The organism is Bacteroides caecigallinarum, assembly GCF_021531075.1.
GTDB classification, from domain to species: domain Bacteria; phylum Bacteroidota; class Bacteroidia; order Bacteroidales; family Bacteroidaceae; genus Phocaeicola; species Phocaeicola caecigallinarum_B.
Genome location: NZ_JADYTJ010000001.1, coordinates 1 through 57,671, shown reverse-complemented (window position 1 = coordinate 57,671; position 57,671 = coordinate 1). Strand labels below are relative to the sequence as shown.

Sequence of the window (57,671 nt, the reverse complement as noted above, 5' to 3'; positions counted from 1 at the left end):
CGTTTCACAGTAGCCACCTGGCGAGCCTGTTCGGCAATAGACATATTTTTGTGGATTACACCGATTCCTCCTTCTCTGGCAATCGCAATAGCCATCTGAGATTCTGTAACCGTATCCATAGCGGCAGTCACAAAAGGAATCTTCAACTCGATGTTTCTTGAGAACTTAGTCGTGAGTTCGACTGTTTTAGGTAATACTTCAGAATAGGCAGGAATTAACAATACATCATCGTAAGTTAATCCGTCCATAACAACTTTATCTGCAATAAATGACATAGGGCTTTATGCTTTTGATTATTATTGCGTGCAAATATACTATTTTTATACGAATTATATAAATAGCAAAAAGCACATTAACATATTTTTATGACAAAAAAGCTTCGTCCGCCTCAAAGGCAGACGAAGCTAAACCAATATTTTTTAATTCGCCATTTCTGAAATAAACTTGATTCTAACTAATCTGATTTCCTCTTCGGTATAGTCATCACCAAGTTCTTCCATTGCATCTTCAATATCGTCCGTTTCCGATTCCTTGAAATAATCATATATATCGAGCATATGGTCTTCATCCATAATTTCTTCAAGGAAGTAGTCAATATTAAGTTTTGTTCCAGAATACACAATAGCCTCAACCTCATCCAGCAGATCCACAAAGTCAATACCTTTGGCCACTGCAATATCATCAAGTGCCACCTTACGGTCAATGCTCTGTATTATCGAGACTTTTAGTTTTGACTTATTGGCTACTGTACGCACCCTCAAATCTTCCGGCCTGTCAATCTCGTTTTCTTCGCAGTGAGTCTTTATCAAATCACAGAATTCCTGTCCGTAACGCTTTGCCTTTCCTGCACCCACACCAGGTATATTCTGCAGTTCTTCCAATGTCACAGGATAGATTGTAGCCATAGCCTCCAATGAAGGATCCTGGAAGATTACGTATGGCGGCACATCCAACTTCTTGGACATTTTCTTTCTTAAATCTTTCAGCATCGAATAAAGAACCGGGTCAACAGCACATGAGGCACCTCCCCTCATCGGTGTTTCTTCCACTTCATCCTCATCGAAATCCGTATCTTCCACTATCTTGAAAGATTTAGGACTCTTGAGGAATTTATGTCCACTAGGAGTAACTTTCAGCAATCCATAGTTTTCAACATCCTTTACCAGATATCCAGCTATAAGAGCCTGACGTATCACCGAATTCCACAAACGTTCTTCTTCACCCATTCCCGAGCCAAACACTTCAAGTTCGTCATGTTTATGAGCCAGCACTTCTGACGTTTCTTTACCTAGCAATACATCAATAATATAATCTTGTTTGAAATTTTCCTTTACAGCAATGATTGTTTCAATCACTGCACACAATAATTCCTGAGCCTCCACTTGTTTTTTGGGATTTAAACAGTTATCACAATTACCACAATTATCTTCAGTATATTCCTCACCGAAATAGTGCATCAATATTTTTCTTCTGCATAATGACGATTCAGCATACGCCGCCGTCTCCAGCAAAAGCTGCTTGCCTATTTCCTGTTCAGATACAGGTTTACCCTGCATGAACTTTTCAAGTTTCTGTAAATCCTTGTTCGAATAGAATGCTATACACTGTCCTTCTCCACCGTCTCTTCCCGCGCGTCCTGTTTCCTGATAATACCCCTCAAGGCTTTTTGGAATATCATAGTGCAACACATATCTCACATCCGGTTTGTCAATACCCATACCGAAAGCTATCGTTGCTACTATCACATCTATATTTTCTTTCAAGAAATCATCCTGATTGGTATTTCGTGTCGCAGCGTCCATACCTGCATGATATGGTCTTGCCTTTATACCATTTGCTACAAGTATTTCAGCCAGTTCCTCTACCTTTTTTCTGCTCAAGCAATAAATAATTCCCGATTTATCAGGATTCTGCTTGATAAACTTGATAATATCGCGATCAATATTATTTGTTTTCAGACGTACTTCATAATAAAGGTTAGGACGATTGAATGAAGATTTAAATTCCTTAGCCTCTGTCATACCCAGATTCTTTTGGATATCCATCTTCACTTTTGGAGTTGCGGTTGCAGTCAGTGCTATAACAGGAGCCTTACCTATTTCATTTATTATAGGTCTAATCCTGCGATATTCAGGTCTGAAGTCATGTCCCCACTCTGATATACAGTGAGCCTCATCAATGGCATAGAAAGATATTTTCACATGCTTCAGGAAGTCCACATTTTCTTCTTTAGTCAGTGACTCCGGAGCCACATATAGCAATTTGGTTTTCCCAGATGATATATCCGACTTGACCTGATCAATGGCAGATTTGGAAAGAGAAGAGTTTATAAAATGAGCCACTCCATCCTCCTCGCTGAAATTGCGCATAGCATCTACCTGATTTTTCATAAGTGCAATGAGCGGCGAAATGACAATTGCTGTTCCTTCCATCAAGAGTGAAGGCAACTGGTAACACAGCGATTTTCCACCCCCGGTTGGCATCAATACAAAAGTATCATTACCTTCAAGAAGACTTCTGATAATAGCTTCTTGATTCCCTTTGAAAGTATCGAAACCGAAATATTTCTTCAACTGCTCTGTCAAATTGATTTTTTCCGCCATTGCTTCCTATGAATTTAATGATTTTATGAAATACTGAAAAGTTCTTATGTAACAAAGTTATAAACAACTTTCAATATTACGCAAACAAAAGGAGAAAAAAAATCATGTAAACATGCATTTTTTCTTTCAAAAAAATCAAACCGACTGCAAACGCGAGATATTTGACTTTTCCATCTGCTCTTTAGCATAATCAAGTGTCACAACAAATTCGCTGACATTCTTTGACGGTACGCTATACATAACGTCTATCATTATAGTTTCAACGATAGACCTCAGTCCGCGTGCTCCCAATTTGTATTCTACAGCCTTGTCAACAATATATTCCAACACTTCAGGCTGGAAAACAAGTTTCACCCCGTCCATTTCCAAAAGCTTGATATATTGTTTTATAATAGAATTCTTCGGTTCTGTCAATATGTTGCGCAATGCATTTCTGTCAAGAGGATTAAGATATGTCAATATAGGAAGACGACCGATAATTTCAGGAATTAATCCAAACGATTTCAAGTCCTGCGGTGCAATATACTGCATCATATTGCTACGGTCTATCTTAACAGCCTCCTTAACAGAGTTATAACCCACCACATTTGTATTAAGTCTTTGTGCGATTTTACGTTCTATACCTTCAAATGCCCCTCCGCATATAAAAAGAATATTCTTGGTATTTACCGGTATCATTTTCTGATCCGGATGTTTTCTTCCTCCTTGCGGCGGTACGTTTACTATAGAACCTTCAAGCAATTTAAGCAGACCCTGCTGTACACCTTCACCGCTCACATCTCGTGTTATTGAAGGATTATCACCCTTACGTGCTATTTTGTCTATCTCATCTATAAACACAATACCACGTTCAGCTTCCTCCACATTATAGTCTGCCACCTGAAGCAATCGTGTCAGAAGGCTTTCTATATCTTCGCCCACATAACCGGCCTCAGTCAACACCGTAGCATCTACAATTGTAAATGGAACCTTCAACAGTTTAGCTATAGTCCTTGCCAGCAAAGTCTTTCCAGTTCCTGTTCCGCCAACCATGATGATGTTCGATTTTTCTATCTCCACATCATTATTGTCGGTAGCCTGTAAAAGACGTTTGTAATGATTATATACAGCAACCGACAAATATTTTTTCGCATCATCCTGACCTATAACATACTGGTCAAGAAAATCCTTTATATCCGCCGGTTTCGGCAATTCTTCCAAACGGATGTTTCCACCCTTTCCTGCATGAGAGTGCATATTGGCTTCTTTCACTATTTCATGAGCCTGCTCTACACATGAGTCGCAAATACAGCCATTTACACCTGTTATCAGAAAGCCCACTTCGTTTTCCGTACGGCCACAAAAGCTGCATTTGTTTCTATTTCTAGTTGTTTTAGAATTTTCCAACGATAATAAAAGTTTAAGTTTTTGAGTTAGTACACTTTATAGTTCTCAATAAAGCAGACTTTTACAAAGATGGCTTACGCGACATCACCTCATCAATTATACCATACTCTTTAGCTTCCTGCGCTGTCATCCAGTAGTCTCTGTCCGAATCGGCCCATACCTTATCAAAATCAGTATGCGAATGCTCTGCTACGATAGTATAAAGTTCCTTCTTCAACTTCAATATTTCGCGTGCAGTAATTTCAATGTCAGAAGCCTGACCTTGTGCACCGCCCAACGGCTGATGTATCATCACGCGCGAATGTGTCAAAGCAGAACGTTTGCCTTCCTGACCAGCAACGAGCAACACGGCTGCCATAGAAGCAGCAAGGCCTGTACAGAATGTAGCCACGTCGCTGCTGATAAACTGCATAGTGTCATAAATACCCAATCCCGCGTATACAGAGCCACCAGGAGAGTTTATATATATCGAAATATCTCTGCTTGAATCGATAGAGTCAAGATACAGCAACTGAGCCTGCAGTGTATTTGCTGTATAATCGTTTATTTCCGTACCTAAAAAAATGATACGGTCCATCATCAGTCGTGAAAACACATCAAGCTGAGTTACGTTCAGCTGTCTTTCTTCCAAGATATATGGGTTCAGATAACCAGACTGCGACTTGATAACATCATCAAGCACCATGCTGCTCATTCCCAAATGCTTGGTAGCATATTTTCTGAAATCATTCATACTTAAAAATTTTTACTTTAAAAATACAGAAAGAGACTTTTAGCCATTTCTTTTCCGAGTACAGGACAAGAGCTTGCACCAACCAGAAAAGCCTCGGTTAAAAGCCTCTTCCATTTAATAAGCCTCAGCAATTAACTTCAGCCTGGAATTATATTACTGAAACATTTTGTTGAAATCTTCTACAGATACAGCTTTGTGGTTCAATGTTACCTGACCCTTAACTGCTGCAGCAAGCTTAGCTTCAATTGCTCTGTTAACAAGAGCTTCTACGCTTTCGCGTTTCTTAAGCATTTCCTTAGAATAGTTTTCAAGTAATTCTTCTGGAACGTTGATCATACCGTACTGAGCGAACTGAGCACGAGTAGCTTCCTTAGCCATATTCTGGATGTCAGCCTGTTCAATCTTAATACCGTTAGCTTCAACAAGTTTTTCCTTAATCAAGTGCCATGTAAGTTCTTCAAGGCTCTTGTCGTAGTTTTCGTTTACATATTCTTCACCTTTTTCCTTGTTGTTATCAAGCATAATGCGCTTCATCAAGTCATCAGCAAATTCCAATTTACCAACTTTACCCATTGTGTATGTACGCAAGTCGATAAGGAACTTATAGTCGCTGTCTGCTACAAACTGAGTAGCGATGCTTTCCTTAACCTGTGCACGGAATTCTTCTTCGTTTGAAGCCTTTCCTTCGCCAAGAACCTGATCGAACAATTCCTGATTCAATTCACCTGGAATCATACGAGTGATTTCTTCAATCTGGAAGCTGAAGTTACCTTTGTAGTTAGCAACTTCTTCTTTCTTAACTTTCAGAAGAGAAGCAAGCTCAGCTTCGTTATTATCGAAAGCTACAGATGGGTTGAACACCAATACAGTGTTCACCTTAGCACCGTTGAAGATAGCTTTCTGGTCGTCGTTCTTCATATATGAAGGCATCATAACAGCACCTTCTACCTGAACACCACCTTCTTTAGTGCTTCCGTTTTCGTCAAGTTCTGCCAAAAGCCCTTTCAGCATATCCTTATCCTGATAGTCTTCTACTTTGTCGTATTTAGCAGTACGCTGTCTGTACATATTAACCTGCTGGTCTACCATTTCGTCAGTTACATCGATATCATAGTAATCTACAGTATCATTGTTTGACAATTCGATAGAGAACTCAGGAGCCAAAGCAATATCGAAAGAGAATTCGAAGTTTTCGTCTGTTTCGAAGTTAGCATTGTTTTCCTTTGGAAGTGGAGTACCCAACATGTTTACTTTATTTTCGCGGATATATTCACCAACTTTTTCCTGCAACAGTTTGTCTACCTCTTCCAGAAGAACTGAAACTCCGTACTGTTTCTTGATAAGTCCCATTGGAACCATACCTTTACGGAATCCAGGCATATTCACTCTCTGACGAAGAGTCTTCAACGCTTTTTCAACTTTTTCCTGATAGTCAGCTTTTTCGATTTGCGCTGTAAGCACAGCACTTACATTGCTTACATTCTGTAATGAAATATTCATTTCTTAAGTGTTTTATATTAATTATTATTCTTATATTCAAAAGTATAAACTTTTTGGGGTGTGCAAAAATAGTGTTTAATCTTGCAACTACCAAAAAGTCAGCACAAAAAAAATTTCAAGAATCCGTAGTGCTACCTACTCATTCGCGTACATTTTGCATCTGGAAGTCCTTTTTCCTAAGCACAAAGCTATTACTTAGATACTTTTCACGCACTATTTTATTTTCGGCCAGTTCTTCCGGTGTACCTTGGAAAAGAATCCTACCTTCAAACAACAAATATGCTCTATCAGTAATACTCAGTGTCTCCTGCACATTATGGTCGGTAATCAATATACCTATATTTTTATCCTTAAGTTTCCATACTATGTGCTGGATATCCTCCACTGCAATAGGGTCAACCCCGGCAAACGGTTCATCCAGCATAATGAATTTAGGGTCTATGGCAAGACATCTTGCAATCTCCGTTCTTCTTCGTTCACCACCCGAAAGCTGGTCGCCAAGATTTTTTCTCACCTTCTGCAACCTGAATTCAGCAATAAGGCTTTCCAATTTTTCTTTCTGATATTCCGGACTTTTATTTGTAAGTTCCAGCACAGAAGCTATATTATCCTCCACACTCATTTTCCTGAATACGGAAGCCTCTTGCGCCAAATACCCTATACCTTTCTGTGCACGCTTGTATACCGGATATGAAGTAATATCCTCGTCATTAAGAAAAATATGCCCCTCGTTAGGAACAATAAGTCCCGTTGTCATATAAAAAGAAGTAGTCTTTCCTGCACCATTAGGTCCAAGCAGACCAACAATTTCTCCTTGTTTTACGTTTATAGAGACATCATTGACAACTGTTCTTTTACCATATTTCTTGACAAGATTCTCCGTACGAAGCACCATACATTCATTATAATCCGCCTGTTCGCTGCCAGACACAGACTTATCTTCGTATTCTTTATCTTTCAATTCTTCCATATAGCTAATTTTGAGCACAAAAGTAGTAAAATTCTTGGGTTATATGGTCATTTATATTAAAATCATCCTATCTTTTATTATTTAATAGCTAAAAAACTGTACTTTTGCAGCAAATTATTATAAATCATGATAAAGCCAATAAGTATTCTTGGAAAATACATCATTCTCATGGGCAGGGTATTTTCACGCCCGGAAAGAATAAAAATGTATTTTAAGCAATATGTGAACGAATTGTACCAGCTTGGAATAAATTCCATAGGTATTGTACTCCTCATCTCATTTTTCATCGGAGCGGTTATTTGTATTCAGATAAAACTGAACATTGAAAGTCCCTGGATGCCAAGGTTCGTAGTGGGATACACCACCCGTGAAATCCTTCTTCTTGAGTTTTCATCGGCCATAATGTGTCTTATACTGGCCGGAAAAGTAGGTTCCAACATCGCATCAGAACTGGGCACCATGAGAGTTACCCAACAGATAGATGCACTGGAAATTATGGGTATAAACTCTGCTTCATACCTGATACTGCCCAAAATACTAGGACTAATGACCATGATTCCTATTCTTGTCATATTCAGTATATTTGCAGGTATAGTGGGAGCTTTCTGTACAGCATGGTTTGCCGGAATAATGAATGCGACAGATCTTGAATACGGTCTGCAATACTGTTTCATTGAATGGTATATATGGTGCAGTTTCATAAAATCGCTGTTCTTCGCCTTTATAATAGCCAGTGTATCGGCCTATTTCGGCTACACTGTCGATGGAGGTTCCATTTCAGTAGGTAAAGCCAGTACAAATGCTGTGGTTTCAAGCAGCGTGCTTATTCTATTCTCAGATTTAATTCTTACACAACTATTAATGGGATGATACAGTTAAAGTCAATATGCAAGTCATTCGAAGGAAGAACCGTCCTTGATGACATAAATTTCACTTTCGAAAACGGAAAGACCAACCTCATAATAGGTCAGAGTGGTTCTGGTAAAACCGTTCTTATGAAATGTATAGTGGGACTGTTGACACCTGAAAAAGGCGAAGTGTTATACGATAACAGAAACCTTTTGGGAATGGGAAAAACAGAGAAGAAAACACTACGCAAAGAGATGGGTATGATATTCCAGAGTGCTGCGTTGTTTGATTCTCTATCCGTCCTGGAAAATGTAATGTTCCCCCTTGACATGTTCTCAAACGATACATACCGCGACCGCATACGCCGTGCACAATTCTGTTTGGACAGGGTAAATCTTATCGATGCACAAAACAAATACCCAGGAGAGATAAGCGGAGGTATGCAGAAACGTGTAGCCATAGCAAGAGCCATTGCCCTTAATCCTCAATATTTGTTTTGCGATGAGCCTAACTCAGGACTCGATCCTAAGACTTCGCTCGTGATAGACGAGCTGATACACGACATCACTACAGAATTCAATATGACTACAATTATCAATACTCACGACATGAATTCTGTGATGGGTATAGGCGACAGTATTCTGTATATATACCAGGGACATAAAGAATGGTCCGGTACAAAGGATGAGGTATTCACAGCTACAAACGAAAGACTGAACAACTTTATTTTTGCTTCGGATTTGCTTAGAAAAGTAAAAACGGAGGAAAATAAAAATAAAAATTCACAATAAAAATAGGGATATTCAGTAAATGTCCTTAAAATATATGATGGCATATGAAGATGATATAACATAATCACTCCATATGCCATTTTTCTTGTAGTTTTTCTGTATTTTCTCTCTTGATTCTAACCGTTAAGACATGACTCTCCGGAAGAAGTCTGATAACCTCTTCTGATTCTGGTTATGAAAATCATATCATTCCGCTTTAGCTGTTCTGTTCCTGATTTTGTCTATCATCAGTACGGCATTTGCCGTATGTATTCCGAAGAAAATACACAGGATTTCCGTTTTCCTGTTCCGGGCCTTTATCCTTAATAGTGAGTAATGTTGCTTTTGAGTTCCGAAGCTTCCTTCAAGTCTGGTGGCTCTCTCCCTTGATAGCTCACTTCTGAGAACCTTTCTCAAGTGTTCATCCTTTGCAGCCCTTCCTTTGCGTACGAAGGAAGTAGATATACTATATTTAGTACAATATTTTCTGTTGGCATTATTGGCATATATGGAGTCGCCTGCCGCACATGTGATCTTCACTTTCATGAGCTTCTGCTGCATACGGATACAGTCCTTCAGTCGTATTCCCTCATTGAATGCCTTGAACGAGAGGTGTTCGATAAACGATATACCGTCTATCTGTATGTTGTTAACCTTTACATCGAATTCAACAGACTTTGTTTCCTTGCCTCTTACGATAGGACGTACGTAATGACGGTCGGTGCTGACGATGCGGTCATTGACCTTCCTGCCTTCAAACAGTTCCTTCTCCTGTACAAGAACCTTTCTGATTATGGAAAGGCGTTTCTGATAATCCTGTGTATATCTGAGTGATCTCCCGTATTCCTTATGAATCTCATCCCTCTGTTCGATGAGCTTTTCAAGGAGTCTGATCATACGGCGCTTGAGCATCCGTGTTCTTGAGGCCTTCCTCTTTCTTTTCTTGCAGTATGAAAGATAGGACTCTGACACATCCGCATATTTGTTACGGGGACGCCTTATCCCAAGATCCATACAATGCCGGCAGATATGTCTGTAAAGCCATTCAATACTTTCCCAAAGCAGTTTCATGTCTGTAGGAAAACGCATGTGACTTTCATAACACGTGGCATCAGTCATGCACACGTGAAGGTTCTCAAGATATGGTTTCCAGTGGGAGGCCAGTATCTCCTGAAGGGAATCAATGTCAAGGCGGGATGCTATCTCATTACGGATGGCACTGACTATCTTGTAGTTGGTAATGGGGAAAGACGGGTCTATCATGATGCAGCAGAACATCTGGTAATGTATGTTGCCGTCAAGATGTTCCACAAGATGTCTGTCAGAAAGTCCGGTATAGGACTTCAGGATCATAAGGGCAATCTTTGCGGAAGGACTGAATATGTTCCTACGTCCAAAACGATTTTCAGACAGCCCCATGACTTTTGCCATAACTTCAAAAGGAAACACTGAATGAAGCCTGCCAAGCTCACTCTCATTAAAACTTTTGAGATATTTTTCCAGAATATCAAATTCTGTAAAACCCAAAGTAGGGTGAATTTCCGAAATATTTTGTATCTTAGCCATATCTTTATTGGAGGATTTCCTCCGTTTTGGTTGTCAAACCTTATTTTCGGGGGAATACCTAAAGATACAAAAAGCCAACTAATTCGCAACACTTTGTGTATGAATTAGTTGGCTGATTTTATACTATTTACTGAATGTCCCAAAAATATGCTCAAGAATGACATAAAAGAACATTCTTGAGCATAACAATAATTAGTATTTCCAATCTTCTTATTATTTCTGTCTGATAAATATATTAACAGGTGTACCACATAAATTCCAGCGTTCCCTCATCTTATTCTCCAAGAAACGTTTATACGGTTCTTTCACATACTGAGGCAGATTAGCAAAGAATACGAACGAAGGTATCTGCGTATTAGGCAGCTGAGTAATATATTTTATTTTTATATACTTACCCTTGTTTGATGGTGGCGGATAAGCTTCGATAAGCGGCAATAACTCCTCATTCAAACGTGCTGTAGGTATCCTTGTAGTTCTTGCATTATATACTTCTTTTGCAGCCTCCAAAACCTTAAGAATACGCTGTTTTGTCAATGCAGAAGCAAATATTATCGGGAAGTCTGTAAAAGGAGCAAACCTGTTTCTTATAGCGTCTTCGTAATTCTTCATTACCTTAACAGTCTTATCCTCTACGAGGTCCCATTTATTCACTACAACCACCAATCCTTTCTGGTTACGTTGAATCAAACTGAAGATATTCAAATCCTGTCCTTCGATACCTCTTGTAGCATCAATCATAAGTATACAGACATCAGAGTTCTCTATAGCTCTGATAGAACGTATTATCGAGTAATATTCCAGGTCTTCAGTAATTTTATTTTTCTTTCTTATTCCGGCTGTATCAACCAGATAAAAGTCGAAACCGAACTTATCATATCTTGTATATATGGAATCGCGTGTTGTACCTGCTATCTCAGTTACTATATTTCTTTCTTCACCAATAAAGGCGTTTACTATTGAAGACTTACCGGCGTTAGGTCTTCCCACAACTGCAAATCTTGGGATATCTTCCTCTATTATTTCCCCTGAGTCTTTCTTAAATTTCGAAACTATCAAATCCAGCAAGTCACCAGTACCACTTCCACTTAGTGCAGAGATACAATAAGGGTCGCCCAAACCTAACGAGTAGAACTCTGCAGCATTATATTGCAGATCATTATTATCAGTCTTATTGGCAACCATTATGATAGGTTTCTTTGAGCGTCTTAAAATATTCGAAACCTCCATATCAAGATCTGTAACCCCGTTCATGACGTCTACAACAAACAAGATTACATCAGCTTCATCCATAGCAAGCAAAACCTGCTTACGGATTTCTTCTTCGAAAATATCATCCGAATTAACTACCCATCCTCCAGTATCAACTACAGAGAATTCTTTACCCAGCCATTCAGACTTTCCGTACTGACGGTCGCGGGTAGTTCCCGCCTGCTCATTTACGATAGCCTGACGAGTCTTTGTCAAACGATTAAACAGTGTTGACTTTCCCACATTGGGGCGTCCAACGATAGCGACTAAATTTCCCATATTTATAATTGTTTACGGCTATCCCAGCCGGTGATTAATCTAATTGGTAACCAAAATTCTTTAATTCCTTATCAGAACTTCTCCAGTCTTTATCAACTTTTACGAATGTTTCCAGATAAATAGACTTTCTAAAGAAGTGTTCCAGAGTTTTTCTTGCCTCAGTAGCAACCTTCTTTAAGGCTTTTCCCTGCTTACCTATGATAATCCCCTTTTGAGAGTCTCTTTCAACATAAATCACAGCATTAATACGTATGCTGTTTGCATCTTCCTTAAAGCTTTCCACAACTACCTCGACAGAATAAGGAATTTCCTTGTCATAATATAACAGAATTTTTTCTCTTATTATCTCAGTAACGAAAAAACGGGCAGGTTTGTCTGTCCACTGGTCCTTTCCGAAATAAGGAGGTGAATCCGGAAGCAAATCCTTAATTCTTTTCATTACTACATCAACATTAAACTTAGCCATTGCAGAGATAGGTATAATTTCTGCCTGTGGCAAAAGTTCATGCCATTCTTCCACCAGTTTGACAAGAATATCCTGATTAATAAGGTCTATTTTATTTATTAGCAATAAAACCGGTACATTCAATTTACGGACCTTTTCCATAAAATCGGCATTCTTGTCCGGTTTCTCTACTGTATCCGTAACATAAAGCAGTACATCAGCATCTACCAACGCAGACTCCGAAAAATTAAGCATTGACTCCTGCAATTTATAATTAGGTTTCAACACGCCCGGAGTGTCAGAGAATACAATTTGCATATCATCTGTATTCAATATACCCATGATACGATGACGTGTTGTTTGAGCTTTAAAAGTTGCGATAGATATTCTTTCACCTACCAGCAAATTCATTAATGTAGATTTCCCGACATTAGGGTTACCGACAATATTTACAAATCCGGCTTTATGCATAATAAAATCTCATTATGAACACAAAAAAACGCACCTGTCCGGGATGCGTTTTTTCGTATATTTGTTTTTATAAATTCAAATATTACTTGTTTCCGTCATAACCCCACTTAACATAAGCTGCTCCCCATGTAAATCCGGCACCAAACGCAGTGAAGATTATATTGTCTCCTTTTTTCAGCTGTTTCTCATAATCCCACAGACACAAAGGCAATGTTCCTGCGCTGGTATTTCCGAAATGCTGAATATTTACCATAACCTTCTCCATTGGAACACTGAGTCTTGAAGCAACAGCATCAATGATACGCAAGTTTGCCTGATGAGGAACAATCCAATCTATGTTATCTTTATTCAAGCCATTTCTCATTGCTATCTGTTCTGTTACGTCAGACATGTTTGACACTGCATATTTGAACACAGTTCTACCTTCCTGATACAGATAGTGCATTTTGTTGTCTACTGTAAAATATGAAGGAGGACAAACAGAGCCACCAGCCTTCATGTGAAGGAACGGAAGACCTTTTCCATCTGTGCGAAGAATAGAATCCATTATTCCGTAATCTTCAGTAGTCGCCTCGACCATACAAGCAGCTGCACCGTCACCAAAGATAGGGCATGTAGCACGATCTGAGTAGTTTACCATTGAAGACATCTTATCTGCACCTACTATAATTATCTTTTTGTGTCTTCCCGACTGTATCATACTTGCAGCAGTTTCCATAGCATAAAGGAATCCGCTACATGCTGCCTGCAAATCGAATGCATAAGCATTTTTAAGTCCCAGTTTATCGCAAAGAATAGATGCTGTAGAAGGGAAATGATAGTCAGGAGTAGTAGTTGCAACTATAACGCAATCTATAGAGTCCGGATCAGAATTTGTTTTTTGCATCAGCTGTTTTGCAGCCTTACGAGCCATATATGATGTACCCAACCCTTCTTCATTAAGGATGCGTCTTTCTTTTACACCTATACGAGTCATTATCCACTCGTCGTTAGTGTCTACCATTCTAGACAATTCTTCGTTTGTAAGAACATAGTCTGGTACATACCCACCAACACCTGTTATTACCGCATTAATTTTTTCCATCTTTTCAAATTTTAGTTTGAATCCTAAAAATAAAGCCGAAGAGCCGAAGCCCTCCGGCTTTATTTTCTCAAGAACATAAACCGTTCATGACAAAGCACTGTTCTATTAAAGAGCAGCTTCTTTCTCAATTGCTAATTTACCTCTGTAATAACCACATGCTCCACATACTGTGTGATATACATGCCATTCGCCACAATTAGGACAAATAGCCAAAGTAGGAGCAACTGCCTTATCATGAGTTCTTCTCTTAGCAGTTCTCGTTTTTGATTGTCTTCTTTTAGGATGTGCCATTTTACTAAAACTTTATTTAATTATTATTTAATATTTTCTTCAATGCGTCCCAACGAGGATCTGTTTCGGTCACTTCATTTTCATCATCATCATATTCATCCACATCAGAATTCTCCTCACTGGTATTATCATACCTTATCAAGTCCTTCAACTTTTCCTGCATTTGTTCGTTACACTCACCTTCTTCATGCACAATTCTACAAGGAAGACTAAGATATGTAAATTCGTATATGTACCAAGCTACATTTATTATACTTTCCGACTCCGGAATTACAAGAATTTCATCATCATCCGAATATTCCTCTCCCAATTTCACTTTTAGGGTATTATCAGTATAGACATCGACATCCACTTCATCAAGACATCTGTCGCATATACCTACAACAAAACCCTCTATATGGAAGTTCAACCTGAATGCTCCTATTTCTTTTTTTACTTCAACAGAAACATCAAGCTCACCTTTTTCTATTCCGGTAGCTTCTATCAAATTAAAGAACTCATCGCCAACTTTATAGTTATAAGTCGTACGAGTTTCTCTTAAGTTCTTCAAATCTATATCGTATAATTCTATTCTTTCCAAGTCTCGACACCATATAAATCGGGCGACAAAGTTACAAATAATAATTCATTTATTCCAATAAATCACATTTTTATTTTATCAAAAAATACATTTAACCCTTTAATGCATCTTATTATTGTCCCGAAAATATATAGTAAAGTAATCATCTAACTAATAAAACCGGAGTCCGAAATTTCTATAATTAAAACGACCTGACGTTTTGATCAAAACGTCAGGTCGTTTTTTCCTAATTTTATATTCACTCTATTTAATAAAAAAATCACATATATACAATACATATATAATAATTATTGATTAAATTTGCAGCATATAAGAAAATAAATAAGAAATTAATCACTATTTATCATGTTAACCCAAATAATTAACGCTCGTATCTTAACGCCACAAGGTTGGCTAAAAGATGGTTCTGTAATAATTTGCGACAATAAGATTCTTGAGGTTACAAATTGCGATCTGGCTATTGTCGGTGCAAAATTAATTGACGCCAAAGGTATGTACATTGTACCTGGTGGAGTAGAAATACACGTCCACGGAGGTGGAGGAAGAGACTTTATGGAAGGAACAGAAGATGCTTTCCGCACAGCAATAAAGGCACATATGCAGCATGGTACAACAAGCATTTTCCCTACACTGTCATCTTCTACAATCCCAATGATACGTGCAGCTGCCGAAACTACGGAGAAACTGATGAAAGAGAAAAACAGCCCTATATTGGGACTTCATCTTGAAGGACACTATTTCAATATGAAAATGGCCGGAGGACAAATGCCGGAAAACATTAAGAATCCTGACCCTGAAGAATACATACCATTATTGGAAGAAACCAATTGCATCAAACGATGGGATGCTGCCCCGGAATTACCTGGTGCTATGCAATTTGCCAAATACATAACATCAAAAGGGATACTTGCTTCAGTGGGACACACACAAGCCGAATACGAAGACATACTTACAGGATACGAAGCCGGATACACACACGCCACTCACTTCTATAATGCAATGCCCGGATTCCACAAACGCAGAGAATACAAATACGAGGGTACTGTAGAAAGCATATATCTTATAGATGACATGACAGTAGAAGTAGTAGCCGACGGAATACATGTACCGCCTACTATATTAAGACTTGTACACAAGATAAAGGGAGTAGAAAGAACAGCATTAATAACCGATGCCTTGGCATGTGCGGCAAGCGACAGCCAGGAAGCATTCGACCCCAGAGTCATAATAGAAGACGGTGTATGTAAACTGGCAGACCGCTCAGCCCTAGCAGGAAGTATAGCCACAATGGACAGACTGATACAAACCACAGTGCAGAAAGCAGAAATTCCTCTTGAAGACACTATTAGAATGGTATCAGAAACACCGGCAAGAATAATGGGCGTACTCGACAGAAAAGGCACACTTGAGAGAGGCAAGGACGCCGACATCATCGCACTGGACAGAGACTTGAACGTACGTGCCGTATGGGCTATGGGAGAACTTGTAGAAGGCACTAACAAACTTTTCTGATAAAAATAAAAACATAATATTATGCTGACCCAATTGACAAACGGAAACATCCTAACCCCACAAGGTTGGATTAAAGACGGCTCCGTCTTAATTAGCAACGGGAAAATACTTGAAGTCACCAACAGTGACTTGGCCGTAATAGGGGCAAAAGTTATAGATGTAAAAGGAATGTACATCGTTCCTGGATTTATAGGAATGCACATACACGGAGGAGGTGGACACGACTACACAGAAGGGACAGTAGAAGCTTTCGAAAGCGCCACAAAGGCACATCTGCTACACGGAGCAACATCTGTTTTTCCAACATTGACTTCCACTACATTCGACAACATAAAAAAGGCTGCAAATGTTTGCGAAGAATTAATGAAGACAAACAAGGTCATCCAAGGACTTCATATAGAAGGACCATACCTGAACCCCAAAATGGCAGGAACACAATGGGGTGAATACCTGAAGACTCCTCAAAAAGAAGAATACAGCGATCTTATCGACTCCGTATCCTGCATCAAACGATGGGATATAAGCCCTGAAATAGAAGGAGGCTACGAATTTGGCAAATATACTTCATCAAAAGGCATACTCACGGCAATCACACACACTGAAGCAGAATACGAAGATATAAAGAAAGCATTTGCATCGGGTTTCAAGCACGCAGCACATTTCTACAATGCAATGCCAGGTTTCCACAAACGTAGGGAATACAAATACGAAGGAACAGTAGAAAGTGTATACCTGACAGACGGAATGTCAGTAGAAGTCATTGCAGACGGCAGACATCTTCCTGCAACAATACTTAAATTAGTGTACAAGCTAAAGGGAGTAGAACATACATGCCTAGTAACCGACGCATTGAAATATGCAGCATTCGACGGAAAGATTGACGACCCGAGATATGTGATAGAAAATGAAGTATGTAAACTTGCCGACCATTCTTCTCTGGCAGGAAGCCTTGCCACTATGGATAAACTGGTATGGACTATGGTCAAAAAAGCAAATATTCCTCTGGAAGACGCCGTAAGGATGGCATCAGAAACACCAGCCAGAATAATAGGAATAGCTGACAGGAAAGGAACGCTACAAAAAGGAAAGGATGCAGATATCGTAATTTTAGACAAAGACACCAATGTGCGATGCGTATTCTCCTATGGCGAAATAGTAGAAGGAACAAATACATTAATACATTAATACACAAAAGAGCCGGCAAGGATTTCTCCAAACCGGCTCTTATTATATTCATAAGATTATATTCACTGATTATCTTTCTGACGAATTTCCACACGACGTATTTTTCCACTGATTGTCTTTGGAAGTTCATCCACAAATTCTATCACACGCGGATATTTATATGGCGCAGTAACACGTTTCACATGGTCCTGAAGTTCCTTTATCAACGCATCACCTGCCTTATCCTTATAATCTTTGGCAAGGATAATTGTAGCCTTGACCACCTGTCCGCGAATTTCATCAGGAACACCCGTAATGGCACATTCCACTACAGCCGGGTGTGTCATCAATGCACTTTCCACTTCGAACGGACCTATACGGTAACCAGAACTCTTGATTACATCGTCCGCACGGCCGACAAACCAGTAATATCCGTCTTCATCGCGCCATGCCACGTCGCCTGTGTAATACACACCATCATGCCAAGCCTCATGGGTAAGTTCAGGAGCACGATAATATTCCTTAAACAATCCAAGCGGCTTACTATGACCGGTACGCACCACTATCTGTCCCTGTTCACCATCTTCGGCACTACGTCCGTCCGGCTTGATCAGGTCTATCTCATACTGTGGATTAGGCACGCCCATACTTCCCGGTTTCGGTTCCATCCACGGGAATGTGGCAAGTGTCAATGTAGTTTCTGTCTGTCCGAAACCTTCCATCAGACGTATTCCTGTAATCTTAAGGAATGTTTCATAAACGGAATAGTTCAAGGCCTCACCGGCAGTAGTACAATATTCCAACGATGAAAGATCGTACTTAGACAAATCTTCACGTATAAGGAAACGATATATTGTAGGAGGTGCACAAAGAGATGTAATATGATAATCGTGTATCTTCTGAAGTATATCTGCAGGAGTAAATTTCTCGTGGTCATACACGAAGACAGTCGCACCTGCTATCATCTGTCCGTACAATTTTCCCCAAACAGCCTTGCCCCATCCTGTATCGGCAATAGTAAGGTGAAGGCTGTCTTTATGAAGATTATGCCAGAAACTTCCTGTAACGATGTGTCCCAAAGGATAAGTAAAATCGTGTGCCACCATCTTAGGCTCGCCTGTGGTACCTGATGTAAAGTACATCAATGATATATCATCGTTGGTATTTACATTCTCAGGACGAACAAAAGGAGCAGCACTCTCAATTCCCTTATGAAAATCGAGGAAGCCTTCAGGCATGTCAGGACCTATGCTCACAAGTTTCTCTACTGTTGGAGATTCAGGCATAGCATCTATCACGTGTTTAGTTATAACCTCTTCACCTGCCACAACAATCATTTTGATAGATGCAGCATTGCAGCGGTAAACAATATCTTTCTTGGTTAGAAGGTGTGTTGCAGGAATTACAACAGCACCAAGTTTGTGAAGAGCAATAATGGAATACCAGAACTCATAACGGCGTTTCAGTATAAGCATAACCTTGTCGCCATGACCGATACCAAGGCTCTGAAAGTAAGATGCAGTCTGGTCGGTATATTTCTTCAGGTCGGCATACGAAAAATGAATACACGCACCCTTATCGTTTGTCCATAATACTGCTTCCTTGTCTGGTTCTTCGGCAGCCCACGCATCTACTACATCGTAGCCGAAGTTGAAGTTTTCAGGAACTTCTATCTTGAAGTTCTTTATAAAATCCTCCTGTGAGGTAAATTGTGTCTGTTTTACAAATCTCTCTAACATATATCGTATCTGATTATTGCATTACTATAGCTAAGAATCTAACGTTGTTTCCATCGAGTGCTTTCATTCCGTGAGGAAGAGAAGAATCGAAATACAGGCTGTCGCCAGGATTAAGAATAAGTTCCTTACCATTAATATCAAGCAACAGACGTCCTTCAATCACCATGTTGAATTCCTGTCCCGAATGACTGTTATAGTATATAGGCGTACTTTCAGGCTTAGGTTCAACCGTTACTATAAACGGATCGGCTATTCTGTTCTTGAAACCTGAGGCCAACGACTCATACTTGTAAGCCTTTGTTCTTTCCACTGAAATACCTGTTCCACGACGTGTAAGGAAATATGAGCGCATGTGAGGTTCTTCGCCGAACATAAGTTCATCAAGAGATACGCCGAACTCTGTTGAAATCTTCTGAAGTGTACTTACCGAAAGGTCTTTCTCGCCACTTTCCATAGCGGCATACTGTTCAGGAGTTACTCCAATCTTTTCCGCTACCTGCTCCACTGTCAGGTCAAGAGCATCGCGCAATCCATGTAAGCGCATTGCTATTTGTTTTATCTGTTCATCCATAGTCTTTAAGTTATTTTCCACAAAAATAATAAAAAGTATGTCATTATGAAAGTTATTCTAAATATAAATAGTCATAATGTACGAGATAAGGCTTACCATGAATACCCATAACGGCTTTTGCGTCTGCCGATGACATACTTACACGGCCAACACCTATCTTCTCGTCATCAGGATTTACGATAGTTACAATATCATCCTTTTCAAAATCGCCAACTATATCTGTCACTCCTACAGGAAGAAGGCTTACCGCCTTGTCACCACGCAGCTTGTCAGCAGCCTTATGATTGACTATAATCTTACCTTTTGAGAATCCATCGCTGTGGGCTATCCATTTCTTGATACTTGACACACCGTTCTCCGAAGGAACAAACTTCGTGCATACGGTTTCTTCAGGATTTGAAATAAGATCGACTAGTATATTGTCCTTCTTTCCATTGGCAATGAATACTGTAATTCCCTCGTCTGCCACCTTGCGGGCAATGCTGCTTTTAGTCAGCATACCTCCCCTGCCGAATCCTGATTTCTCGGTACTGATATAGTCCGACAAGTCCTTGCCCTGTTCCACTTCTCTGATAACAGTCACTCCCGGCTGGGAAGGGGCACCATTATATATACCGTCGATATTGCTCAGAATAACCAATGCCTGAACATCCATCATGGCTGCAATCAGACCTGAGAGTTCGTCATTGTCGGTAAACATAAGTTCCGTAACAGAGATTGTGTCATTCTCATTCACAATGGGAATAACATCATTGTCCAGCATCACCTGCATACAGTTGCGCTGATTGAGATAATGTCGTCTTGTGGAGAAACTTTCCTTTGTGGTAAGCACCTGACCTACCGTAATTCCATGTTCGCGAAACAGTTCGTAATATCTGTTTATCAGCTTGGCCTGCCCTACAGCCGAAAACAACTGGCGGCTGTCAACACTGTCAAGTTTGCGCAAAGGCTTTACCTCACTGCGTCCGGAAGCCACTGCTCCCGATGACACAAGCACTATCTCAACTCCCGCCCTGTGAAGTTCTGCCACCTGGTCAACAAGAGCTGACATTCGCGTAACATCCAGTGTACCATCCTTGCGTGTAAGTACATTGCTGCCTATCTTTACCGCTATTCTTTTATATTTACATTCCATACGTTTTTTGGTTTCATATCTATTGATGACGCAAATATAAGAAATTACGGACATCAAATTACAAAATCATGCTGTCTTTTTATTTCAGATTACTTATTGATATGAATTTTTATAAGAATATTACTAACAGAAAGGCAGCCCGACACCAGACTGCTTCACCTAATCATAAATCAATATACGTCTTTAATACTGCCACATATTCCTCGAAAGCCTTTCTTCCGGATTTAAGTATAAACTTGACTAAAGCGTCAGTCAATCAATAAGCATCTCACTTTTTTTCTGATGTCAGTTTTTATTGATAACTTTGCCTGACTAAATTACAATTAGACTTTTATGATTAAAGCTATATTTTTCGACATTGACGGAACACTGGTTTCGTTCAAAACACACAGAGTACCGGAATCAACCAAACAGGCACTTAAAGAGTTAAGAGAAAAAGGTATAAAGGTATTTATCGCTACGGGACGCCCAAAATTGCTTATTAACAATCTTGAGGATCTTGAATTCGACGGATATATAACCCTGAATGGCGCTCACTGCTTTACAGCCGACCACAAGGATATATACAAGGGATTGATACCTGCCGAAGACATAGAAAGAGTTGTGGAATACACTAAAAAACACGACTATCCGTTTGTCTTTGTGCACGACAACCAGTGGTTTATCACAAAAGTGGATAAAGCAGTGGAAGACATAGCCAAACTTATAGAGATTTCGATACCTCCTGTAAAACCGGGAGAAGAGGCTTTAGGAAAAGACATTCTCCAGATTATGGGCTACTTCCCTACCGAAGCCGATGAAGAAATATTCGGCAAGATACTTACTCATTGCGAAACAATGAGATGGCACCCACTATTTGCCGACATCATAAATAAAGGAACAAGCAAGAGCCGTGGTATAGACGAAGTTATAAGGCATTACGGCATAAAGCTTGAAGAAACAATGGCTTTCGGCGATGGCGGAAACGATATCAACATGCTTGAACATGCCGGAATAGGCGTTGCTATGGATAATGCATCTGATATTGTCAAGGCTTCTGCCGACTATATAACATCTTCTGTAGATGATAATGGAATATTAAATGCTTTAAGACATTATAAGGTATTAGATTAAAACAAGAATAAAGCAGCACTTCCACTTCAATATAATGCAAATCAATGAAAATTCACTTGCATTGACATGGCAGTGCTGCTTTAGACATAATTATTTCTGAAGTTTTTCTGCCAGTAAAGCCAACTTCATACTGTTGGAGCCTTTGATTAGTATCATATAATCCTTAGGCATATCTAACGATAGTTTTGAATATACTTCATCAGCATTTTCATAATGTTCGAAAGAATTTATAGTCTTTCCGAATTCCGGACCTACCAAAATAACCCTTTCAAAACCGCAATCTGCCAACACGTCAACAATCTTTTGATGTTCCTCCAGACTACTTTCTCCCAGTTCTTTCATATCACCCAAAATCACCATTTTATGATCAGCCTCAATCATACGGAAGTTTTCCAAAGCTGCAGCCATACTTGTAGGATTAGCATTATAAGCATCTACTACGAGGCGGTTATCTCCAGCTTCGATTAATTGAGAGCGATTGTTGCGAGGCTCATATGTAGACAGGGCATGGCAAATACTATCGTCCGAAACGCCAAAATATCGGCCTATAGTCACTGCCGCCAGAGCATTGTCTATATTATACGAGCCTATTAAATGAGTCTGAACTTCACAAACATTACTATCAGATTTCCATTCAAACAATAAATATGGAGAACATGAAAGAACCTTTCCAGAAACATAAAGTCCATCTTCTGCACCATAACGGATACATTCCAGTCCGCCTGCTATGGAATTGAGATATGGATTTTCATTCTGTATAAAGATTTTTCCACCATTGTCACGAAGATAATCGTACAATTCGCTTTTCGTACGGATAACCCCCTCAAACGAGCCGAATCCTTCAAGATGCGCTTTACCAACATTGGTTATTATACCATAGTCAGGACATGCTATATTTACAAGAGTCTTTATCTCACCAGGATGGTTTGCCCCCATCTCCACCACAGCCATTTCGTGATCTGAAGTAAGTTTAAGCAATGTAAGAGGAACTCCGATGTGATTATTCAGATTACCTTGAGTATAAAGAACATTGTATTTCTCTTTTAGAACTGCAGCTATCAGTTCCTTAGTAGTAGTCTTTCCATTGGTACCTGTGATGCCTATCATTTTAGTACCCAATATACGGCGATGCCATGCCGCCAAATCCTGCAATGCCTTAAGACAGTCATCCACAAGAAGAATGCGTCCCTCTGTATCATTGGCATATTCAGCCTCATCTACTATAGCATATCGGCAACCATTGGCTATGGCTTGCGATGCAAAAGTATTTCCATTGAAGCTGGCTCCTTTCAGAGCTATAAACATTGAGCCTGCAGGACAATCGCGAGTGTCAGTTGTAACCTTTCCACACTCAAGAAAGTATTTATACAATTGTGAAGTTTCCATTTTAAAATACAATTTAATACGTGACGCAAAGATAAATGAAAAATCAATCGCAAATCAATAAAAAATAAATTATTGTATGTACATTTGTACCATCATTATGCAAGCTTCTAAATGGAAAACAAAATAGCAAGATATATCAATGTAAACGGCAATCTGATGGACTTGACACGTCCTAAAGTAATGGGAATACTGAACGTTACTCCCGACTCATTCTACGCCGGAAGCAGAAAGCAATCGGAAGAAGACATATTACTGAGAGCCAGAGAGATAATTGACGAAGGTGGAGACATTATAGACATAGGTGCATACTCATCGAGACCGGATGCAGAAAACATTTCCACTGAAGAAGAAATGTCAAGGCTAAAAAATGCCCTTACATTATTAAACAGAGAGATACCTGAAGCTGTGATTTCCGTAGATACATTCCGTGCTGACATAGCAAAGATGTGTGTGGAAGAACACGGCGTGGCAATAATAAATGATATATCTGCAGGCTGTATGGACGATAACATGATGCCTACTGCTGCAAAACTGGGAGTACCATACATAATGACGCATATGAAAGGGACACCACAGGATATGCAGAAAAATCCAGAATACGAAAACGTGGTAAAAGAAGTGATATACTACTTTTCCGAAAAAGTACAGAAAATGCGCGACCTCGGAGGAAAGGACATCATAATCGATCCCGGCTTTGGATTTGGGAAAACGCTGGAACATAATTATATGTTAATGAACAAACTGGAAGAGTTACAGATATTTGAGCTTCCTGTACTGGTAGGTATATCCAGAAAATCAATGATATATAAACTACTTGACAACTCTCCTGAAGATGCACTGAATGGAACGACTGCACTGAACACCATATCACTGATGAAAGGTGCGAACATACTGAGAGTACACGATGTAAAGGAGGCCTGTGAGGCAGTGAAGATATATTGTAAGTTAGTTGTTGGTTGTTAGTTCTTGGTTGTTAGTCCCCACCCGCATGGTTCTAAAAACTAATAACTAAAAACTTAAGAACTTAATTATTAATCATTAATTCTTAATTACAAAAATGCCGTTTGATTTAAGTATAATAAGCCTGAAAGATATACTTGACATATTGCTTGTAGCTTTCATCCTCTACAAGACTTATAAGGTAATGAAATCTTCAGGTTCGATAAACATTTTTATCGGTATATTAGTCTTCATCATAATATGGGTGATAGTATCGCAAGTGCTACAAATGCGCCTGCTAGGTTCGATATTCGATAAACTTGTAAGTGTAGGAGTAATAGCTCTTATCGTGCTGTTTCAAGACGAAATCAGACAATTCTTACTTACTCTAGGTTCAAGATATCGCACAAACAGTCTGTTCAGGTTTCTTAAAGGGAAAAAATACAACGAAAGCGACAAAAACGATATTATGCCTATTGTCATGGCATGTCTCAATATGGGTAAAGGTAAAGTAGGAGCACTTATAGTATTGGAAAAAGATGTTCCATTGGACAATATAGTTATGACCGGAGATGTAATAGATGCAAATATCAACCAGCGTCTGATAGAAAATATTTTCTTCAAGAACAGTCCGCTTCATGATGGGGCTATGATAATAAGCGGAAAAAGAATTAAGGCTGCCGGATGCATTCTTCCGGTTTCCCATAACCTAAATATACCAAAAGAACTTGGATTGCGACACCGTGCAGCACTTGGAGTATCACAGGAAACTGATGCGTTGGCTATTATAGTTTCCGAGGAAACCGGTGGCATCTCAATAGCCTACAAAGGTGAGTTTTATCTAAAATTGAATGCCGAGGGACTGGAAAGAATGCTTACGAACGAGTACATCAATCAAGCATAAGACTCATGTAAGGTTTCATATCATGAAATAGCCATGACGAAAGACTGTTAATATGTATTCTATGTACAGAATTTGTATTACTGACATGAGTATAAAGTCTTCTGCATGCACCTCCTTCTATAATGTATAGGCCATTATTTTCGGTAATAACATCATCACCATATATTTCGACTAAGTGCCTTCCATCCATTACGGAGGCTACAATCTCAAGCATACGGCACACATTTATAACCCGAGACATACCACAAGGCGAAGACTTCTCTGCATGAGATATAGAATAATGGTTCAATACAAAATCAATCATAGCTGTTTCTGTCTGCTTATCAGTAGCCAGCAATTCCTTTATAACTACATTATTATAAGCAGCAACAAGAAATACTACAGCACAAATATTGCCACTTTCAGTATATGCACACCACGCCTGACCGCCAGAAAGATGAAGATCTGACAATATTATTTTAATATCCAGCAAAGTATGCAGAACACTTGCAGAAAATGTTAATAACTGCCTATTAACAAAGTCAGACACATCGTAATAATCTTTTCCCAACAGCTCCAACTCTCTGAATATCAATCCGCTTCTAGAGTTATCAACAGTTTTACACATACCTGTTAATAACTTTGTTTTCTGTTGAAAAGTAACTTCATATCCAGATTTGGCATAATAAGCCACAAGGCCTTCATTTGCCGGTATCAAAAGAGATAGATATTTGCCATCTGCATACATCTTTCTGTGTGCATCATCAAGAAGTCGAGACATCAAGCCTCTTGAACGGAATTCCGGATGAGTGCAAGCTCCTGATATATATGCCACGGGAATAACCTTATCTATATATTGCATAGGATATGGTATTCTTTGGAGTGCTGACACAACCCTACCGTCTTCAACAATGGCACTGTTTATTTCGTCATTATATCTTGAAGAAAAATACAATTCGACGAAATCATCAGTATCGTCAGGGAAACATAATTTCCATAAAGCTTTTACTTGCTCTTTCATTTCAGTTCCAGTTTATATTTCTCAAGTAGCAGATGTGGCTGATATGACATTTTGGCTTTTCTTAATCCATCAAGCCCAAGGTCTTCTTCTCTATTTATATATATGTACTGTTCTGGGATCATTTTTGCAAACTCATTGTTTATCATGGCGTAGGCACCTTCATAGTCCGTGTCTGCCTTTTCCACACAGGTGTCGAAAGTTTCATTGTTGACAGGCGCACCATATGTGAAAGCTACTATTTTTCCGTCCACCATCAATACACCTCCAATAATATCAAGATCTTCAAAATTGCGCAATGCAGCATTCATGGATTTTCGTTCATTCTGCAGAGCCTCGTCTTCACTACAATTATTAGCCTTACACCAAACAGACTCCAGTTTTATACATTCAGGAATCAAATCACGTGTAAGAGGCCTGAACTCAAATCCAGGATAATTATTACGGAACTTATTTATATGATTACGTTTAGGTTGGAATTTTTTCCCAACCAAAGAAGAAAGATCCGAACGCAGATATAGATAATCAGAGTAATCACGATCGGCTGTAAATTTAAATATCCCTGGGAAAAGGCTTTCCAACTCATCACAACTTTCTTTACATACTCCGTACATCACAAAAGGAACACCTTTTACTCTGGCATCTGCCATTAACTCCTCTATTACAGGACTGATATCGCCCTCACCAACAGGCAACATGTACGAAAGTTCTCCGTCGACATAAAATCTGAATGACAGGAAACCTCCAGACTCAGCAATCTCAGTAAGATAAAGGAAACGCCAACTGTAGAGATTGGCAAATGTCAAATCGCAGTTACGACGTTTACTTTTGAGCGTATATCTCTGTACTGTCTGTTTATCTTCTATATCAAGACGTCTGAAATCCATATTATAAAGAGTTAATTTTATGAAGTTAAGAAGTTAATAAAGTTAGATAAGTCTAGCAAAACAAAATATCCATGAGTCAATAAAGCCCTATCAAATGTAATATATAAGGCGAGAGTAATGCTGTAAATATTCCGTTCAGAGTAAGTCCAAGGCTAGCATACGCTCCATACTTTCCGCTTACTTCCATCGCACGCGACGTACCGACTGCATGCGTAGCTGTTCCCATAGAAAGTCCTTGAGCTATAGGACTGTGTACATGTCCCACCTGCAAAACTTTGAAGCCAAATATTGCACCAAAAAGTCCCACAACTATCACAACCGCTGCTGTAAGAGAAGGTATTCCACCTACTGCTGATGACACTTCCATTGCAATAGGAGTTGTTACTGATTTAGGAGCAAGTGACATTATCACTTCAGGAGTAGCTCCAAGCAGCTTTGCAACTACAGTGACAGAAATCAGTCCAACTATACAACCAGCCAACTGCGACAATATAATAGGAAGCAACTGTTTCTTAATCATACGTAACTGTAAGTAAAGAGGAACTCCCAATGCTACCACAGCAGGACGTAACCAGAATTCCACCAATGAACCTGCATCCTGATATTTCTCATACGATACGCCACTGACCTTTAAAAAGCATATCAGCATTGCCACTGCCAAAAGGATAGGATTAAGCAATACCCATCCTGTTTTCTTCTGTAAAAGTTTTGAAATAAAAAAGAAACCAAAAGTAATGGCCAGAAGAAAAAATTTATTTTCTAGGAAATCCATATTTGCGAACTATTTGATGAACCCACCCTGTTACTACCAACACTAAAACCGTACTTACCAATGTAGCTATGACTATAGGCCAAAACTGAGCTTGTATAATATCAAAATACAGCATCAGAGCCACACCGGAAGGCACAAAGAAGAATCCAAGATTTGCCACAAGAAAATCGGACAATCCCTGAACCCACTCAAGTTTCACCCATCCAAGCGACAAAAATAACGTAAGAAGTAACATGCCTATAATACTAGAAGGCAATTTAACACCAGTCAGGTAAACTACCAGTTCACCTAAGGCCATACATCCAAAAAGGATAGAACATTGACGAATCATACCTTAAATTATTCTATTGAAAACCGGTGCAAATTTATGCATTAGCACAGAAAACAAACGATTAGACCTTCAAAAAAACCTATTATGTCCTTAAACATGTATAAAATGTCCTCTTTAGAGAAAAAAAGTTTGTATTTTGCAAACTAGATATTACAAAAATAAGTATTTTTGCATCGGAATAAGAAAAAACCGTTAACGCAAACGGAACAAAGATAATTACATTTTATAAAAACATAAATCAACATGGATTTAATTAGTCAAATCGTTGAACGCGCTAAATCTAACAAACAGCGCATTGTTCTTCCAGAAGGAACAGAAGAACGTACTTTGAAAGCTGCCAATCAGATATTGACAGACGGTGTTGCAGACCTTATTCTTTTAGGTAACCCTGAAGAAATTATGAAACTGGCTCAGGAATGGGGCTTGGGAAACATTAACAAGGCTACTATTATCGACCCGGAAAATCACGAAAAGAAAGATGCATATGCAGAATTGCTTTTCGAACTCCGCAAGAAAAAAGGCATGACAATGGAACAGGCTCAGGAACTCGTAAAGAACCCTCTTTACCTGGGATGCCTTATCATCAAAGCTGGAGATGCTGACGGACAGCTTGCAGGTGCACGCAATACTACAGGCGATGTTCTTCGTCCTGCACTTCAGATTATCAAGACTGCTCCGGGCATTACATGTGTATCAGGAGCCATGTTGATGTTGACTCACGCACCTGAATGTGGCGACAACGGTGTATTGGTAATGGGAGACGTAGCCGTTACTCCGGTTCCAGACGCAAACCAGTTGGCACAGATTGCCGTTTGTACAGCACAGACTGCACAGGCTGTAGCAGGTATCGACCCACGCGTAGCCATGTTGAGTTTCTCAACTAAGGGTTCTGCAAAACACGAAGTTGTTGACAAAGTAACTGAAGCACTTAAGATTGCTAAGGAAATGGCTCCTGAACTGAAAATAGACGGTGAACTTCAAGCTGACGCAGCTTTGGTTCCACGTGTAGGTGCCAGCAAGGCTCCAGGTTCAGAAATCGCAGGTAAAGCAAACGTACTTATCGTTCCATGTCTGGAAGTAGGTAACATTTCTTACAAACTTGTTGAACGTCTTGGTCACGCTACTGCTATCGGCCCAATCCTTCAAGGTATAGCACGTCCGGTAAACGATTTGTCACGCGGATGTAGCATTGATGATGTTTACAAGATGATTGCAATTACTGCAAATCAGGCTATTGCAGCAAAATCTCAAAATTAACAGACTATTAACTTTTTCTATAAGCACAAAGGTCTGTAGAAAGGCTTTTGTGCTTTAATTACTTTTTTTATATATGAAAATATTAGTACTCAATTGTGGTAGTTCTTCAATCAAATACAAATTGTTTGAAATGACTACAAAAGAAATCCTTGCTCAAGGAGGTATTGAAAAAATCGGTCTTCCAGGTTCTTTCCTGAAACTCACTTTGCCTAACGGTGAAAAGAAAGTAATCGAAAAAGACGTTCCTGAACATACTACTGGCGTACAGTTTATATTCGATACACTGATAAATGAAGAATATGGTGCAGTTAAGAACCTTCACGAAATCAATGCAGTGGGCCACCGCGTACTTCACGGAGGAACAAAATTCAGCGGTTCTGTACTTATTAACGACGCTGTAATAGCAGCTGTAGAAGAATGCTGCGACCTTGGTCCTCTTCATAACCCTGCAAACCTGAAGGGTATCTATGCTGTACAGAAGCTATTGCCTGAAGTTCCACAGGTAGCTGTTTTCGATACAGCATTCCATCAGACTATGCCTGACTATGCATATCTTTATCCAATACCTTACGAATATTTCGAAAAATATGGTATCCGTCGCTATGGTTTCCACGGAACTTCTCACCGCTACGTTTCAAAACGTGTATGCGAATACCTTGGAATCCCACAGGAAGGCAGCCGCATCATCACTTGCCACATTGGTAACGGTGGTTCTATAGCAGCTGTAAAAGACGGTAAATGTATTGACACAACAATGGGTCTTACTCCACTTGAAGGACTTATGATGGGTACTCGTTGTGGTGACATTGATGGAGGTGCAATCCTTTACATGATGAAGAAAGAAGGCATGACTCCTGACGAGATGTCTAATCTGCTGAACAAAAAGAGTGGTGTTCTTGGTATCTTCGAAAAGTCAAGTGATATGCGCGAACTGGAAGATGCAGTAGCAAGAGGTGAGGAACGTGCTATCCTTACAGAAAACATGTACTTCTATCGTATTACTAAATACATCGGTGCTTACGCAGCAGCTATGGGTGGTGTTGACGTAATCCTGTTCACTGGTGGTGTAGGTGAAAATCAGGCAACAGCACGTGCAGGTGTATGCAAGACATTAGGATTCTTAGGTGTTCAAATCGACCCTGAAAAGAATAAAGTACGCGGAAAAGAAGCAATCATCTCTACAGACGATTCAAAAGTGAAAGTTGTAGTTATCCCAACTGACGAAGAATTGATGATTGCCAGCGATACTATGGATATTCTGAACAACAAATAAGATATATCAATATCCTAAAAGAGTTAAAAAGAGGATACCTCATGAAGGAATTAACTATCTTTGCAGCGGAAACAAAGCAAAGAGATTCCGACAAGAGGTATCCTCTTATTTTTATGCCTTGATTTCCGCTTAAATCGAAAACTTGACATTATGAGCAAAAAGATTGTAACATTCGGAGAAATTATGCTCCGTCTTACCACACCTGACAACTTACGAATCCAGCAAAGCCGTGACTTTCTGGTAAACTATGGTGGAAGTGAAGCCAACGTAGCCATCTCCATTGCCAATTTTGGCGGAGAGGTAGAGTTTATTACACGACTACCGGACAACGATCTAGGTGAAACCTGTATTTCTGAATTGCGTTCGCACAATATCGGAACCAACCACATTCTTTTCGGTGGTCACCGCCTTGGTACATACTATATGGAGAAAGCCGCAGCCATGCGTAACTCTAAGGTTATATACGATAGAGAGAACTCGTCCTTCTCCGAGCTTAAACCTGGTATGATAAACTGGCGTGAAATATTTAAGGATGCCTCTATATTCCACTGGTCTGGTATTGATGCTGCTCTCACTTCAGGTTTAGCAGAAGTTTGCAAAGAGGCCATTGATGTGGCAAAGGAAATGGGACTCAAAATATCATATGACATCAATTATAGAAAGAATTTATGGAATTATGGAAAGAGTGCCCAAGAAGTTCTACTACCTTTAATGAAAGACAGCGACATTATGTTCGGCAGCGAAGGAGAATACGCACTTGTCACCGGTATAAAAGCACCTGGATTTAAAGCGACAAAAAGCGGAGAAAAATATGATGTGGCTGCATACGAAAAATTCTGTCAGGAAATCAGCAAGCATATACCCCACTGCAAATACATATACATCGCTTTGCGCAATGTTATCAGTTCAGAGCATCATACGTTTGCAGGGATTCTTTACACCAATGGTGAGATGAAATACACAAGGGTGTTTGATATTGATAATGTTATCGATTGTGTTGGAGTGGGCGATGCTTTTTGTGGTGCCATGCTTTATGCACAAAGTGCATACAATGATAATCAGAAACGTGTTGATTTCTCAACTGCAGCATCGGTACTTAAAAACACCATATCAGGCGATTATAATATGGTAAAAGTTTCTGAAGTTGAGAGCCTAATTGCCAGCCAAGAGAATGGCGAGGTAGCACGATAATAAATATCACAAGCATTATATTACAATAAAAGAGAACATAAAAAAACAGATTGACTCCAATCGGAGTCAATCTGTTTTTTTATTGTACTATAAAATTGTTTTTAGAACAATTTTGAAGGATATTCACCAGCATCCACCAATGCTTGAATCTTATCAACTACACTCTGACGATCAGCAGCATAAGTTACACCGAACCACTTGGAAGTAGTGTCAAGAACCTTAACATTTGCAGTCTTTTCATTGATAAGTTTGTTTACCATCAATGGAATAAAATACTCAGCCTTCAAATTATCTTTATTGGCATCAAGGAATTCTGTGAAATAGTCTTCTGAATACTGGAAATAGTCAGGAGTGAATCCCCACATGTTCATAGAAACAGGAGTATTATCTTCAATTCCTACCCATTCGCCATTTTCATCCTTATAGCTAACGACACCATCTACACGCATGATTTCAGTACGTTCGACTACTGTTGTCAAGTTTCCTTCTTCGTTAGCAGAACAAACGCCACGTGCTACAGAACCACTTTCTGACAAAGTATTGCCAACACGGAAACCTACCATACAATAGTCATTTTTTGAACCTTCTGGAAGTTCTGAAAGGTATTTGCCAAGGACAGCAAAGCTGCCTCTACCATAAAAGTCGTCGGCATTGATTACAGCAAATGGTTCTTTAATAACATCCTTACCCATCAATACAGCATGGTTAGTACCCCAAGGTTTAACACGTCCTTCAGGACAAGTATAACCTGCAGGAAGATTATCCAGTGCCTGGAATACTACTTCTACTGGGATATGATTTTCGTATTTGCTAAGAACAATCTTACGGAAATCTTCTTCGAAATCTTTACGGATTACAAATACTATCTTACCAAATCCACCACGGATAGCATCAAAGATAGAATAATCCATAATAGTTTCTCCACTAGGACCAAGTCCGTCAAGTTGTTTTAGGCCACCATAACGGCTTCCCATACCGGCTGCCAATACAAATAATGTTGGTTTCATAAGTTATATTTTTAGTTAGTAACTATGCAAAGATAGGCATTTATTATTAATGGCAGACTTCCTGAACAAATTATATTCATTTATAGTTATTTTTTTAGTATATTCGCATGCATAAAGTAACACTAGATATGAAGAAAATTTTTAAATGGCTTGGAATAATAATATCCATTCCTTTTGCCCTGTTTATTATAATATCAATATTAATATATATACCTCCAATTCAGAACTTTGCAGTTAAAAAAGCGACTTCAATTGCTTCTGACGCTACAGGTATGGATATAAGTGTAGGTAAGATAACACTTTCTTTCCCTATCAATCTCAACATACACAATGTTTCTGCATTAGATAAAGGTGACACACTCTTGAATGCTGGGCAAATCACACTCAAAATACAAATGAAGCCTCTGTTCAGAAAACAGATAGAGATAGATGCTTTCAGGCTGAAAAATATAAGTCTGAATACTATGAACATGATTGAAGGACTAAAGCTGAAAGGCTCAATCGGAGAGCTGTATCTGGAATCGCATGGAGTTGATTTAGACCCGGAGACAGCAATTATAAATGAACTTAGACTAAAAGATACTAACCTTGACATATGCCTGGCAGATACGACTGCTGCAGATACCACAGCCGGCAAACCGCTATACTGGAAGATAATGCTGGAAAAAGCCAATATAGACAATGTAGCTGTACATATGGAAATGCCTCCGGACAGCATGAATATTGGGGTAAAACTTAAATCGGCTTTACTCACAGAAGGAACAATAGATCTGCACAAGGAAGCATACTCATTACGTAAGCTGTCAGTCAACGGTTCGGAAGCAGAATATATCACAGGAAATACAAAACCTGTAGAAGGATCCGGTCCGTCGTTTCTTTCCATTTCCGGCATAAACATTGGAATAGATTCTGTATATTACTGTGGAAACACCATCAAAGCAGATATTACTGATTTAAGAATGAAAGAGCACTGCGGTACTGACAAGTCGGCGAAGCCAATGGAAATATTGTCCGCACGAGGAAAAATTGATATGAACGACAGCCGGATGAAGGTGTCGGACTTTGAACTGAGGACCACAGATTCGTACATATCGCTGCAGGCTGATGCAGGATTCAGTATCGGCAGGCTGATAGATGGACAAATCCCCGTGGGGAATGACGGAAGTATTTCTGCCAGACTCATGGCCGACATCGGGAAAAATGACATTTTCAGGTTTGTCACCGGTATGCCGGAGGATTTGGCTTCGCCAATTTCTCAATTCAAAAAGGATTTTCCTTCTTCACCGTTACAGTTGCGAGCAGGAATAGACGGAAGCCTTGATGCCTTGAAGGTTACAACTGTAAGTGCAGAAATACCGGGGCATATCAGATTTATTGCCGACGGGTATGCCAACGATATAACAGACAGCACAAAGATGTGTGCCCGCATAAACATGGAAGCCGGTTTCCCGGATATGAAATTCGCAAAATCATTCCTGGGAACAACAGTTATTCCGCCGGACATGACATTGAGCGGAACTGCCGTCTTAAGAAATGACAGTATTATGTCTTTTATGAAAATGATGCAAGGCGAAGGAACTATGGAACTGAAAGCCGGATTTATACCAAAACATGAAACATACTTCGCCGCTATTGACGTAAATGACATCAATATTCATAACTTCATGCCGGAGGACTCACTGTTCAGGGTAAGTACATCTGTAGAAGCAAAAGGAAAAGGTTTTGATTTCATGTCGCCGGAGTGTGAAATGGAAATGAATCTTAATGTTTCCAACCTGGAATATGCCAAATACATACTTTCCGGTATAAATATGAATGCGAGTCTGAAGAATAATAATATAAACACCCTGATAAACATAAACGATAATCTGGCAGAAGCCTCTGTAAAACTGAATGCAAATATCTCGACAAAAAAGATTGCAGCAAACATGATTACTGATATAAAAAGGCTTGACCTGTATGCTATGGGAGTTTCGGCACAACCACTTAAAGCCGCACAAACAATAAACATTGATGCCGATACTGATTTAAACAGGAGACACAGTGCCAGAATAAAAATAGATAATATAAAACTGATAACACCAAAGAAGACATTTGCCACAAAAGATCTGAATTTGGGCGTCAACATGACAGAAGATTCACTGAGGAGCTATATCAATTCAGGTGATATGACTATGCTTTTAAGGACAACCGGAGGAATAGACCTGATTTCTGAAAGATTTACCAAAATAGCAGACATGGCTGAAAAACAATGGAAAAGCCGTGAAATGAATCTTGATACAATACGCAGGATGTTACCCGAAACCACATTCAGGATTTTTGCCGGTGATGACAATCCTCTGGCCAATACACTTGAGATGAGAAATATCGGTTTCGAAAAACTGTATGTTTCATTCGGGACTTCTCCTACTGAAGGAATAAACAGTAAAGCATATATGTATGGGTTGCATACAGACAGTCTGCAGCTGGATACCATCAGATTCGACATATCGCAAGATACTGCCGGCATTATCCTTGCCGGTGGAATAAAAGCCAACAAGACTAAAAGACAAGAAGCTTTTGACATATCATTTGATGGAGGAATTTTCAGGAACAGTGCCGGTATTATTGCCAAATACGATAATGAAAAACGTGAAACGGGAGCACTTATAGGAATGCAGGCTGTACTCAGGGAAAATGGAATAAGCCTGCATTTACTGCCGGAAAAGCCTGTACTTGTGTACAGAGAATTCAAACTGAACGAAGACAATTATATATTCCTAGAGGATAAAGGGAAAATTGGCTCCGCCGATTTTACAATTCATGCCAATATGCGGCTGTGGGACAATAACGGAACCGGACTGCACATCTTTTCTGTTCCTGACTCGACAGTGCTGCAGGATATAACAATGTCTGTCAATAAACTTGACATTGGCGAATTTAAACGTATCATTCCATACATGCCACCGATAAAAGGTATTATAAATGCCGAAGCCCATTATGTACAACATGATGAGAAATCGTTTATGACAGCATTGGAAACTGCAATAGATGCCCTGGAATACGGCGGCAAACCTTTAGGAGACTGGACTATGAGTGCTGTATATCTACCTGCTGAAAACGGAACACACAATGTGGACGGATATGTAACACGTAATGGCAGTACGCTGGCTGAAATTGCAGGAAAATACAGGGCGGCAGAGAATGAGGACAGTAAAGATAATATAAATGCACATTTGACACTACAGCGTTTTCCATTAATATTGGCAGGTGCCTTTGTTCCGGAAGATATGGCAAAGCTGTATGGTTATGCAAATGCTGATTTTCATATAAATGGAGCATCAGCATCACCGGTCATTAACGGTAGTCTGACGACGGACAGTGTAAATGTGTTTGTACCTATGGCTTCGGTAAGTCTCCGTTTCGGGAACAAGCCTGTAACTGTGACAGACAACAAACTGATGTTTGACAAGTACAGTATATACTCAAGAGGAAAGAATCCATATATCATAGACGGTAGTATAGACTTTGCCGATATGGAAAATATGTACATGGACCTTAAAATGACGGCTCGTAACTTCGAAGTCTTCAATTCTAAAAAGAACAGGACTTCTATGGTTTACGGGAAAATGTATATTGACCTGAATACTTCAATAAAAGGTACTCCTGATGCCATATCGGTGAAAGGTAATGCAAATATTCTGGGTAGTAGTGATTTCACATATGTTTTGCGCGAATCACCACTGACCGTGGAGGACAGACTGGCAGAAACCGTCACATTTGTAAACTTCTCTGATACGGCTGCTGCCGGAAGAAAGCCATTGCAAAATGTAAAACCGGGAGGTATAGACATGCTTGTAAATCTGCATATAGACCAGGCTGTACAATGCCGGGTAGATATTAACGAAAGTGGAACGAACTATATGCAGGTTGAAGGTGGAGGAGATCTGGCATTTCAATATACACCTGACGGCAATATGCTATTGAACGGCAGATATTCTCTAATGAGTGGAGAAATGAAATATGAAATGCCTGTCATTCCATTGAAAACTTTCCGGATTCGTGAAGGCAGTTTTATTGAATGGACAGGAAATGTAATGGATCCGCGACTGAACATTCAGGCATACGAAAGAACCAGAGCATCAGTAACCCAAGAGAATCAGAATCCAAGAATGGTTAGTTTCGATGTAGGTGTAAGCATCACCAACAGACTGAACGATTTAGGATTTGCATTTACTATAGATGCACCTGAAGACGGTTCTATGCAAAACGAACTGGCTGCAATGTCTGCATCACAAAAGAATAAGGCTGCAGTAACCATGCTGGTGACAGGAATGTATATTTCAGACAGTTCGACAGCCAAGTTGGATGCAAACAGTGCACTGAACTCTTATTTGCAAGGTCAGATAAACAGTATAGCCGGAAACGCACTGAAGACTATCGACCTGAGTGTGGGGATGGAGTCGACGAATGCTACTGAAACCGGAGATACGCGAACAGACTATAATTTCCAATTTGCAAAACGATTCTGGAACAACCGCGTACGTGTAGTTATAGGAGGTAAAATTTCAACAGGTAATGCAGCTGTAAGGGATGAGTCATTTATAGACAATATTTCTCTTGAATACAGACTGGACAACAGTGGAACCAGATATGTAAAACTCTTCCACGACAAGAAATATGCCAATGTACTGGAAGGTGAAGTAACAGAGACCGGGGCAGGTATAGTGCTTAAGAAAAAAGTAAGCAGAATAAAGGATTTGTTTATATTCCAAAGGAAGAAAAAGAAAGAAGAACTGTAGTCTTAAGCAAATCTTATATTGCAACTTTTTTAAAATTATTAATCAGATAGAGATGAAAATTCATATAATACCATTGCTGGTGGCTGCTGTCATTATTTCAGCCTCTTGTTCAACGACCAGGAATCTTCCTGAGGAAGAAATTTTATATACAGGTATCAAAAAAATTAATATTGAAGATATAGATACCAAAGAACATGGAAAGAAGACTATAGACGAGGTGACAGCTGCTGTAAGTGTAGCGCCAAACAACTCTTTCCTGGGAAGTGCAAAATACAGAATTCCACTTCCTGTAGGATTATGGATATACAATAGTTTTCAGAAATATGAAAAGGGACTTGGTAAATGGATCTTCAGGAAACTGGCAGCAAAGCCTGTGACACTATCGTCTGTCAATCCTGATACCAGAGTAAAAATAGCGTCAAACCTGCTGAAAGATTATGGATACTTCAATGGTGACGTAACTTACTCTGTGGACAGTACACGAAACCCACGCGCAATAAAAATAAGCTATGACATCAAAATGGGACAACCGTATCTGATAGATACGGTGACATACGAAGGATTTCCTGAACATGCAGACAATATAATAAGAAAACATCTCGATGAAAGGCTGATACACAGCAATGAAAATTTCAACGTGACAAAACTGAACGAAGAACGTGAAAGACTGGTATCGCTCTTCAAGGACAACGGTTACTACTTTTTCCGTGGTGAATATATTTCGTTTCTTGCCGATACACTTATACGACCGGGCTATGTAACCCTAAAAATAGTTCCCGGAAACAATATACCTGATGAAGCAAAAAAACAATATATCATAGGTAAAACTGAAGTTAACTTAATTGGCTATAACGGTGAGCAGCCGGAAGATTCAATCTGTGCCAGAGATTTTAAAGTGAATTATTTTGGCAAAAAGCCGGAACTAAAATATGGTGTCTTAAGAAAAAGATTTCTTTACCGAAGTGGTGAAACCTATTCTCTTACAAGACAAAACTATACACAGGAAGCTTTGGCCAGACTTGGTGTGTTCAAGTTCAATGAGTTCCAATACACTCCACGAAATGGTTCCGACACGCTTGATATCAAGGTAAACTCAATGTTCGATCTGCCATACGACAGTGAACTTGAGTTTAACCTGACTACAAAAGATACAAAGCAGACTGGCCCGGGAGCCAAATTCAATCTTTCCAGAAATAACTTCATGCGTATGGGAGCTTCGTTAAACCTTGAATTGAAAGGTTCATACGAATGGCAAACAAGTTCTACAGTAGACGGACGTAGTTCGGTAATGAATTCATATGAGTTGGGAGCTGCTCTTTCACTTGAGTTTCCACGTATTGTATTACCGTGGCTTAAGGACAGAATTGACCCATTCCGTTTCCCTTCAAACACAAACTTCAAACTATATGCCGAACAAATAAACCGTGCAAGATATTTCAAGATGCTGTCGTTTGGAGGAACAGTTTCATATAGTTTTCAGCCTAAAAGAAGTATGAAACATTCTGTCACACCTCTAAACCTTGCATTCAATACACTACAGAACAGAACAGAGGAATTCAATCAGATTGCAGCTCAAAATCCTATGTTATTCTATAGTTTGAATGACCAGTTTATTCCATCACAGTCATATACGGTGACATTCGATAACTCATACCGCAAAAGAAAGAACCGTGTGTGGTGGGAAAATTCACTTACCAGTGCCGGAAATATAACATCACTGATATATGCTGCATTAGGACAGAAATTTACAGAAAAAGACAAGAAATTATTGGGAACTCCTTTTGCACAATTTCTTAAATACTCTTCCGAAATAAGAAATACGGTATGGTTCAATGACATGCACCAACTGGCTTTTAGGGCTATGGGAGGAATAATATGGTCATATGGAAACAAAACCATTGCACCATATACCGAACAGTTTTATGTGGGAGGAGCAAACAGTATACGTGCATTCACCATACGTTCGATAGGTCCCGGACGCTATCAGCCTTCGGCCAGCAATACGTATTCATATGTAGACCAGACCGGAGACATAAAACTTGAAGCAAATATGGAGTATCGTTTCAGATTATTGTCTAAATTTGCAGGCGGAAACCTGAATGGGGCTGTTTTTCTGGATGCCGGCAATGTATGGTTGCTAAGAGATGATCCGGCACGACCTAATGCACAATTTACGTTCAATCGCTTTTTCGACAGCATAGCTCTCGGTACAGGAGCCGGTATACGTTATGATCTTGATTTTTTGGTTCTGCGTCTGGACTTGGGTATAGCCCTTCATGTGCCATATGACACCGGGAAAAAGGGATATTACAATATACCACGTTTCAAGGATGGAATGGGACTGCATTTTGCAATAGGTTATCCTTTCTAATAAACGGGCATATCATTCAGAGAGTTTGAGTATTAACAACTAATTGATTATTCAATCATGAAAAAAACTTTTGTTTTTATAATTATGGCCATATGCCTGATGGCTTGTACGGGAAACAGTAAATCAGAAAAAAAGACAAATATGGAAAAAGTAAACGAAACATTAGTCCGCCTTGAAACAACAATGGGCAACATTACAGTGAAACTATATGATGAAACTCCAAAACATAAAGAAAATTTCATCAAACTGGTAAAAGAAGGAGCATACGACAGCACTTTGTTTCACCGTGTAATAAAAAATTTTATGATACAAGCAGGTGATCCGTTAAGCAAAAATGCTACAGACACTACAACTTTAGGAAGCGGCGACGTGGGTTATACTATACCGGCAGAATTCAATAAAAACCTTTTCCACAAAAAAGGTGCTTTGGCAGCAGCCAGACAAGGCGACGAGGTAAATCCTGAAAGAGCATCTTCAGGATGTCAGTTCTATATAGTAACAGGAAGAAAATTCAGCGAAGCACAGATGATAAATATGGAAAACCATATGAACGAAGCACGTCTGGAAGAAGTGTTCAACAATCTGGCACGCAAGCATATGAAAGAAATTTACAAAATGCGTAAGGCCGGAGATACAGAAGGATTGCTGGAACTTCAAGACTCGCTTGAATACCAGGCTCGCAACATTGTAGAGAAAGAGCCGGCACTGAAATATACTAAAGAACAAAAGCAAGCTTATACCACCATAGGAGGAGCACCTCACCTTGACGGAGCATACACTGTATTTGGAGAAGTGACAGAAGGTATGGATGTAGTAGAGAAAATAGAACAAGTGGGAACAAACCGTGCAGACCGTCCTAAAATAGACATCAGAATACTTAAGGCTGAAGTAATTGAATAAATACCATGATAAACGTAAACCGTCATATACTCGATAATGGGTTACGCATAGTGCACAACGAGGACACTACAACTCAGATGGTGGCCCTGAATGTGCTCTATGATGTAGGAGCCAGAGATGAACATCCCGAACATACAGGATTTGCTCACCTGTTTGAGCACCTCATGTTTGGAGGCTCGATAAATATACCGGACTATGATACTCCTGTACAAAATGCCGGCGGAGAAAATAATGCATGGACAAACAATGATATAACAAATTATTATATCACACTACCATACAATAATGCAGAAATCGGGTTCTGGCTTGAAAGTGACAGGATGCTGTCTCTTGATTTCAATGAAAAAAGTCTCGAAATTCAGAAGAATGTAGTAACAGAAGAATTCAAACAAAGAAACCTGAACCAGCCTTATGGCGATGTATCGCACATACTTAGGGACATGGCTTATAAAACACATCCTTACCGGTGGCCTACTATTGGAAAGGAAATAAGCCATATCACAAATGCCACACTGGATGAAGTGAAAGAATTCTTCTACAGTTTCTATGCTCCAAACAATGCAATACTGGCGGTTAGCGGGAACATTTCATTTGAGGAAACCAAACGACTGGCAGAGAAGTGGTTTGGCAGTATACCTTCAAGAAAAATCAAGACACGAAACCTGCCTAAGGAAGAACTGCAGACAGAAGAACGCAGAATGACAGTATACAGGGATGTACCTGTGGATACTCTATATATGGCTTTCCACATATGCGGACGAAAAGAAAAAGATTATCATACTTTTGATATAATATCTGATATTCTTTGCAACGGACGTTCTTCGCGTTTCATCCAAAGACTGGTACTCGAGAAAAAGATATTCAGCTCTATTGATGCATACATATCCGGCAGTATAGACAGTGGGCTTTTCCACATAACAGGAAAACCATACGAAGGTATCACTCTGGAACAGGCAGAAGAAGAAGTATGGAATGAGCTGGAAAGGTTAAAACATGAAAAAACAGGAAATACAGAACTGGAAAAAGTAAAGAACAGATATGAAAGTGAACAGATTTTCAGTAATATAAATTATCTGTCTGTAGCTACAAATATGGCTTTTTTCGAACTGATAGGTAAAGCTGAAGACATTAATAATGAAGTACAAAAATATCGTTCAGTTTCATCAGAACAAATAGCAGAAGCATCTAAGAGGACTTTTATAAAACAGAATTGCAATATTCTGTATTACCAAAAATCATCCGACAGTAAAGAATGAAACAACATTACCGTACACTACTGTCACTTGGAATCCCGATAGTGATAGGCCAGATAGGAGTAATAATATTGGGATTTGCTGATACTTTAATGATTGGACATCATAGTACAACAGAACTGGCTGCTGCCAGTTTTGTAAACAATATGTTCAATCTGGCCATAATTTTCAGCACCGGATTTTCATACGGACTTACTCCCATTGTAGGAAGTATGTTTGGACGTGGCATGTATAACGACGTAGGTCGTGCACTTAAAAACAGTCTCGCAGCAAATTCATTGCTGGCAGTTCTAGTATGTGCTGTAATGGCAGGAGTTTATGCAGCCATACCGTATATGGGACAGCCCGTAGAGCTTATCCCTTATATCCGTCCGTATTTTCTCATCCTGCTTGCCTCAATACCATTCATTCTGTGGTTCAACGGTTTCAAACAGTTTGCCGATGGAATAACCGATACAAAAGTATCTATGTGGATATTGTTAAGTGGGAATATACTCAATATTATCGGCAATTACATTCTTATATATGGTAAATTAGGGTTCCCGGAATTGGGATTGTCAGGTGCGGGTATCTCCACTCTTATATCAAGAATACTCATGGTAATAGCTTTTGCTGTGTTATTCTTCATGACAGACAGATACAAAGAATTTAAACTTGGGTTCAATAAAGGAAAAGTAAACAAGACCGAATTTATTCATCTGAACAAATTGGGATGGCCGATAGCAGGACAAATGGGTATGGAAACTGCATCATTCAGTTTAAGTGCAATCATGATAGGATGGTTAGGTAGTATGGAACTGGCATCATATCAGATTATGATGGCTGTTTCTCAAGTATGCTTCATGATGTATTACGGAATGGGAGCTGCCGTATCTGTAAGAATAAGTAATTTCCACGGTCAGGATGATATGCAGAATGTGCGTCGTACCGCATATCATGGTTTTCACATAATACTGGTCATGCTGATTATAACAGGAATACCCATATTCCTGTTGAGAAACTACATAGGAGGATGGTTCACAGACAGCGAAGAAGTAAGCCGGATGGTTGCCGGAGTAATATATCCATTTCTACTATACCAGTTTGGAGATGCACTTCAAATAAACTTTGCAAACTCCCTTAGAGGTATAGCAGATGTTAAGCCTATGTTGCTTTACGCATTTATTGCATATTTTGTGATTTCATTACCTGCCGGGTATCTTTTCGGTTTCGTACTGGATGGTGGACTCATTGGAGTGTGGATGGCATTCCCTTTCGGGTTAACCAGTGCCGGCATTATGTACTGGCTAAGGTTCAGAAGCAAGACGCGTGATTTGATACAACATAATTAATTCATTAAAAGCGATATTGATATGTTTTCAACCAAGACAAAACTGGCTTTCGGCTACATTGTACTGATTATATTGTTATTTGGAGCCATAGGCTATGTATACAAGCAAATGAGCCTTCTCACACAAGCCACGGGACTCGAAGAAAGCATATACAACAGGCGCCGTACGACACACAACATTATCAGCCGGTTATATGAGACTGAAGTAATAGGACAAGCACTCCGTATAGGAAGTACTGATGAAATCTGGCTTTACACAAAGGCTATGAAAAAGGTGCATCTGTCATTGGACACACTAAGAAGCCAGCTTACAGACACAATCCAGCAAGCGCGTATAGATACTGTAAACATGTTGCTCCGCGACAAGGAACGCAACATGCTGGCAGTTATGGAAGCTATGAGTACCACACCTACCGACATGATATATCGCAAACAACTGGACAGTCTGCTTCATGAGCATGATTCATTAATTACAGAGAGTCATGTGAGACGCAGAGTAGTGACACACCACAACACCTACACCATAAAGCATGAGCCAAAAAGTTTTTTCAAACGACTGGCAGATGTTTTCTCTCCCGGGAAAGCCGATTCCACTGAGGTAAGCAATATTGTGGAGGAAGTTTTTACCGACACTATAGACCAGGTATTCAGTCCGATAGATACTATCGCTTCAATGCTGTCAGGAATACAGGACAAGGTTTTTCAGACACGTCAGGAGGAGCTTCGTACACTCAGCTACAGGGTAAACCGGCTGAAGATAGCGGGAACACACTTAAGCAGACGTGTAAATCAATTGCTTGAAAGCATTGAAGAAGACGAACAAAAGGCACTTGCCGCACGTATGTATCACGAACAGTCCATACGAAGAGATGCAGCTCTGGCCATTGCCGGAATATCTGTAGCCGGGATAATATTGGTTCTGGTATTCTTTACCATTATATGGCGTGACCTGACACGTAGTAACCATTACCGTAAAGAACTTGAAAAAGCACGAGACTATGCGGAAAATCTTTTAAGGGCACGCGAAAAGCTCATGCTCACAATTACTCATGACATAAAAGCTCCGGCAGGTTCTATCATTGGATATACCGACCTTCTGGAAAGACTCATTACAGACAAGAGACAAATCTTTTATCTGGCAAATATGAAGAACTCTGCACAACATCTTTTGGCACTGGTTACTTCATTGCTGGATTATCACCGTCTGGAAGCAGGAAAAATGGATCTTAATCCAGTAGCCTTCAGACCGTACAGACTGCTGGAAGACATATACAACAGTTTTCTTCCACTGGCAAACCAGAAGGGACTCACATTAAAATACATACCGGAATTTTCCGACAACGTAACATTGGAGGGTGACCCATTCCGTATACGCCAAATTGTAGAAAATTTAATATCAAATGCATTAAAATTCACTTCGGAAGGCGGTATTTCACTAACAGCATCGTATGTAGGCAACTTATTCACGTTCTCAGTGAGCGATACCGGCTGCGGCATGACTGATGCAGAATTAAAAAAAATATTCATTGAATTCACACGACTCCCGGGAGCACAAGGCCAGGAAGGATTCGGACTTGGACTGTCCATAACCAAAAAACTTACAGAACTACAAAACGGCAAGATAAACGTATACAGCACCCCGGGAAAAGGAAGCACGTTTGAGGTTAAAATTCCTCTTCCTTCTTTTGTTCACGCAAAAGAAAATATACCTAATGATGAACTAAAAGAGAATAATGCTGTTTCTTTAAAAAAGATACGTATTCTAATAATTGACGATGACAGAATACAGATGCAACTCACCCATGACATGCTACTTAGTATAAACAGCAATGCTATAGAGTCTATAACATGTTGTCAACATCCGGACGAGGTTTTCGCAAAAATCAAAGAAGAAAAGTACGATATTTTATTCACAGATATACAGATGCCTGCTTTAGACGGTTTCAAACTTCTGGAGTCGATACGCGAACTGTCATGTGAACAAGCCAAGTCCATCCCTATTGTTGCAATAACGGCACGTGCCGTCCCGGAGGATAAAGAATTTGTAAGACGTGGGTTTGCGGCTGTTTTACGCAAACCATTCAGTCGTACAGACTTATATGAAGCTCTATCTACAGGATTAGGAAACATGCAAGATATAGCTATTAATACAGAACAAGCTGCTGAAGAAAAGGTGAAAAACAAAAACGATGAAGAAGATTTTAATTTCTTACGTTTAACAGAATTCTCGATTGATGATGAAGAAGCAGCAAAAAACATATTGTCGACTTTTGTGGATGAAACAGAAAAGAACATAAACAAACTAAAAATCGCAATAGAAGAAAAAGATACAATTACGATATGCAGTATTGCCCATAAAATGCTTCCAACATTTATCATGATAGAAGCCAAAAGTGCGATACCGTCTCTACAATGGCTGGATGAACATAAGAACAAAAGCACAGACCCAACTTTGGCCGACGTTCATGCCCGCAATATAATAAATACATCAGAAAAGGTAATTGATGCAATATCAAAAAGCATTACCAAAGATAAATAAGGGGCTTAGAAACGCTTCAACAGGAATCCGAAGTCTGTTTTCAAATATATTCCGGCAATAAAGCTCACGGAATTAGGAATGTAAGTTTTACTGTCATGTGTCTCTACATTTGTGGCGTATTGACTTACATCGCACTTAAATGTATTATAGACATCTGCATGAACTCCCAAAGCGAAACCTTTTCCTATAGAATGTGAATACTCCAAGCTTAAAAAGGCCGTTTTAGGATTATTGTATACAAGATTCTTACCGGACATTGATATTGAACCGAACAAAGGATCTCCCATAAGTGATACAAAGTTATGACACTGCCAATAGCCGGCCTTGATATCAAAATCACCTATATCTGCCAGTAACCTGCCATACAAGCCATAACCTTTATCAAAAGGGAATGTACTACCCTTTTGCTGAGCATAATATGCAGCATCAACTTCTATATTCATTTTTCTTAAATATCGGAAAGGCATCTTCACATCCAGCCCTATGCCCGCAGCTGCATTAATCCATGTTTTTACACTTCTTTCAGAAGCTGTAGTGTTTATCTCACCTCCCTGATGTTTAAATAGTATTTGAAGAGGGATATAACAATGAAAATTATTGTTTTCTGACAAAAGTGAGTTAGTCTTTATACGAGAAGATACGCCAAAAGTGAATTCTTCCTGTCTACTGTCTTCCTGAAAAATGAAACTTTCCCAATTGACCCACATATCCAAATTCAAATGACGTGTATTCCAAAGAAACTGAACCCCTGATTCCGGATCTGATGTCATAACCATTTCCTTATTGTAAAGAGGCTCAATAAGACCATGATTATTCCTGCCATAAATATTTCCAAGCACCAATGAAACTCCGGGAAGAGGAGCATAATGTACACGGAAGAAAGGCACGGCATGAAACGAACTCTGAACGCCATTACCTGCTGTTTCGTATTCCGGAAGATTTACATAATGAGTATTGGGATATTTACTTTCTCCCCAATACCTTAGCATATATGCTCCGGCTTCAATCTTTAATGTCCTGAGTGGCTGATATGACACGGAAGGTAAAATCCATAATCCGGGCAATGTATATCCTTTCACCAGACTTCCTTTATATTCGTTGTCACGAAAAAAATTCATATTACGAAAACGTAATCTGAGTTCGCGAACTTCGTTTGAAACAAAAGATGTATCTTCTGTATATATAAGACTTGTCATATTTTGCGAATATAAGGTATGAGTAGTACACAGACAAAAGAAAAACAATACAGATAAATAACGTAAATACGAATTCATTTTAAACCAAAAACATTTTTCCATTTTTTGACATATAGGTATTTTTCAGTATGCAAAAATAGCAAGTTAATATTTCATATGTATAATTTTCTGTAAAAAAGTAATCACTTGGCACAACATATCATTCAGCCGTTTCAAGGATAATGAGAACAACCTCACCTGGAGTAAAAAGTCTTATATCCCTGCGGGATGTTCCCGGACCATTACTTATTATAATAAAAAAAGTTTTTCACAGTTCCATAAGCAAAAATAGCATTTTATATACTAATTTTGTATCAAGTTTTAGAAAAAGATTATGACAGTCAAGACCAATTCAATAAAAGCATGGATTCTGGCATCGCGCCCAAAAACACTTACCGGAGCCGCAATTCCGGTTATGATCGGTTGCGCATTGGCTTATATTTACGGACACTTCAAACTGACTCCTGCTATATTATGTTTCGTTTTTGCATTTCTTATGCAAATCAATGCCAATTTCATAAATGATCTTTTTGATTTTATAAAAGGGACTGACCGCGAAGACCGTCTCGGTCCTGAACGCGCTTGTTCACAGGGGTGGATTTCGCCCAAAGGAATGAAAACAGGAATATGCATAACTACAATATTGGCAGGTATAACCGGCCTGTCATTATTGTTTTTTGGTGGGCTGGAATTAATTCCGATAGGTGTGGCATGCATAGTATTTGCTTTTCTATATACAGCCGGGCCTTACCCCCTTGCTTACCACGGATGGGGTGATGTACTCGTATTGGTATTCTTTGGATTTATCCCTGTAGGATTTACTTATTATATTATGTCACACGAATGGAATACTTCGGTCACTATTGCTTCTCTGGCATGCGGACTCATTACAGACACCCTGTTGATGATAAATAATTTCAGAGACAGAGAGCAAGATGCTATCAGCGGTAAAAAAACAATAGTAGTAAGATTAGGAGCCAAAGCCGGTATTATTCTATACTTTCTGCTTGGCCTTGTGGCATGCTGGCTTTGTTTCTATTTCATAACTATAGGGAAAATATATGCAGCCTTACTTCCGCAGTTTTACCTGATATTGCACATCATGACCAGTATAAAAATGGCTAAAATAAATAAAGGAAAAGCGCTGAATCTTATTCTTGGCGAGACATCAAGGAATATGCTTATATTTGGAATAATGCTCACACTGGGATTAATTCTATAATTATATTTGCGTCGTAACATCCGATAAGAAAAGTTCATCCTCTGCTCTTTATATTCTGAACAGGGGATGAACAATACAAAAAAATAAAACTAAGTTTTTTCAATCAGAACTGTAGCATAGGCGGAAATACCTTCTTCACGTCCGGTAAATCCCAGTTTTTCTGTTGTTGTAGCCTTTATCGAAACATCATCCACATCTATTCCCATGACTCGGGCCAACACCTTCTGCATTTCCGGGATTCCGGCCTTTAGCTTCGGGCGTTCTGCACAGACAGTAGCATCAATATTACCTATAGTGTAACCTTTTTCCTCTATCAGTTTTACCGTACGTGCCAGTAATATCTTACTGTCTATATCCTTAAATTCACCTGCATTATCCGGGAAATGATAACCTATATCACGCATGTTGGCTGCTCCCAGAAGGGCGTCGCATATGGCATGTATCAGTACGTCGGCATCAGAATGCCCCAACAATCCAAGTTCGTGTTCCCACTTTATTCCACCAAGCCAAAGCTCCCTTTCGGGTACCAGACGGTGTACATCATAACCAAATCCTACTCTTATCTTCATCGTATATAAAAATCCAGAACTTTTTCATTTTCAAGATATCCCTCCAAATGATTATCTATACTCACCGGCCCTACTCCTGCCGGAGTACCGGTAAACAGCAAATCTCCTATTTTCAGTGTACAGAACTGACTGACATAGGCTATTATCCTGTCCACTCCGAAAAGCATATCGCGGGTATGACCGGTCTGTACGGTTTTACCGTCAATGTCAAGACGAAAGTGTATATCCTGTATATCATTAAACCTATCGATACTTACCCAATCACCGATAGCGGCAGAACTGTCGAAGCCTTTACACAGTTCCCAGGGTTTTCCCTCCGAACGGAATTTTTTCTGCAAATCACGAGCTGTAAAATCAATACCTACTGTCACAGCATCATAATAACGATGTGCAAAACGCTCGGAGATATTCTTCCCCAGTCTGTTGATACGTACTACCAGTTCTGTCTCGTAGTCTGTCTGTTTCGAAAAATCCGGAATAAAAAAAGGTTTGCTGTCCTTAAGTAATGCAGAATCCGGTTTCATAAAAATTACCGGTTCCTGTGGCAAGGCTTCATCGGCATGAAGTTCCTTGCAGTGAAGGGAATAGTTCATCCCTGTTGCTATAATCTTCATATATGTATATCGGTTATTTTAATTCTTCATTCAAACGATTGAACATAACAGCCAGATGTGCATACAGCGACGTATTCTGCACCACAATATCTCCGGGTACACGTATTCTGAACGGTGTAAAATTCCATACCGCCTTTATACCCTCGCCTATCATATAATCAGTAATGGTCTGAGCAATACTGATTGGCACTGTAAGGATTCCAATATTTACATTAGATTTTTTTATTATTTCCGGAAACTCATCGGTGTGGTAGACCGGTATTCCGGCAATATTAGTACCCACCTTTTTAGGATCTACATCGAATGCGCCCACTATTTCAAGACCGAAATGAGAAAGACCTGTATCCTGAAGCAAAGCAGCACCAAGACTACCAACACCAAACAAATATGCCTTATGCATATTGGTAAATCCAAGAAAATCTTCGAGCACACCAATAAGACAATCAATATCATATCCAACACGTGTACGTCCTGAAACAGCTACATACGATAAGTCTTTTGCTACTTGTGAAGCATCAATATTTATCTGTCTGGAAATCTGTGTAGATGATACATACTTTTCCCCTTGGTTTCTCATCAGTTTTGCACAAGACAAATACCAAGGCAGACGACGAAGTGTAGGTTCCGGTACATTATCCGATATTTTTCGAACTGGCGCTGTCATGACATAAATAAAACTATACTGTTAATTGCAAAATTAGTCTATTTATTTGTAAACGCACACATAATAAAGAAAAAGTTTATATCTTTGATTGAAATTAAATATTACCAGAATATGAAAAATAATGATTGGAAAGAGAGACTTAACATTGTGTATTCCACAAATCCAGATTTTAAATATCAAACAGAGGAAACAGAGGAAGAATGTGTAACTCCTGATAAGAAAGACCAAAAACTCAGAGTTTCAATAGAAAAAAAAGGAAGAGGAGGAAAAACCGTAACGTTAATAACCGGATTTACAGGCTGTGATGATGACCTTAAGGAACTTGGGAAAATCCTTAAAACCAAATGTGGAGTTGGAGGTTCTGCCAAGAATGGGGAAATTATTATACAAGGAGATTTCAAACAAAAAATTATCGAGCTGTTAAAGTCTGAAGGATATACACAAACAAAATAATATAGGGATAACAGATACAAACAAAAAACGCTGCCCATCAACGGGCAACGTTTTCTAGAATGAATGAAAAACAAGTGAATGTGATTTTTTTCTTAGAATAGAATTATTTTCTTAAAATCCAAATTAAAAAACGATTAAAGAGATACGGGTTATTTTAAATATTAAACAAATATCTTTATTAACTTCTGTGCAAATATAAAAACATATTATTTAATTACCAAATAAAAAGCACTTTTTTAAATTAAAATATTTAATAATCCAGTTTTATATAATACAAATAGATAAATAACTTGGTAAAAATACAGAAAATGAAGGTGTAAGATATAAGATAATAGAATTAATTCGCACTTTTGTCAATAATCTTTTTTTATATTTATATCATATGGCATTAATAAAATCAGTAAGAGGTTACACCCCCAAAATGGGTAATAACTGCTATCTTGCAGACAATGCTACAATAATAGGAGATGTAGTGATGGGAGACGACTGTAGCATTTGGTTCAATACTGTATTAAGAGGTGATGTAAACTCTATTCGGATTGGCAACAGAGTAAATATCCAAGACGGAACAGTACTACATACACTATACGAAAAATCAGTCATTGAAATTGGCAATGATGTATCCATAGGGCACAATGTTACATTACACGGTGCATGCGTAAAAGACAATGCACTTATAGGCATGGGATCTACCTTATTGGACAATGCAGTAGTAGGTGAAGGTGCTATTGTTGCTGCAGGTGCTTTGGTATTGGCCAATACAAAAATAGAGCCACATACTCTTTGGGGTGGAGTCCCTGCAAAATTCATAAAGAAAGTAGATCCAGAACAAAGTAAAGAATTAAACCAGAAGATAGCTAACGGATATCTTATGTATGCTTCATGGTTCAAAGATGAAGATAACAAAGATTGATAAATCAAAATTTACCAAATAATACATTGATGAAAGAATTTTTCAGTTTACTAAAAAGGTTTGTATCGCCGTATAAAAGATTTGTTGCATGGGCAGTAATATTAAATGTGCTATCTGCAATTTTCAATGTTTTCTCATTCTCATTGTTAATACCAATACTGAATATTTTATTCAAGACAGATGGAGGTGATAAAGTATACACATTCATGGAATGGGGAAGTGCACCTTTAAAAGATGCGGCTGTAAATAACTTCTATTATTATGTATCCCAATTAATAGAAATATATGGTTCGTCAAACACACTATTGTGGCTTGGATTATTTCTGGCAGGAATGACATTACTTAAAACAGCATGTTATTTCGGGTCATCAGCTGTAATGATTCCGCTACGTACAGGAGTAGTACGCGATATCAGGACACTGGTATACTCGAAAATAATGTACCTTCCACTTAATTTCTTTTCTTCAGAAAGGAAAGGAGATATTATAGCAAGAATGAGCGGTGACGTAACAGAAATAGAGACATCTATAACCAGTTCGCTGGATATGTTACTTAAGAATCCAATCCTTATTATATCATACTTCGCTACACTCTTTATTACAAGCTGGCAATTGACAGTATTCACACTACTTGTTCTGCCTACAATGGGATGGGTAATGGGACAAGTTGGAAGAAAACTTAAAAGAAAATCGTTGGAAGCTCAAGACAAATGGAGCGAAACGATGTCACAACTTGAAGAAACACTTGGAGGTTTGCGAATTATAAAAGCATTCGTAGCAGAAGAAAAAATGATAAACCGCTTTAATAAATGCAGCAATGAGTTCAGACAAGCAACAAACAAAGTAGCGACACGTCAAGCTTTAGCACATCCTATGAGTGAATTCCTTGGTACAATATTAATAGTAATAGTATTGTGGTTTGGAGGTTCACTGATACTTGGAGAAAAATCATCAATAGATGCACCGACATTTATATTCTATATGGTTATATTGTATAGTGTTATAAACCCTCTGAAGGAATTCTCCAAAGCAGGATACAGCATTCCTAAAGGATTAGCTTCGATGGAAAGAGTGGACAAAATCCTAAAAGCAGAAAACAATATTATCGAAAAAAGCAATGCTGTACATATCAATGAGCTTAAAAGTGATATAACATTCCAAAACGTATCATTCAGCTATGGAGAAAATGAAATTCTGCATGATATTAATCTTAAAATAAAGAAAGGTGAGACAATAGCTCTTGTAGGACAAAGCGGATCAGGAAAATCTACCCTAGTAGACCTAATTCCACGCTTCCATGACGTGCAAAAAGGAAAAGTCATGATAGACGGAATAGATGTTAAAGATCTTGCAGTTAAGGATTTACGTTCACTAATAGGAAATGTAAATCAGGAAGCAATCTTATTTAACGACACATTCCTGAACAATATTACATTTGGAGTAGAAAATGCTACAATGGAACAAGTTATTGAAGCTGCAAAGATAGCAAATGCTCACGATTTCATTATGGAGACAGAAGAAGGTTATAATACCAACATAGGTGATAGAGGATGCCGTCTTTCAGGAGGACAGCGTCAAAGGATATCAATAGCAAGAGCTATTTTAAAAAATCCTGCAATATTAATATTAGATGAAGCAACCTCTGCACTCGATACAGAAAGCGAAAGACTGGTACAGGAAGCACTTGAAAGATTAATGAAAACTCGTACCACTATAGCTATTGCACATAGATTATCAACCATAAAAAATGCTGATACAATATATGTACTTTATGAAGGTAATATTGTAGAAAGCGGTAAACATGAAGAATTACTAAAGAAAAACGGTTACTACAAAAGGCTGAATGACATGCAAGCCCTTTAGACTGAATAAAAATATGAAAATAGTTGTTGACAACAAAATTCCCTATATAAGAGAAACTCTGGCTAAAATTACAGAAGATGTCGTATATCTGCCAGGAAATGAAATTAATGCAGAATATGTAAAAGACGCAGATGCAATTATAACGAGAACAAGGACTCAATGCAACAGACAACTACTGGAAGGTAGCAGCGTAAAGTTCATAGGGACTGCAACAATTGGCTTTGACCATATAGATACAGATTATTGCAAACAGGCAGGAATAGTATGGAAAAACTGTCCTGGTTGCAATGCAGGAGCCGTTGAACAGTATATAGATGCTGTAATAAGTTTGCTTAAGAAGGAGAAAGGATTAAACACAGACAATATTTGTATGGGCATAGTCGGAGTTGGCAATGTCGGTTCCAGAATAATGTCTTTGGCAAAAAGATATGGGATGAATGTTCTGTTGAATGATCCTCCAAGAAAAGACTGTGGTGAGAGTGGTTTTGTAGATATTGACACGATAGTGAGGGAATGCGATATTATCACTTTCCACACCCCACTTATTAAAGAAGGGAAATATAAAACATTCCACCTAGCTGATAATAATTTTTTCAATTCATTACGTAAAAAGCCAGTCATTATCAACACTTCGAGAGGGGAAGTCATTGATACTAACGCTATACTAAATGCAATCAGAAAAAATTGTGTATCGGAAACCATAATAGACGTATGGGAAAACGAACCAAACATAAATCTTGAACTACTTAATAAAGTCTACATAGGCACACCACATATTGCAGGATATTCAATTGACGGGAAATATAATGCAACAATGATGACGTTAAAATCATTATGTGATTTTTTCCAAATTAACTTAGATATAGATTCATCATTGCCAGAAAACATAAAATCATTAGGGCCATCGGATAAAAAAGATAATATACTTTCATGCTACAATCCTAAGAATGACTACAATATACTAATTGCCCATCCTGAGGATTTCGAAAAGATAAGAGGAAATTATAATCTTAGGAAAGAATAATAACGATTTTTACGAGAATTACATGCTATTTTATGCACAATACAGATGTTTTTGTGCAAAAAAATGCATTTATTTCGCTGAATATTTGGTGAAAACAAGAAATATTTATTCCTTTGCAGCAAATATTTAATCAAAAAACAATTTTATAAACTTAAAAATTTAGAATTATGTCTGAAATTGCATCAAAAGTACAGAAAATTATCGTTGATAAATTAGGTGTAGAAGAATCAGAAGTAGTAGCAACAGCTAGCTTTACTAACGACCTAGGTGCTGACTCTTTGGATACAGTTGAATTGATCATGGAATTCGAAAAAGAATTCGGTATCTCTATTCCAGATGATCAGGCAGAAAAGATCCAGACTGTAGGCGACGCTATCTCTTACATCGAAGCTAACAAATAATTAATTCTCTAAAATTTATGGAATTAAAGAGAGTAGTAGTAACAGGTCTTGGCGCATTAACACCATTGGGTAATACTGTTCCAGAATTTTGGAACAATCTTATCAATGGAGTAAGTGGGGCAGGACCTATTACTCACTTTGATGCTTCAAAGTTTAAGACTCAGTTTGCATGTGAAGTTAAAAACTTCAATGCGGCAGATTATATGGACCGTAAAGAGGCTCGCAAGATGGACCTCTATACACAATACGCAGTAGCTGCAGCCAAAGAAGCTGTAACAGATGCTGCTATTGATGTAGAAAAAGAAGACTTGAACAAAGTTGGTGTTATTTTGGGTGTTGGTATCGGTGGTATCCGTACTTTCGAAGAGGAAGTCGGTGGATACGAACAGACAAAAGATACTATTGGACCAAAATTCAGTCCTTTCTTCATACCAAAAATGATTGCCGACATCGCATCCGGCCAGATTTCTATCATGTACGGTTTCCACGGACCTAACTTCACTACTACTTCTGCATGTGCTTCATCATCAAATGCCATTGCCGACGCTTTCAACTATATCCGCTTAGGCAAAGCTAATATAATAGTAACAGGTGGTGCTGAAGCAGCTATCTTCGCAGCTGGTGTTGGTGGTTTTAATGCAATGCACGCACTCTCTACTCGCAATGATGATCCAAGTCGCGCTTCACGTCCATTCAGTGCAAGCCGTGACGGATTCGTTATGGGAGAAGGTGCAGGTATTCTGATTCTTGAGGAACTGGAACATGCCAAAGCTCGTGGAGCCAAGATTTATGCAGAACTTGCCGGTGTTGGTGCTTCTGCAGATGCACATCATCTTACTGCATCTCATCCTGAAGGACTTGGTGCTAAATTGGTTATGATGAATGCACTGGAAGATGCAGGAATGCAACCGGAAGACATCGACTACATCAATGTTCACGGAACATCAACTCCTGTAGGAGACGTTTCTGAAGTAAAAGCTATCAAAGAAGTTTTCGGCGAACATGCTTATAAACTTAACATTAGCTCTACTAAGTCTATGACAGGTCATTTGCTTGGAGCCACTGGTGGTGTAGAAGCCATTGCGAGTGTTTTGTCTGTTAAGAATGACATTGTACCTCCAACAATTAACCACGAAGAAGGTGACAACGATGAAAATATCGACTATAACCTTAATTTTACATTCAATACAGCTCAAAAACGTACAGTACGTGCTGCATTGAGTAATACATTTGGTTTTGGCGGTCACAATGCTTGTGTAATCGTTAAAAAATACACTGAATAAACTGTGTTAGCAAATATTACAGATAGAATAAGACTCTTTTTCCGAAAGGAAAAGGAGCCTTATTTTCGTTTTTATAGGATTTTAGGGTTTTATCCCCATAACATTGAAATATACAAACAAGCCCTACTTCACAAATCATCATCTGTAAAGACTCAAGGTAAGCTTATAAACAATGAACGACTAGAGTTTTTAGGAGATGCAATACTGGACGCTGTAGTAGCTGATATTGTATATAAAAGATTTGAAGGTAAAAGAGAAGGCTTTCTTACAAATACAAGATCGAAAATCGTACAAAGAGAGACATTAAACAATATTGCCATAAATATCGGTCTGGATAAACTTATAAAATATTCTTCCAAACAATCTTCACACAACAGCTATATGAGTGGAAACGCATTCGAAGCACTTATAGGAGCAATTTATCTTGACCGCGGATACAGGGCTTGTAAGAAGTTCATGGAAAAACGGATTATTGGCCAATATATAAATCTCGACAAAATATCTCGTAAAGAAGTCAATTTCAAATCAAAATTAATAGAATGGAGTCAGAAAAATAAATTTGAAATAGAGTTCCGACTAATAGGACAAAGTTTGGACGAGAGTCAGAATCCTATTTTTGAAAGTCAAATTATTGTTGAAAACATTCCTGGAGGCATAGGTAAAGGTTATTCAAAGAAAGAGTCACAGCAGGAAGCTGCCCATACCACAATGAATATGATTAAAAAGGATTCGTTATTCATTGATGCTATATTTGCAGCCAAAAATGAAAGAGAAAATGCAGAGAAACCTGTACACAATGACACACAGAATAATCTAGATACAATAATTGAAGAAGAATATAAATTCGACTCTATTGAAAAGACATATAGTGATGACGAGAAAATAATTTCCGAGGCAGAGGAAGCTGCTTTTGCCCAGGAAGAAACTGAGAAAGAAAAATAAATACTCTAAGTACAAAAAGAAAAAAACCTTTTCAAGACGAATTACACCCCAAAAGCTAAACCAAAAGCTTTTGGGGTGTAATTCGTTTATAAAGGGTAGTTTTGAACATTATCGTGCGAGAAACATATAATGCCCTGTAATTTTGAATCCCAATAAACGCGAAAATCCCCGAAGTATCTCTACCTCGGGGATCTTTCTCTATTAAAACGGCGACTACCTACTCTCCCACATGTACGCAGTACCATCGGCGTGACGAAGCTTAACTTCTCTGTTCGGAATGGGAAGAGGTGGAACCTTCGTGCTATAGTCACCTGAATATCTTTATTTACTTTTCAGATCACTTCACATGAATCAACAAACTG

49 protein-coding genes, 1 rRNA gene and 1 pseudogene (1 of these 51 running past the window's edge) are annotated in these 57,671 nt (G+C 38.9%); 24 read left to right on the top strand and 27 right to left on the bottom strand.

Going from position 1 to position 57,671, the window contains the following annotated elements; genetic code table 11:
• From guaB to lptB, 6 genes are all read right to left on the bottom strand, one after another.
• Positions 1-275 carry the 5' portion of an IMP dehydrogenase gene (gene guaB, locus I6E11_RS00255; RefSeq protein WP_235335859.1) on the bottom strand. Its footprint begins 1,201 nt before the window's first position, so 275 of the gene's 1,476 nt are visible here — the first part of the coding sequence; the start codon lies at positions 273-275; the stop codon falls past the left edge of the window.
• A gap of 144 nt (positions 276-419) precedes the next feature.
• On the bottom strand, positions 420-2,603 hold the full coding sequence (recQ, locus tag I6E11_RS00250; RefSeq protein WP_235335858.1) for a DNA helicase RecQ: 2,184 nt from the start codon (positions 2,601-2,603) through the stop codon (positions 420-422).
• A gap of 135 nt (positions 2,604-2,738) precedes the next feature.
• Positions 2,739-3,989 (bottom strand): ATP-dependent Clp protease ATP-binding subunit ClpX, encoded by a 1,251-nt coding sequence (gene clpX / locus I6E11_RS00245; protein ID WP_235335857.1) that lies wholly within the window; start codon positions 3,987-3,989, stop codon positions 2,739-2,741.
• 61 nt (positions 3,990-4,050) lie between these two features.
• Complete coding sequence (clpP, locus tag I6E11_RS00240; protein ID WP_235335856.1) at positions 4,051-4,722, bottom strand: ATP-dependent Clp endopeptidase proteolytic subunit ClpP; 672 nt, start codon at positions 4,720-4,722, stop codon at positions 4,051-4,053.
• A 153-nt stretch (positions 4,723-4,875) separates the two neighbouring features.
• Positions 4,876-6,222 carry a trigger factor gene (tig, locus tag I6E11_RS00235; protein ID WP_235335855.1) on the bottom strand — a complete coding sequence of 449 codons (1,347 nt, stop codon included), beginning with the start codon at positions 6,220-6,222 and terminating at the stop codon, positions 4,876-4,878.
• A gap of 139 nt (positions 6,223-6,361) precedes the next feature.
• On the bottom strand, positions 6,362-7,117 hold the full coding sequence (gene lptB, locus I6E11_RS00230; RefSeq protein WP_235335944.1) for an LPS export ABC transporter ATP-binding protein: 756 nt from the start codon (positions 7,115-7,117) through the stop codon (positions 6,362-6,364).
• Positions 7,118-7,318: 201 nt separating this feature from the next.
• Between lptB and I6E11_RS00225 the strand changes: the two genes are divergently transcribed.
• Together I6E11_RS00225 and I6E11_RS00220 are read left to right on the top strand one after the other, a co-directional pair.
• A complete protein-coding gene (locus tag I6E11_RS00225) occupies positions 7,319-8,062 on the top strand; it encodes an MlaE family ABC transporter permease (RefSeq protein WP_235335854.1) in 744 nt (247 codons plus the stop codon).
• Complete coding sequence (locus tag I6E11_RS00220) at positions 8,059-8,832, top strand: ABC transporter ATP-binding protein (RefSeq protein ID WP_235335853.1); 774 nt, start codon at positions 8,059-8,061, stop codon at positions 8,830-8,832. Before I6E11_RS00225 ends, I6E11_RS00220 begins: the two co-directional genes overlap by 4 nt.
• Positions 8,833-9,018: 186 nt before the next feature.
• Here I6E11_RS00220 and I6E11_RS00215 read toward each other — a convergent pair whose 3' ends face one another.
• The 6 genes from I6E11_RS00215 to I6E11_RS00190 form a co-directional block, all read right to left on the bottom strand.
• Positions 9,019-10,377, bottom strand: coding sequence for a transposase (locus I6E11_RS00215; RefSeq protein WP_235335852.1), 1,359 nt, complete (start codon positions 10,375-10,377; stop codon positions 9,019-9,021).
• Between the two features lie 213 nt (positions 10,378-10,590).
• Positions 10,591-11,904 carry a ribosome biogenesis GTPase Der gene (der, locus tag I6E11_RS00210; RefSeq protein ID WP_235335851.1) on the bottom strand — a complete coding sequence of 438 codons (1,314 nt, stop codon included), beginning with the start codon at positions 11,902-11,904 and terminating at the stop codon, positions 10,591-10,593.
• A 34-nt stretch (positions 11,905-11,938) separates the two neighbouring features.
• Positions 11,939-12,820 carry a GTPase Era gene (gene era, locus I6E11_RS00205; protein ID WP_235335850.1) on the bottom strand — a complete coding sequence of 294 codons (882 nt, stop codon included), beginning with the start codon at positions 12,818-12,820 and terminating at the stop codon, positions 11,939-11,941.
• An 82-nt stretch (positions 12,821-12,902) separates the two neighbouring features.
• On the bottom strand, positions 12,903-13,904 hold the full coding sequence (locus tag I6E11_RS00200; RefSeq protein WP_235335849.1) for a beta-ketoacyl-ACP synthase III: 1,002 nt from the start codon (positions 13,902-13,904) through the stop codon (positions 12,903-12,905).
• Between the two features lie 105 nt (positions 13,905-14,009).
• Entirely contained in the window at positions 14,010-14,195 is a 186-nt protein-coding gene (rpmF, locus tag I6E11_RS00195; protein WP_007559879.1) for a 50S ribosomal protein L32, read from the bottom strand.
• Between the two features lie 16 nt (positions 14,196-14,211).
• Positions 14,212-14,745: a YceD family protein gene (locus I6E11_RS00190; protein ID WP_235335848.1), complete on the bottom strand. Its 534-nt coding sequence runs from the start codon at positions 14,743-14,745 to the stop codon at positions 14,212-14,214.
• 375 nt (positions 14,746-15,120) lie between these two features.
• On the opposite strand from I6E11_RS00190, the gene nagA (I6E11_RS00185) reads away from it, so the two are divergent.
• On the top strand, positions 15,121-16,287 hold the full coding sequence (gene nagA, locus I6E11_RS00185; RefSeq protein WP_235335847.1) for an N-acetylglucosamine-6-phosphate deacetylase: 1,167 nt from the start codon (positions 15,121-15,123) through the stop codon (positions 16,285-16,287).
• Between the two features lie 21 nt (positions 16,288-16,308).
• The gene (gene nagA / locus I6E11_RS00180; protein ID WP_235335846.1) at positions 16,309-17,472 is read left to right on the top strand and encodes an N-acetylglucosamine-6-phosphate deacetylase; all 1,164 of its coding nucleotides are present in this window, start codon (positions 16,309-16,311) and stop codon (positions 17,470-17,472) included.
• Positions 17,473-17,534: 62 nt separating this feature from the next.
• Here the strand turns inward: nagA (I6E11_RS00180) and I6E11_RS00175 are convergent, their stop codons facing one another.
• The 3 genes from I6E11_RS00175 to proB are packed head-to-tail and all read right to left on the bottom strand — an operon-like array spanning position 17,535 to position 20,896.
• Positions 17,535-19,190 carry an AMP-binding protein gene (locus tag I6E11_RS00175; RefSeq protein WP_235335845.1) on the bottom strand — a complete coding sequence of 552 codons (1,656 nt, stop codon included), beginning with the start codon at positions 19,188-19,190 and terminating at the stop codon, positions 17,535-17,537.
• A 13-nt stretch (positions 19,191-19,203) separates the two neighbouring features.
• Positions 19,204-19,761 carry a helix-turn-helix domain-containing protein gene (locus tag I6E11_RS00170; protein WP_235335844.1) on the bottom strand — a complete coding sequence of 186 codons (558 nt, stop codon included), beginning with the start codon at positions 19,759-19,761 and terminating at the stop codon, positions 19,204-19,206.
• A 52-nt stretch (positions 19,762-19,813) separates the two neighbouring features.
• Entirely contained in the window at positions 19,814-20,896 is a 1,083-nt protein-coding gene (proB, locus tag I6E11_RS00165; protein WP_204507792.1) for a glutamate 5-kinase, read from the bottom strand.
• Between the two features lie 333 nt (positions 20,897-21,229).
• Here proB and I6E11_RS00160 point away from each other — a divergent pair, with 333 nt between their 5' ends.
• Positions 21,230-22,009, top strand: coding sequence for a Cof-type HAD-IIB family hydrolase (locus tag I6E11_RS00160; protein WP_235335843.1), 780 nt, complete (start codon positions 21,230-21,232; stop codon positions 22,007-22,009).
• A gap of 90 nt (positions 22,010-22,099) precedes the next feature.
• On the opposite strand, the gene I6E11_RS00155 is transcribed toward I6E11_RS00160, so the two are convergent.
• Positions 22,100-23,395: a UDP-N-acetylmuramoyl-tripeptide--D-alanyl-D-alanine ligase gene (locus tag I6E11_RS00155; RefSeq protein ID WP_235335842.1), complete on the bottom strand. Its 1,296-nt coding sequence runs from the start codon at positions 23,393-23,395 to the stop codon at positions 22,100-22,102.
• A 111-nt stretch (positions 23,396-23,506) separates the two neighbouring features.
• On the opposite strand from I6E11_RS00155, the gene folP reads away from it, so the two are divergent.
• Positions 23,507-24,358, top strand: coding sequence for a dihydropteroate synthase (folP, locus tag I6E11_RS00150; RefSeq protein WP_235335841.1), 852 nt, complete (start codon positions 23,507-23,509; stop codon positions 24,356-24,358).
• A gap of 94 nt (positions 24,359-24,452) precedes the next feature.
• Positions 24,453-25,238: a diadenylate cyclase CdaA gene (gene cdaA / locus I6E11_RS00145; protein ID WP_235335840.1), complete on the top strand. Its 786-nt coding sequence runs from the start codon at positions 24,453-24,455 to the stop codon at positions 25,236-25,238.
• Here cdaA and I6E11_RS00140 read toward each other — a convergent pair.
• The 4 genes from I6E11_RS00140 to I6E11_RS00125 form a co-directional block, all read right to left on the bottom strand.
• On the bottom strand, positions 25,225-26,238 hold the full coding sequence (locus I6E11_RS00140; RefSeq protein WP_235335839.1) for a GNAT family N-acetyltransferase: 1,014 nt from the start codon (positions 26,236-26,238) through the stop codon (positions 25,225-25,227). The two genes, cdaA and I6E11_RS00140, sit on opposite strands and share 14 nt — an antisense overlap.
• Positions 26,235-27,122, bottom strand: a complete 888-nt coding sequence (locus I6E11_RS00135; protein ID WP_235335838.1) for a DUF2156 domain-containing protein — start codon at positions 27,120-27,122, stop codon at positions 26,235-26,237. Before I6E11_RS00135 ends, I6E11_RS00140 begins: the two co-directional genes overlap by 4 nt.
• A 76-nt stretch (positions 27,123-27,198) precedes the next feature.
• The gene (locus tag I6E11_RS00130; RefSeq protein ID WP_235335837.1) at positions 27,199-27,894 is read right to left on the bottom strand and encodes an LrgB family protein; all 696 of its coding nucleotides are present in this window, start codon (positions 27,892-27,894) and stop codon (positions 27,199-27,201) included.
• Positions 27,875-28,225: a CidA/LrgA family protein gene (locus tag I6E11_RS00125; RefSeq protein ID WP_235335836.1), complete on the bottom strand. Its 351-nt coding sequence runs from the start codon at positions 28,223-28,225 to the stop codon at positions 27,875-27,877. Before I6E11_RS00125 ends, I6E11_RS00130 begins: the two co-directional genes overlap by 20 nt.
• Before the next feature lie 243 nt (positions 28,226-28,468).
• On the opposite strand from I6E11_RS00125, the gene pta reads away from it, so the two are divergent.
• The 3 genes from pta (at position 28,469) to I6E11_RS00110 (ending at position 31,946) form a co-directional block, all read left to right on the top strand.
• Positions 28,469-29,482: a phosphate acetyltransferase gene (pta, locus tag I6E11_RS00120; protein ID WP_235335835.1), complete on the top strand. Its 1,014-nt coding sequence runs from the start codon at positions 28,469-28,471 to the stop codon at positions 29,480-29,482.
• A 73-nt stretch (positions 29,483-29,555) separates the two neighbouring features.
• A complete protein-coding gene (locus tag I6E11_RS00115) occupies positions 29,556-30,755 on the top strand; it encodes an acetate kinase (RefSeq protein ID WP_235335834.1) in 1,200 nt (399 codons plus the stop codon).
• Between the two features lie 150 nt (positions 30,756-30,905).
• Complete coding sequence (locus I6E11_RS00110; RefSeq protein ID WP_235335833.1) at positions 30,906-31,946, top strand: sugar kinase; 1,041 nt, start codon at positions 30,906-30,908, stop codon at positions 31,944-31,946.
• Positions 31,947-32,047: 101 nt separating this feature from the next.
• Here the strand turns inward: I6E11_RS00110 and I6E11_RS00105 are convergent, their stop codons facing one another.
• Positions 32,048-32,953: a glycosyltransferase family protein gene (locus I6E11_RS00105; RefSeq protein WP_235335832.1), complete on the bottom strand. Its 906-nt coding sequence runs from the start codon at positions 32,951-32,953 to the stop codon at positions 32,048-32,050.
• A 128-nt stretch (positions 32,954-33,081) separates the two neighbouring features.
• Between I6E11_RS00105 and I6E11_RS00100 the strand changes: the two genes are divergently transcribed.
• From I6E11_RS00100 to I6E11_RS00075, 6 genes are all read left to right on the top strand, one after another.
• Positions 33,082-37,734: a translocation/assembly module TamB domain-containing protein gene (locus I6E11_RS00100; RefSeq protein ID WP_235335831.1), complete on the top strand. Its 4,653-nt coding sequence runs from the start codon at positions 33,082-33,084 to the stop codon at positions 37,732-37,734.
• 52 nt (positions 37,735-37,786) lie between these two features.
• Entirely contained in the window at positions 37,787-40,105 is a 2,319-nt protein-coding gene (tamL, locus tag I6E11_RS00095) for a translocation and assembly module lipoprotein TamL (protein WP_235335830.1), read from the top strand.
• A 99-nt stretch (positions 40,106-40,204) separates the two neighbouring features.
• Positions 40,205-41,005: a peptidylprolyl isomerase gene (locus I6E11_RS00090; protein WP_235335943.1), complete on the top strand. Its 801-nt coding sequence runs from the start codon at positions 40,205-40,207 to the stop codon at positions 41,003-41,005.
• 5 nt (positions 41,006-41,010) lie between these two features.
• Positions 41,011-42,261 (top strand): M16 family metallopeptidase, encoded by a 1,251-nt coding sequence (locus I6E11_RS00085; RefSeq protein WP_235335829.1) that lies wholly within the window; start codon positions 41,011-41,013, stop codon positions 42,259-42,261.
• Complete coding sequence (locus tag I6E11_RS00080) at positions 42,258-43,589, top strand: MATE family efflux transporter (protein WP_235335828.1); 1,332 nt, start codon at positions 42,258-42,260, stop codon at positions 43,587-43,589. The genes I6E11_RS00085 and I6E11_RS00080 overlap by 4 nt, the downstream gene beginning before the upstream one ends.
• 21 nt (positions 43,590-43,610) lie before the next feature.
• Positions 43,611-46,127 carry a hybrid sensor histidine kinase/response regulator gene (locus I6E11_RS00075; RefSeq protein ID WP_235335827.1) on the top strand — a complete coding sequence of 839 codons (2,517 nt, stop codon included), beginning with the start codon at positions 43,611-43,613 and terminating at the stop codon, positions 46,125-46,127.
• A gap of 5 nt (positions 46,128-46,132) precedes the next feature.
• Here the strand turns inward: I6E11_RS00075 and I6E11_RS00070 are convergent, their stop codons facing one another.
• Together I6E11_RS00070 and I6E11_RS00065 are read right to left on the bottom strand one after the other, a co-directional pair.
• Positions 46,133-47,323 carry an LpxZ family protein gene (locus I6E11_RS00070; protein ID WP_235335826.1) on the bottom strand — a complete coding sequence of 397 codons (1,191 nt, stop codon included), beginning with the start codon at positions 47,321-47,323 and terminating at the stop codon, positions 46,133-46,135.
• Positions 47,324-47,522: 199 nt separating this feature from the next.
• Positions 47,523-47,618 (bottom strand): annotated as a pseudogene (locus tag I6E11_RS00065) (metallophosphoesterase); the annotation flags it as partial.
• Between the two features lie 78 nt (positions 47,619-47,696).
• On the opposite strand from I6E11_RS00065, the gene I6E11_RS00060 reads away from it, so the two are divergent.
• The gene (locus tag I6E11_RS00060; protein WP_262911632.1) at positions 47,697-48,584 is read left to right on the top strand and encodes a 1,4-dihydroxy-2-naphthoate polyprenyltransferase; all 888 of its coding nucleotides are present in this window, start codon (positions 47,697-47,699) and stop codon (positions 48,582-48,584) included.
• Between the two features lie 89 nt (positions 48,585-48,673).
• On the opposite strand, the gene ispF is transcribed toward I6E11_RS00060, so the two are convergent.
• The 3 genes from ispF to I6E11_RS00045 are packed head-to-tail and all read right to left on the bottom strand — an operon-like array spanning position 48,674 to position 50,431.
• Complete coding sequence (ispF, locus tag I6E11_RS00055; RefSeq protein WP_235335825.1) at positions 48,674-49,153, bottom strand: 2-C-methyl-D-erythritol 2,4-cyclodiphosphate synthase; 480 nt, start codon at positions 49,151-49,153, stop codon at positions 48,674-48,676.
• Positions 49,150-49,767, bottom strand: a complete 618-nt coding sequence (locus I6E11_RS00050) for a fumarylacetoacetate hydrolase family protein (protein ID WP_235335824.1) — start codon at positions 49,765-49,767, stop codon at positions 49,150-49,152. The genes ispF and I6E11_RS00050 overlap by 4 nt, the downstream gene beginning before the upstream one ends.
• Before the next feature lie 13 nt (positions 49,768-49,780).
• The gene (locus I6E11_RS00045) at positions 49,781-50,431 is read right to left on the bottom strand and encodes a redox-sensing transcriptional repressor Rex (RefSeq protein WP_235335823.1); all 651 of its coding nucleotides are present in this window, start codon (positions 50,429-50,431) and stop codon (positions 49,781-49,783) included.
• A 111-nt stretch (positions 50,432-50,542) separates the two neighbouring features.
• On the opposite strand from I6E11_RS00045, the gene I6E11_RS00040 reads away from it, so the two are divergent.
• From I6E11_RS00040 to rnc, 7 genes are all read left to right on the top strand, one after another.
• Positions 50,543-50,884 (top strand): translation initiation factor, encoded by a 342-nt coding sequence (locus I6E11_RS00040; protein WP_235335822.1) that lies wholly within the window; start codon positions 50,543-50,545, stop codon positions 50,882-50,884.
• Between the two features lie 382 nt (positions 50,885-51,266).
• A complete protein-coding gene (locus I6E11_RS00035; protein ID WP_235335821.1) occupies positions 51,267-51,797 on the top strand; it encodes a gamma carbonic anhydrase family protein in 531 nt (176 codons plus the stop codon).
• Between the two features lie 29 nt (positions 51,798-51,826).
• Positions 51,827-53,659 carry an ABC transporter ATP-binding protein gene (locus I6E11_RS00030; protein ID WP_235335820.1) on the top strand — a complete coding sequence of 611 codons (1,833 nt, stop codon included), beginning with the start codon at positions 51,827-51,829 and terminating at the stop codon, positions 53,657-53,659.
• Between the two features lie 13 nt (positions 53,660-53,672).
• Entirely contained in the window at positions 53,673-54,683 is a 1,011-nt protein-coding gene (gene pdxB, locus I6E11_RS00025; RefSeq protein ID WP_235335819.1) for a 4-phosphoerythronate dehydrogenase PdxB, read from the top strand.
• A gap of 167 nt (positions 54,684-54,850) precedes the next feature.
• Positions 54,851-55,084 carry an acyl carrier protein gene (locus I6E11_RS00020; protein ID WP_235335818.1) on the top strand — a complete coding sequence of 78 codons (234 nt, stop codon included), beginning with the start codon at positions 54,851-54,853 and terminating at the stop codon, positions 55,082-55,084.
• 17 nt (positions 55,085-55,101) lie between these two features.
• The gene (gene fabF / locus I6E11_RS00015) at positions 55,102-56,367 is read left to right on the top strand and encodes a beta-ketoacyl-ACP synthase II (protein ID WP_235335817.1); all 1,266 of its coding nucleotides are present in this window, start codon (positions 55,102-55,104) and stop codon (positions 56,365-56,367) included.
• 3 nt (positions 56,368-56,370) lie between these two features.
• Positions 56,371-57,309, top strand: a complete 939-nt coding sequence (gene rnc / locus I6E11_RS00010; protein ID WP_235335816.1) for a ribonuclease III — start codon at positions 56,371-56,373, stop codon at positions 57,307-57,309.
• Positions 57,310-57,513: 204 nt separating this feature from the next.
• Here the strand turns inward: rnc and rrf are convergent.
• Positions 57,514-57,624, bottom strand: a 5S ribosomal RNA gene (gene rrf, locus I6E11_RS00005).
• Positions 57,625-57,671: the final 47 nt, after the last annotated feature.

Coding starts and splice junctions, on each gene's coding strand:
- recQ (WP_235335858.1), bottom strand. CDS start 2,603: ATGGCGGAAAAAATCAATTTGACAGAGCAGTTGAAGAAATATTTCGGT.
- clpP (WP_235335856.1), bottom strand. CDS start 4,722: ATGAATGATTTCAGAAAATATGCTACCAAGCATTTGGGAATGAGCAGC.
- tig (WP_235335855.1), bottom strand. CDS start 6,222: ATGAATATTTCATTACAGAATGTAAGCAATGTAAGTGCTGTGCTTACA.
- lptB (WP_235335944.1), bottom strand. CDS start 7,117: ATGGTGCTTCGTACGGAGAATCTTGTCAAGAAATATGGTAAAAGAACA.
- I6E11_RS00225 (WP_235335854.1), top strand. CDS start 7,319: ATGATAAAGCCAATAAGTATTCTTGGAAAATACATCATTCTCATGGGC.
- I6E11_RS00220 (WP_235335853.1), top strand. CDS start 8,059: ATGATACAGTTAAAGTCAATATGCAAGTCATTCGAAGGAAGAACCGTC.
- I6E11_RS00215 (WP_235335852.1), bottom strand. CDS start 10,377: ATGGCTAAGATACAAAATATTTCGGAAATTCACCCTACTTTGGGTTTT.
- der (WP_235335851.1), bottom strand. CDS start 11,904: ATGGGAAATTTAGTCGCTATCGTTGGACGCCCCAATGTGGGAAAGTCA.
- era (WP_235335850.1), bottom strand. CDS start 12,820: ATGCATAAAGCCGGATTTGTAAATATTGTCGGTAACCCTAATGTCGGG.
- I6E11_RS00200 (WP_235335849.1), bottom strand. CDS start 13,904: ATGGAAAAAATTAATGCGGTAATAACAGGTGTTGGTGGGTATGTACCA.
- rpmF (WP_007559879.1), bottom strand. CDS start 14,195: ATGGCACATCCTAAAAGAAGACAATCAAAAACGAGAACTGCTAAGAGA.
- nagA (WP_235335847.1), top strand. CDS start 15,121: ATGTTAACCCAAATAATTAACGCTCGTATCTTAACGCCACAAGGTTGG.
- nagA (WP_235335846.1), top strand. CDS start 16,309: ATGCTGACCCAATTGACAAACGGAAACATCCTAACCCCACAAGGTTGG.
- I6E11_RS00175 (WP_235335845.1), bottom strand. CDS start 19,190: ATGTTAGAGAGATTTGTAAAACAGACACAATTTACCTCACAGGAGGAT.
- I6E11_RS00170 (WP_235335844.1), bottom strand. CDS start 19,761: ATGGATGAACAGATAAAACAAATAGCAATGCGCTTACATGGATTGCGC.
- proB (WP_204507792.1), bottom strand. CDS start 20,896: ATGGAATGTAAATATAAAAGAATAGCGGTAAAGATAGGCAGCAATGTA.
- I6E11_RS00160 (WP_235335843.1), top strand. CDS start 21,230: ATGATTAAAGCTATATTTTTCGACATTGACGGAACACTGGTTTCGTTC.
- I6E11_RS00155 (WP_235335842.1), bottom strand. CDS start 23,395: ATGGAAACTTCACAATTGTATAAATACTTTCTTGAGTGTGGAAAGGTT.
- folP (WP_235335841.1), top strand. CDS start 23,507: ATGGAAAACAAAATAGCAAGATATATCAATGTAAACGGCAATCTGATG.
- cdaA (WP_235335840.1), top strand. CDS start 24,453: ATGCCGTTTGATTTAAGTATAATAAGCCTGAAAGATATACTTGACATA.
- I6E11_RS00140 (WP_235335839.1), bottom strand. CDS start 26,238: ATGAAAGAGCAAGTAAAAGCTTTATGGAAATTATGTTTCCCTGACGAT.
- I6E11_RS00135 (WP_235335838.1), bottom strand. CDS start 27,122: ATGGATTTCAGACGTCTTGATATAGAAGATAAACAGACAGTACAGAGA.
- I6E11_RS00130 (WP_235335837.1), bottom strand. CDS start 27,894: ATGGATTTCCTAGAAAATAAATTTTTTCTTCTGGCCATTACTTTTGGT.
- I6E11_RS00125 (WP_235335836.1), bottom strand. CDS start 28,225: ATGATTCGTCAATGTTCTATCCTTTTTGGATGTATGGCCTTAGGTGAA.
- pta (WP_235335835.1), top strand. CDS start 28,469: ATGGATTTAATTAGTCAAATCGTTGAACGCGCTAAATCTAACAAACAG.
- I6E11_RS00115 (WP_235335834.1), top strand. CDS start 29,556: ATGAAAATATTAGTACTCAATTGTGGTAGTTCTTCAATCAAATACAAA.
- I6E11_RS00110 (WP_235335833.1), top strand. CDS start 30,906: ATGAGCAAAAAGATTGTAACATTCGGAGAAATTATGCTCCGTCTTACC.
- I6E11_RS00105 (WP_235335832.1), bottom strand. CDS start 32,953: ATGAAACCAACATTATTTGTATTGGCAGCCGGTATGGGAAGCCGTTAT.
- I6E11_RS00100 (WP_235335831.1), top strand. CDS start 33,082: ATGAAGAAAATTTTTAAATGGCTTGGAATAATAATATCCATTCCTTTT.
- tamL (WP_235335830.1), top strand. CDS start 37,787: ATGAAAATTCATATAATACCATTGCTGGTGGCTGCTGTCATTATTTCA.
- I6E11_RS00090 (WP_235335943.1), top strand. CDS start 40,205: ATGGCTTGTACGGGAAACAGTAAATCAGAAAAAAAGACAAATATGGAA.
- I6E11_RS00085 (WP_235335829.1), top strand. CDS start 41,011: ATGATAAACGTAAACCGTCATATACTCGATAATGGGTTACGCATAGTG.
- I6E11_RS00080 (WP_235335828.1), top strand. CDS start 42,258: ATGAAACAACATTACCGTACACTACTGTCACTTGGAATCCCGATAGTG.
- I6E11_RS00075 (WP_235335827.1), top strand. CDS start 43,611: ATGTTTTCAACCAAGACAAAACTGGCTTTCGGCTACATTGTACTGATT.
- I6E11_RS00070 (WP_235335826.1), bottom strand. CDS start 47,323: ATGACAAGTCTTATATATACAGAAGATACATCTTTTGTTTCAAACGAA.
- I6E11_RS00060 (WP_262911632.1), top strand. CDS start 47,697: ATGACAGTCAAGACCAATTCAATAAAAGCATGGATTCTGGCATCGCGC.
- ispF (WP_235335825.1), bottom strand. CDS start 49,153: ATGAAGATAAGAGTAGGATTTGGTTATGATGTACACCGTCTGGTACCC.
- I6E11_RS00050 (WP_235335824.1), bottom strand. CDS start 49,767: ATGAAGATTATAGCAACAGGGATGAACTATTCCCTTCACTGCAAGGAA.
- I6E11_RS00045 (WP_235335823.1), bottom strand. CDS start 50,431: ATGACAGCGCCAGTTCGAAAAATATCGGATAATGTACCGGAACCTACA.
- I6E11_RS00040 (WP_235335822.1), top strand. CDS start 50,543: ATGAAAAATAATGATTGGAAAGAGAGACTTAACATTGTGTATTCCACA.
- I6E11_RS00035 (WP_235335821.1), top strand. CDS start 51,267: ATGGCATTAATAAAATCAGTAAGAGGTTACACCCCCAAAATGGGTAAT.
- I6E11_RS00030 (WP_235335820.1), top strand. CDS start 51,827: ATGAAAGAATTTTTCAGTTTACTAAAAAGGTTTGTATCGCCGTATAAA.
- pdxB (WP_235335819.1), top strand. CDS start 53,673: ATGAAAATAGTTGTTGACAACAAAATTCCCTATATAAGAGAAACTCTG.
- I6E11_RS00020 (WP_235335818.1), top strand. CDS start 54,851: ATGTCTGAAATTGCATCAAAAGTACAGAAAATTATCGTTGATAAATTA.
- fabF (WP_235335817.1), top strand. CDS start 55,102: ATGGAATTAAAGAGAGTAGTAGTAACAGGTCTTGGCGCATTAACACCA.